Origin of the sequence: Pseudomonas sp. NPDC089530 (assembly GCF_050280705.1) — a bacterium.
Lineage (GTDB): Bacteria > Pseudomonadota > Gammaproteobacteria > Pseudomonadales > Pseudomonadaceae > Aquipseudomonas.
The window spans coordinates 56854-112709 of the sequence record NZ_JBNNVU010000008.1 but is presented as its reverse complement, the minus strand read 5'-3'; the positions used below and the strand labels follow the sequence as shown (position 1 = coordinate 112709).

Sequence of the window (55856 nt, the reverse complement as noted above, 5' to 3'; positions counted from 1 at the left end):
GTGAACAGGCCAAGGTCAAGGAGCGCCTGATCGAGCGCGAGCAGGCCCTGAGCAAGCACATGTCCGAGCGGGAAAAACAGGTCCCGCCGGTGATTGCCCCGGTTCCGGTCAAGGCACCGGAGCCAAGCAAGCGTGTGCAGAAAGAAAAGCAGGCTCCACTGTTCGTTGACAGCGCGGTCGAGGGCACCTTGCCCGCCATTTCGATTCTCGATCCGGCGGAAAAGAAACAACTCAATTATTCCCCCGAGTCCCTGGCGGCCGTCGGCCACTTGCTGGAAATCAAGCTCAAGGAATTCGGCGTCGAAGTCTCGGTGGACTCGATCCATCCGGGCCCGGTGATTACCCGTTACGAAATCCAGCCGGCCGCCGGCGTCAAGGTCAGCCGCATCGCCAACCTGGCCAAGGACCTGGCGCGTTCCCTGGCGGTGACCAGCGTGCGGGTGGTGGAAGTGATTCCCGGCAAGACCACCGTGGGTATCGAGATCCCCAACGAAGACCGGCAGATCGTGCGTTTCTCCGAGGTGCTGTCGACCCCGGAATACGACAACTTCAAATCCCCGGTCACCTTGGCCCTGGGTCACGACATCGGCGGCAAGCCAATCATCACCGACCTGGCCAAGATGCCTCACCTGCTGGTAGCCGGTACCACCGGTTCCGGTAAGTCGGTGGGGGTGAACGCAATGATCCTGTCGATCCTGTTCAAGTCGGGCCCGGAAGACGCCAAGCTGATCATGATCGACCCGAAAATGCTCGAACTGTCGATCTACGAAGGCATCCCGCACCTGCTGTGCCCGGTGGTGACCGACATGAAGGACGCCGCCAACGCCCTGCGCTGGAGCGTGGCCGAGATGGAGCGGCGCTACAAACTGATGGCCAAGATGGGCGTGCGTAACCTGTCGGGCTTCAACCAGAAGGTCAAGGAGGCCATCGAGGCTGGCGAGCCGCTGAGCGATCCGTTGTACAACCGCGAAAGCATCCATGACGAAGCGCCGCTGCTGACCAAACTGCCGACGATCGTCGTGGTGGTGGACGAATTCGCCGACATGATGATGATCGTCGGCAAGAAGGTCGAAGAGCTGATCGCGCGGATCGCCCAGAAGGCCCGTGCGGCGGGGATCCACCTGATCCTGGCGACCCAGCGGCCGTCGGTGGACGTGATCACCGGCCTGATCAAGGCCAACATCCCGACCCGGATGGCGTTCCAGGTGTCGAGCAAGATTGACTCGCGGACCATCATCGACCAGGGTGGCGCCGAACAGCTGTTGGGCCACGGTGACATGCTCTACATGCCGCCAGGCACCAGCCTGCCAATCCGCGTCCATGGCGCCTTCGTCTCCGACGATGAAGTGCACCGTGTCGTGGAAGCCTGGAAACTGCGCGGCGCGCCGGAGTACAACGACGACATCCTCAACGGTGTCGAAGAGGCCGGCAGCGGCTTCGAGGGTGGCGGTGGTGGCGGCGACGGTGACGACGCCGAGACCGATGCCCTGTACGACGAAGCAGTGCAGTTCGTCCTCGAAAGCCGCCGCGCATCTATCTCCGCGGTGCAGCGCAAGCTGAAGATCGGCTACAACCGCGCGGCCCGCATGATCGAGGCCATGGAAATGGCCGGTGTGGTGACCGCGATGAACACCAACGGCTCCCGGGAAGTGATAGCGCCGGGTCCGATGCGCGATTAAGCAGTGACGCGATACCCGCGGCGTATCTCCACGCCGCGGTCTTTTCCACGCATTCAATGAGGACTCCCATGCGTCTTATCCGCATGTTGCTGGTACCGGTACTGGCTTTAACCACGCTGTCGGCCCACGCCGACCCGAAAGACGTGGCGCGCCTGACCCAGTTGCTCGAGAAATCCCAGACCCTGACCGCGCGCTTTTCGCAATTGACCCTCGACGGCAGCGGCACCCAGCTGCAGGAAACCGCCGGCGACATGGCCCTCAAGCGTCCGGGCCTGTTCTACTGGCACACCGATGCGCCGCAGGAACAACTGATGGTCTCCGATGGCAAGAAGGTATCCCTGTGGGACCCGGACCTGCAGCAGGTCACCATCAAGACCCTGGACCAGCGCCTGACCCAGACTCCGGCCCTGTTGCTGTCGGGCGATGTGTCGAAAATCAGCGAGAGCTTCGATATCAGCGCCAAGGAAGCCGGCGGCGTGGTTGACTTCATCCTCAAGCCGAAGACCAAGGACACCCTGTTCGACAGCCTGCGCCTGTCGTTCCGTAACGGCCTGGTCAATGACATGCAACTGATCGACAGCGTCGGCCAGCGTACCAACATCCTGTTCACCGGGGTCAAGGCCAACGAGCCGATCGCCGCTACCAAGTTCAAGTTCGACATCCCCAAGGGTGCCGACGTGATTCAAGAATAAGTCGACGCCAAGAGGTTTCAATCGCCCGCCATGGATCTGTTTCGCAGTGATCCCATCGCCCAGCCCCTGGCTGCGCGCTTGCGCCCGGCCAACCTGGACGAGTACGTCGGTCAGGAGCATGTGCTCGCCCGTGGCAAGCCGCTGCGCGAAGCGCTGGAGCAGGGGGCCCTGCACTCGATGATCTTCTGGGGGCCGCCGGGGGTGGGCAAGACCACCCTGGCGCGGCTCCTGGCGAAAGTCTCGGATGCGCACTTCGAAACCGTTTCTGCGGTGCTGGCCGGGGTCAAGGAGATCCGGCAGGCGGTGGAGATCGCCAAGCAACAGGCGGCCCAGTACGGGCGTCGGACCATCCTGTTCGTCGACGAAGTGCACCGCTTCAACAAGTCCCAGCAGGATGCTTTCCTGCCTTATGTCGAAGACGGCACCCTGATTTTCATCGGTGCGACCACCGAGAACCCGTCCTTCGAGCTGAACAACGCGCTGTTGTCCCGGGCCCGGGTGTATGTGCTCAAGAGCCTCGACGAGGCGGCGTTGCACAAACTGGTGCAGCGGGCGCTGACCGAAGAGCGTGGGCTGGGCAAGCGCCAGTTGAGCCTGGGCGACGAAGGCTTCCAGATGCTGCTGGCGGCGGCGGACGGCGATGGCCGGCGGTTGCTCAACCTGCTGGAGAATGCTTCCGATCTCGCCGAGGACGGCACGGAAATCGGTGTCGAGCTGCTGCAAAGCCTGTTGGGCGATACCCGGCGGCGTTTCGACAAGGGCGGCGAAGCCTTTTACGACCAGATCTCGGCGCTGCACAAATCGGTCCGCGGCTCCAACCCGGATGGCGCTTTGTACTGGTTCGCGCGGATGCTCGACGGCGGTTGCGACCCGCTGTACCTGGCGCGGCGTGTGGTGCGCATGGCCAGCGAAGACATCGGCAACGCCGACCCGCGGGCCCTGAGCCTGTGCCTGGCCGCCTGGGATGTGCAGGAGCGCTTGGGCAGCCCCGAGGGCGAGTTGGCGGTGGCCCAGGCCATCACCTACCTGGCCTGTGCACCGAAAAGCAACGCTGTGTACATGGGCTTCAAGAGTGCTCTGCGCAGTGCTGCCGAACACGGTTCGCTGGAAGTGCCGCTGCACCTGCGCAATGCGCCGACCAAACTGATGAAGCAACTGGGCTATGGCGACGAGTACCGCTACGCCCACGATGAGCCGGACGCTTACGCGGCCGGTGAAGACTATTTTCCGGAAGAACTCGAACCGCAGCCGTTCTATCAACCCGTGCCCCGTGGCCTGGAGTTGAAGATCGGCGAGAAGCTCAAGCATCTGGCGGAGCTTGACCGAACCAGCTCCAAGCAGCGGAGAAAACCTTGATTCCCTTGATCGTTGCCGTCTCGGTGGGTGGTATTACTGGAACCCTGTTGCGTTTTGCCGCCGGCAACTGGATCAACGCCAATTGGCCGCGGCACTTCTATACCGCTACGCTGGCCGTTAATATCGTGGGCTGCCTGTTGATCGGCGTGCTGTACGGCCTGTTCCTGATTCGGCCGGAAGTACCCATCGAGGTGCGCGCCGGGTTGATGGTGGGCTTCCTTGGCGGCCTGACGACTTTTTCATCCTTTTCACTGGATACGGTGCGTCTGCTGGAAAGCGGACAGATACCGCTGGCCCTGGGCTATGCGGCCATCAGCGTATTCGGCGGGCTGCTCGCGACCTGGGCCGGCCTGTCCCTGACCAAACTTTGATAAACGAGAGACCGACATGCTCGATTCCAAACTGTTACGTAGCAACCTTCAGGACGTAGCGGACCGCCTGGCATCCCGTGGCTTTGCCCTGGATGTAGCACGCATCGAAGCGCTGGAAGAACAGCGCAAGACCGTCCAGACCCGCACCGAACAACTGCAGGCCGAACGTAACGCGCGCTCCAAGTCCATCGGTCAGGCCAAGCAACGCGGCGAAGACATCGCGCCGCTGATGGCCGACGTCGAGCGCATGGGGAACGAGCTGACCTCCGGCAAGGCCGAGCTGGAAAGCATCCAGGGCGAACTGGACGCGATCCTGTTCGGCATCCCGAACCTGCCCCACGAGTCGGTGCCGGTTGGCGAAGACGAAGACGGCAACGTCGAAGTGCGCCGCTGGGGCGCCCCGACGGCGTTCGACTTCCCGATCCAGGACCACGTGGCCCTGGGCGAAAAACACGGCTGGCTGGACTTCGAGACCGCGGCCAAGCTGTCGGGCGCGCGTTTTGCCCTGCTGCGCGGGCCGATCGCCCGTCTGCATCGTGCCCTGGCCCAGTTCATGATCAACCTGCATACCGGCGAGCACGGCTATGAAGAGGCGTACACGCCTTACTTGGTCCAGGCGCCAGCGCTGATGGGCACCGGCCAGTTGCCGAAGTTCGAAGAAGACCTGTTCAAGATCGGTCGTGAGAACGAAGCGGACCTGTACCTGATCCCGACCGCCGAAGTGTCGCTGACCAATATCGTTGCCGGCGAAATCCTCGATCCGAAGCAACTGCCGATCAAGTTCGTCGCCCACACCCCGTGCTTCCGCAGCGAAGCCGGTTCGTCGGGTCGCGACACCCGCGGCATGATCCGCCAGCACCAGTTCGACAAGGTCGAGATGGTCCAGATCGTCGAGCCGTCGACCTCCATGGAAGCCCTGGAGGGCCTGACCGCCAACGCCGAGAAGGTTCTGCAACTGCTGGAGCTGCCATACCGCGTTCTGGCGCTGTGCACCGGCGACATGGGCTTCAGTGCGGTCAAGACCTACGACCTGGAAGTCTGGGTGCCGAGCCAGGACAAGTACCGTGAGATCTCGTCGTGCTCCAACTGCGGCGACTTCCAGGCCCGCCGCATGCAGGCGCGTTTCCGCAACCCGGAAACCGGCAAGCCGGAGCTGGTCCACACCCTGAACGGTTCCGGCCTGGCGGTCGGTCGTACCCTGGTGGCGGTGCTGGAGAACTATCAGCAGGCCGACGGTTCGATCCGTGTGCCTGAAGTGCTCAAGCCTTACATGGGCGGCGTCGAGGTCATCGGCTAAATGGAATTTCTGCCGCTGTTTCATAACCTGCGCGGCAGTCGTGTGTTGGTGGTCGGTGGCGGGGAGATTGCCTTGCGCAAATCCCGCCTGCTGGCCGATGCCGGTGCGCTGCTGCGGGTCGTTGCTCCCGATGTGGAACCCCAGTTGCGCGACCTGGTAACGGCCAGCGGCGGTGAATGCCTGTTGCGTGGTTATGTCGAGGCGGACCTGGACGGTTGTGGGCTGATCATCGCCGCCACCGACGACGAGCCGCTCAATGCCCGGGTTTCCGCCGACGCCCATCGGCGCTGCGTACCGGTCAATGTGGTGGACGCGCCGGCCCTGTGCAGCGTGATCTTCCCGGCCATCGTCGATCGTTCGCCGCTGGTGATCGCGGTTTCCAGCGGTGGCGATGCACCGGTGTTGGCACGCCTGATCCGGGCCAAGCTGGAAACCTGGATTCCCTCGACCTACGGTCAATTGGCCGGGCTGGCCGCGCGTTTTCGCCATCAGGTCAAGGGCCTGTTGCCGAATGTGCAGCAGCGCCGGGCGTTCTGGGAGGACGTGTTCCAGGGACCGATCGCCGACCGGCAACTGGCCGGGCAGGGCGAGGAGGCCGAGCGGCTGTTGCAGGCCAAGATTGCCGGCGAAGCACCCGATGCGCCGGGTGAGGTGTATCTGGTGGGCGCCGGTCCGGGCGATCCGGACCTGCTGACCTTCCGTGCCCTGCGCCTGATGCAGCAAGCCGATGTGGTGCTCTACGACCGTCTGGTGGCGCCGGCGATTCTCGAACTGTGCCGCCGCGATGCCGAGCGGGTGTATGTCGGCAAGCGTCGCGCCGATCACGCCTTGCCCCAGGAGCAGATCAACCAGCAACTGGTGGGCCTGGCCAAACAGGGCAAGCGGGTGTTGCGCCTCAAAGGTGGCGATCCGTTCATCTTCGGCCGTGGCGGCGAGGAGATCGAGGAACTGGCAGCCCATGGCATTCCGTTCCAGGTGGTGCCGGGGATTACCGCGGCCAGTGGCTGCGCGGCCTATGCCGGGATTCCGCTGACCCACCGCGACTACGCGCAGTCCGTGCGTTTCGTCACCGGGCACCTGAAGGACGGCACTACCGATCTGCCCTGGGCCGATCTGGTGGCGCCGGCGCAGACCCTGGTGTTCTACATGGGCCTGGTGGGCTTGCCGGTGATCTGCGAGCAACTGGTTCGTCACGGTCGTGCGGCGGACACGCCGGCAGCCTTGATCCAGCAGGGGACGACCGCCAACCAGCGGGTGTTCACCGGCACTCTGGCGGATCTGCCGAAACTGGTGGCGGAGCATGAAGTGCATGCCCCGACACTGGTGATAGTCGGCGAAGTGGTGCAGCTTCGCGAGAAGCTTGCCTGGTTCGAAGGCGCCCAGTCGCAGGTCTGAAAAGTATCGCGGGCAAGCCTCGCTCCTACCTGTAGGAGCGGAGCTTGCCCGCGATAGCGACCTGACCGTTAGCTCAATTCTTGCGCCAAACCCCAAGCCCCTTCAAACGCTCGCGATCGTGGGCGGCATCGAAGTCCTGCTCCGGCCCTTTCGGCACGATGCCAGTCGGGTTGATGGTGCGATGGCTGGCATAGTAGTGCCCCTTGATATGGGCAAAGTCCACCGTTTCGGCGATCCCCGGCCACTGGTACAGCTCCCGCAGCCAGTTCGACAGGTTGGGGTAGTCGGCAATCCGCCGCAGATTGCACTTGAAGTGGCCGTAGTACACCGCGTCGAAGCGAATCAGCGTGGTGAACAGGCGGATGTCCGCTTCCGTCAGGTATTCGCCCGCCAGGTAGCGCTGGTCGCTCAGGCGTTGTTCCAGCCAGTCGAGTTCGGCGAACAGATCGTCGAAGGCGGCGTCGTAGGCTTGCTGCGCGGTGGCGAAGCCAGCGCGATACACACCGTTGTTCACCGCCGGATAGATACGCGCATTCAACTCGTCGATTTCACGGCGCAGCGGTTCCGGGTAGAAGTCCAGGTCATTGCCGCTCAGCTCATCGAAGGCACTATTGAACATGCGGATGATTTCCGCCGACTCATTGCTGACGATGCGTTGCTGCTGTTTGTCCCAGAGCACTGGCACGGTGACGCGACCGGTGTAGTCGTGGGCATCGGCGGTGTAGCGCTGGTGCAGGAAGTCCAGCCGATCCAGCTTGTCGCCGCTGGAGCCCAGGGCCGGGTCGAAGGTCCAGCCATTTTCCAGCATCAGCCAACTGACCACCGAGACATCGATCAGCTGTTCCAGGCCCTTGAGCTTGCGCAGGATCAGGGTGCGGTGCGCCCAGGGGCAGGCGAGGGAAACGTACAGATGATAGCGGCCGGCCTCTGCGCGGAAGCCGCCTTCGCCGCTCGGGCCCGGCTTGCCGTCAGCGGTCACCCAGTTGCGGCGTTGCGCCTGTTCCCGCTGGAACGCGCCGTCTTTGCTGCTTTCGTACCACTGGTCGTGCCAGCGTCCTTCAATCAGCAGGCCCATGAAAAAACTCCTCGGTCAGATGTGCATGGGTGTGCAGTCTAATCCGAGGAGTTCGAACGAATTACGCAAAAGTCGGGCGGTTATGATCGGTTAAATCGATCTGTCGCGGGCATCCCAGTAGGCTTGAGCCTGCTCGAAAGCCTGCTCCCGAGGTGTGCCGAGCCCACGCAGGGCCAGGGCCATGGTCGCAATCAGGGCCAGTTGCGGGTAGCTGTCCTGTACCTCACCGCGCCAGACAGCCTTGAGGTGCCCGGGGTCGAGGGACGCCGGTTTCACATGGCGCTGGGCGGACAGTGCCGGCCATTCCTCATCCCAGCTCACGCCGCCGGTGGTGCCGTACAGATGGCTGGCGCTGTCCGGGTTGATCTCGATCTCGCCGCCGTCGCCCTTGATCACGATGACGTTGTCCCCCAGCAGGCCACTGGCATCGCGGTGCACGCCCTGGTAGCCGGGGTGGAAAATGCTCTGCAGGCCGCAGCGCGCGCCCAGGGGGTTGAGAATGCGTGCCAGCGAATGGATCGGCGAGCGCAGGCCCAGGGTGTTGCGCAGGTCGATCATGCGTTGCAGCTGGGGGGCCCAGTCGCCCAGGGGAATAAAGGCCAGGTTGCCCTGATCCAGTGCGCTACCGACCGCTTGCCAGTCGCGGCATAGCGGGATCTGCAACGTTTCCAGCAATTGCTCGGTGTACAGCCGGCCGGCCGTATGGGCGCCACCGCCGTGGAGCAGGATGCGCACGCCGTTTTGCGCCAGGCACTTGGCGGCCAGCAGGAACCAGGGCAGATGGCGTTTTTTGCCGGCGTAGCTGGGCCAGTCCAGATCGACCTTGATCGGCGGTGCCTGCAGGCGCTCGCGCAGGGCCTGGGTAAAACCGGCCAGCTCCTCCGGGCTTTCTTCCTTGTGCCGCAGCAGCATCAGGAAGGCGCCGAGCTGGGTGTCTTCGACCTGCTCGTCGAGCAGCATGCCCATGGCTTCCCGGGCTTCCTCGCGGGTGAGGCTGCGGGCGCCGCGTTTACCCTTGCCGAGGATGCGCACGAATTGCGCGAAAGGGTGCTCGGCGGGCGTTTCAGTGGTCAGCGGGGCGAAGTCGGTCATAGGCAATTGGTCGGTTTGGGCAGGCCCGCCAGCTTGGCGGCCAGTTTGGCGGGAGTGCCTTTGAACAGGCGGTTCAGGTGCAGGCTGTTGCCCTTGTCCGGACCCAGCTTCAAGGCGGTGTACTTGATCAGCGGACGGGTCGCGGGCGACAGCTGGAATTCCTGGTAGAAGCCGCGCAGCAGTTCGAGGATTTCCCAGTGCTCGGGGGTCAGTTCGATCTGTTCCGCGGCCGCCAGGGCATGGGCGACTTCATTGGACCAGTCGCCCAGTTCCACCAGGTAGCCGTCCTTGTCCAGGGCAATGGCGCGGGCGCCGACAGTCAGTGCATTCATAACCAGCTGTTGACCTTGTCATAGTGGATCGACAGCGCGACGAACGCCGGGTAATCGACACTCGTGGCCCAGGCCGGCACTTCCAGGCCGCGGGCCTGGTGGTCTTCGGCGAGGACGTAGAGCGACAGCGCCGCGCCCTGTGCCTGCAGGGCCGCCAGCGGCGCGCTGCCAGGCTGCAGGGCATACACCGCGTCGCCGCACAGGAGGAGGGCGTCCTGCGGGCCGAGCAGGCGCAGGCAACTGGTCAGCCGGGAATCGGTGAAGGGCGAGTGGGACAGCACATGCAAGGTCGACATCAGAGGGTGATCACCTGGTCAAAACGGTCAATGAGCGTGCCGAGTTCGGCCGGGGCCAGGACCTGCACCTCGTCCAGGTTCAGCGCCGCCGGGTCCAGGCCGCGTTCGGTCACGCTGGCGCCGCAGGCGAACAACTGCTCGACCCCGAACAGCGACAGGGCCTGCAGGTTGGCGCTGAGATCCTTTTGCTGCACGGCGGCGGCTTTCTGCCCGGGGGCCAGTTGGAACACCCCGTCGTCGAGAAACAACAGGCCGATCGGCAAGTCGAAGGCGCCGCCTGCCAGTACGATGTCCAGGGCTTCCCGGGCGCCCGGGCCGGACCAGGGTGCCTGGCGGCTGATAATCAGCAGGGATTGCGCCATTTTTCATGGCCCTCCGAAACAGATCAGGCGGTCGGCCGCCTGTACGGCATCGTGCAACTGGCCGAGCCCGGACAGTTCCCAGGGTGCGCTCAGGTTGACAGCCGGGCGCTGATAGCGGGCGGCCTCTTCCTGGTTCAACACCCCGCGGCGCAGGGCCGCGGCAATGCACACCACACCGTCGAGCCGATGCTCGCTGACGAAGGTTCGCCATTGTGCGGGCAGGTCCAGCTCATCCTGTGGGGTGACGATGTTGTCCGATGCGCTGTGCACGCCATCCTGATAGAAAAACAACCGCACGATCTCATGGCCGCCAGCCAGCGCCGCCTGGGCGAAGGCCAGGGCGCGGCGCGAAGAGGGCGCGTGAGGGGCGGAGAAAAGGGCAATGGCGAACTTCATGAAGCACTCTGTCTGCAAACCTGGGGCCATGATAAAGCTTTCTGCCGGGCCCGGCGAAGTGGCTTTAGCGCGGCATATAGCCCAGCTGCCAGCGATGGGGGATCTTCAGCGACAGCAGCCCCAGCGCCGCCGACAGCAGGCCGCTGGCGAACAGGGCCTTGAGGCCGAAATGCTGCTCCAGAATGGCGCCGAGCACGGCGCCGGCGAACATGCCGCTCCAGGGCACCAGTTGCACACGCCAGCCATTGCGCCGTTCACCCAGCAGCCAGCTGCCCAGGCCACGGCCGAAGCGGGACAGGGCACCGGTGACATAGGTCAGGCCCACGGGCAGCCCGTTCACTTGTTCGACGGCGGCGTTGAGCATGCCCATGGCGACGATCGCGGCCAGCAAGGCTGGCAGTCGTTCTGCAAAAGGCCAGGCGGCGGCCGCGCACAGCAACATGGCGATGCACAGCAGCAACGGCAGGGCCCGGCGCCCGCCCAGGCGGCTGGTGACGATGCCCAGGGCGTTGCCGGCGACGAAGGTGACCACCAGCAGCACCAGATGCAGGGTCATGGCCAGGTCGGCGTCGCTGATGGCAACGGCCAGGCGCGTGGTGTTGCCGCTCATGAAGGAGACGAAGTCCCCGGTGGCCATGAAGCCGATGGCGTCGGTCATGCCGGCCAGGACGGACAGGCTGGCGACCAGGCAGAGGCCGACGCGGCCACGCCATTTCTGGCGGAGCAACAGACGAGGGTGACCGAGTGGGTTGGTGGAGGACGGCAGCATCAGCGTTGGCTCATCGGGGCGGTGGTTCCTTGACCCTGAACGGAGAAGGGGGAAACGCTCGGGACGGGAGGCGACCATAGCGCCTGGCCGCCCCAGCGTCAAAATGCTCGGGGCGCGCTGCCGCGACAAACGGTAACCGCCGGGCCGGCATGCACCGTTGGGCGGATTGGCCGGGCAAAATGCGCGCTGGGTAACACTTTTCGGTGAATGCCTTGGTATGGGCCGCGTTGTAGTGACCTATTCTCAATGGGCACACTTTTCAAGTGGCCTCTCAAGGAGGAACTTTCCATGCTCTCGATGAGCGAACTTCGGCAGATCCTGGAGTCGGCGTTCCTGCCGCTTTCCTGCCTCTGCACCGTCAATCCCGACGGATCCCTGGCGATCAAGGTGTTCGAACCGCACAGCGGGCGGGTCGAACTGTTGCTGACGGGTGTCTCGACCGAAGGTCTGACCAGTGTCCGGGCGGCGGCCAATTTCGTCGCCGAGTTGCGGACGGAGATCAGGGCAGGACGACGGGCCTTCGCCGGCACTTTCTAGGCGTTGCGCCGTTTGATCATGGGACGCATGCGGGCGGTCAGGCCTTTTCTGGCAATTCTCTCCAGTTCGCCAGGCTGATGCCGCTGCGTTCGGCGAAGGTCTGCATGGTGCGGTAGGTGCCGCCGCAGGGAGTGTCATGGGTGATCTGGCATCCGGAGTGCAGGAAGGCCAGGTACCAGGTGTCGCTGTCGCTCAAACGGGTGCCCTGATAAGTGAAGGCCCGTTGCGTGCCGGCAAAGCAGTAACGAATTTCGAAGTGCTTGATCCTGGCCATCACCGCTTCCTTAAAGCTGTAGGGTGATGGCGATCCACGATATTCCCAAAAGGGCAGGCTGGCTTCAGCCACTCATCCGAACGGTGCGGCCGATCATGCTTTTCCTGGCGTGTCGGCGGCCTTTGCCAGCATCTGCAGGTTTCCTGTAGCGCCCAGGCAGCGGGCGTTTTCCGCCAATCGACGGCATCGGGAAAGCTGCCCGGCCTGATCGGGATGGCGCGGGGTTAACGCTTTTTTGACAGCGACGCGGCGATGATCGCGGGGTGGGGATACTGCCCGGCGCGGTTCAAGAGGTGCGCCTCTAACGCCCGGAGCAGGTAAATGATACATTTCTCGATTTTTTAGGGATGAGGAAGATCTATGCGAGTTTGGCTTGGGGCGTCGTTGATGGGGTTGCTGGCCGGTTGTTCGTTGCCCACGGCGCTGGCGCCGGGCAAGCCGAACGTCAGTGAACTGACAGGCAAGACGCCAAAAGACTATGCCCAGTGTGTGTTTCCAGTCTGGCAGCGGGAGACGTCCAGGACGACTCAGACCGATATCTCCAATGGCTATCGGATCACCGCTCCTGGCATCCTGGCGTCGGACGAAATCGTTGAAGTGGTGAAATCGAAAAACGGCAGCCTGGTCTCGCTCTACCAGGGAACGCCCTGGGCTAAGTCCGGCACCTTGAAAAAGGCGGTGCAGGACTGCCTGTAGACCAGCCCTTCGCCGCTGAGCGCTTTATCGTCCCAACTAGAAAAGCCCTGAACGCTCAGGGCTTTTTTATGCCCGATCATTGGCTGACGGTGTCTGGCACCGGCCAGATTCAGGAAACCTCTTGAATCATCAAGATACTTTTCTGCATAAAAACAGGACAAATCTGACAGTTTTTTTGACGGCCTTATCCGTCCAGTAGACAATGGCGCGTTAGCCACCACCCATGCTGGCCATTTTGTCTTCACCAGGAGGGCTGCCAGGGTTGGGGGCGATCCCTGTGTGCGCTACCCCTTGCCGCTGTCAGGCGATGGGCGAGGGCGTTGGCCACGGGCCGATCGTGATACCGGGTGTTGTTCATCACTCCTTTGGTTACACCCGACTTGTCTCTCTGTGGGAATGTGGTTTTAGTGGGCGCGTCGGACCATCGCTTGATGCTGTCCGAGGGCGTCCCAACAAAATAGTGTCACTCAAGTAGCTGAAGCCAACACGAATAAGAAGTCAGCGCAGGAGCGACATATAAACTGAGGTCGATAGTGTCTGTCGGCCTTGTGTGTCCACCCTCTAGTTCTTCCGAGTGCAGGAGCCCATGGCGGTGCCGGGGCGACTCATGAGCGAGAGCGGGGGTGCGGATGACGTTCTATCGTAGGAACTACTGTATGTTGAAGAAAGTGAACACGGCCCTGCTGGGCTTGGCGATGACGGTGGGGTTCAGCTCCGCGTACGCCGCCGAGACCAAGAAAGTGGATGTGCTGCTCATCGGCGGCGGCATCATGAGTTCGACCCTGGGTATCTGGCTCAATGAGCTGGAGCCGGGCTGGTCGATGGAGATGGTCGAGCGCCTCGACGGCGTTGCCGAAGAAAGCTCGAACGGCTGGAACAACGCCGGTACCGGTCACTCCGCCCTGGCGGAACTGAACTACACCCCCGAAGACAAGGACGGCAAGGTCTCGATTGCCAAGGCGATCGAGATCAACGAATCGTTCCAGATTTCCCGCCAGTTCTGGTCGTGGCAAGTCAAGAACGATGTCCTGAAGAACCCGCGTTCGTTCATCAACTCCACTCCGCACATGAGCTTCGTGTGGGGCGATGACAACATCAAGTTCCTGAAGAAGCGCTACGAAGCGCTGCAGGCGAGCCCGCTGTTCGCCGGCATGCAGTACTCCGAAGACCCGGAGCAGATCAAGAAGTGGGTCCCGCTGATGATGGAAGGGCGCGATCCGAAGCAGAAGATCGCCGCCACCTGGTCGCCGATCGGCACCGACGTGAACTTCGGCGAGATCACCCGCCAGTTCGTCGGCCACCTGAAAGCCCAGCCGAACTTCTCGCTCAAGCTGTCGAGCGAAGTGGAAGACATCACGCGTAACGAAGATGGCTCCTGGCGCGTGGTGTACAAGAACCTGAAAGACGGTACCGAAACCCAGACCGACGCCAAGTTCGTGTTCATCGGCGCCGGCGGCGGTGCCCTGCACCTGCTGCAGAAGTCGGGCATCCCTGAGGCCCAGGAATATGCCGGTTTCCCTGTGGGCGGCTCGTTCCTGGTGACCGAGAACCCAACGATCGCCGAGCAGCACCTGGCGAAGGCCTACGGCAAGGCGTCGGTCGGCGCTCCGCCGATGTCGGTACCGCACCTGGACACCCGCGTGCTGGACGGCAAGCGCGTCATCCTGTTTGGCCCGTTCGCGACCTTCTCCACCAAGTTCCTCAAGGAAGGTTCGTACCTCGACCTGCTGACCACTACCACCACGCACAACATCTGGCCTATGACTAAGGTCGGCATCAAGGAGTACCCGCTGGTCGAGTACCTCGCCGGCCAACTGATGCTGTCGGATGAAGATCGCCTGAACGCCCTGAAAGAGTACTTCCCCAACTCCAAGGCTGAAGACTGGCGTCTGTGGCAGGCCGGCCAGCGCGTGCAGATCATCAAGCGTGATGCAGAGCTGGGTGGCGTGCTGAAACTGGGCACCGAGATCGTCAGCGCCAAGGACGGCAGCATCGCCGGCCTGCTGGGTGCTTCGCCAGGCGCCTCGACCGCCGCGCCGATCATGCTGACCGTGCTGGAGAAGGTCTTCAAGGACAAGGTAGCGACCCCGGCCTGGCAGGAAAAACTGCACCAGATCGTGCCGAGCTACGGTACCCAGCTCAACGGCAGCCCTGAGCGTGTGGCCAAAGAGTGGGCCTACACCGCCGAAGTCCTGCAACTGACGCCTCCGCCAGCCATCGGCACTGTTGCCGCACCGCAGCAACCTGCGGCTGAAAAGCCAAAGGCGCCCGCGAGCAACGCGTCGACTGACATGGCCCTGTAACACCCGGCCGCGCCAGATTGGCGTAGCCCATGCCTGGAGCTTTGCTCCTGGTTAAAAAAAACGCCGCTCCCTGGAGCGGCGTTTTTGTTGGTGAAGGGCAATGGCAATGCCGGGCCTGGGCCCCGATCAGAAGTTGATCGAGGCGCTCAGGCGCGCGGTCAGGGGCGGGCCCTGGAACAGGTAGCCATCGCCCATGTAGTCCCCGGCGTCGCGCCAGTAGCGCTTGTCGAACAGGTTGTCCACGGTCAGCCGGAACACGGTGTCATAACCGTCGATGCGGGTGCTGTAGCGGCTGCCGATGTTGAACACGGCGTAGCTGCCGGTCCGCACCTCGCCCTGGTGATTGGCGTACTTGCTGCCGCTGTACTGCACCCCGCCGAGCAGTGCCAGGCCGTCTAGCCAGGGCAGGGCATAGTCGCCGTAGAGGCTGGCGCGCAGGGTCGGCACGTTGAGCGCCTGGTGGCCCTCGTACGCCGGGGTGTCGCTGCCGCTGACCCGCGCGCGGATCGCCGCGACACTGGCCGAGACCTGCAGACGCTGCGTGGCCCAGCCATTGGCCGAGAGTTCCAGCCCGGTGTTCTTCTGTTCGCCTTGCTGGGTGAAGGTGAAGCTGCCGTCGTCGTTCGGCCGGGAATACTGGTAGGCCTGGCGGATCTGGAACAGCGCCGCCGCCAGGCTGATGCGTTGCCAATCGTACTTGATGCCGGCCTCGATCTGTCGCGACACGCTGGGCGCGAGGATCTCAAAGGCGTTGCTGGCGAACCACGGCGCTTCGCCGCCCAGGGACAGGCCTTTGCTGTAGCGGGTGTACAGCGCCAGGTTTTCCATCGGCTTGTAGATCAGCGCGGCCTGGGGCAGGAACACATAACGCTGGGTATGCCGACTAGTGTCGCCCTGGCTGTCGAAGGTCTTTTCATCCAGGCGTACCTCGCGGCCGCCGAGCACGGTCTGCCATTGTTCGTTGAAGCTGATCCGGTCATTGAAGAACAGCCCGTACTGGCGGCTGTCCAGGTGGCGGTAGGAATTGTTGAGCGGTCCGTCGTAGCGGGGGAAATCCTCTGGTTCGCTGTTGATATTGGCACTGCCGATCATCTGGTTGATGGCATCGCGTTTGTCGATCACGCGGCGCAAGGCACTGGTGCCGACACTGAGTTCGTGCCCCAGCCCGCCAGCATCGAAGCTGCCGCTGAGGACGGCTTGTAGCTCGTCGTTGCGCCGAGTGTCGTCCGGGCTGCGGAAGTCGTAGAGGTCGTAGTCGCCCTCGGGGCTGAAGTGATTGGGCACAGCCACGCCGGCGCAACTGGCGGCGCCGTAGCAGCCCCAGGCGAACGAGCTGTAATCGTCGATCACCACCCGGCTGCGGGAGGCGCTGAGGTTGCCTTTCCACTGATCGTTGAAGCGGTATTCGAAGTTGCCGCTGAGGTTCAGTGCGTCGCTGCTGACCGGCTTCGAGCCGCTCTGGTGCGCCAGCAGTTTTTTCGGCGAGGCGTGGTGCGGCAGGTCGGTGCCGCCGAGCAGTTGATAGCCCGGGGCCGAGCGCTGCTCCCTGGTCTGGTACTCGACGTCCAGTTGCAGCAGGGCGTCGGGGCTGATGTTCCAGTCGAAGGCCAGGGACGCAAAGTCGCGCTGGCCATTGGTGTGCTCGACGTAGGAGTGGATGTCCTCATGGGCCAGGTTGGCGCGCAACCCGAACTGTTGCTCGTTGCCGAACCAGCCGCCGACGTCGGTGGCCAGGTAGCCGCTGCCGCGATCGTCGGTGGATACCGTGACCGAACGCACATCGGTGGGGCGCTTGGTCACGTAGTTGACCAGCCCGCCGGGCTCGCTGATGCCGCTCTGCAGGCCGGAAAGCCCCTTGAGCAGTTCCACCTGCTGCTTGTTTTCCAGGCCGACATTCTGCTCGCCGGTGATGCTGTGGCCGTTGATCCGGTAGCTGTTGGCGGCGTTCAGCGAGAAGCCGCGGACCATGAAGTTCTCGTAGTAGCCGACGGGCGCATAGCTTTCACCCACCGAGGCGTCGTTCTTCAGCACCTCGCTGAGCAGGCGGGCCTGCTGATCCTTGATCAGGGCCTCGTTGATCACCGCGATCGAGGCGGGCGTATCGAGCAGGGGCGCGGCCTCGAAACCACCGACCGCGGCACTGTCGGCCCGATAGCCGGAGTGGTCTTCGCCACTCACGGTGAGGGCTGGCAGCAGGGTTTCGGCGGCCTGGGTCGCTGGCGTGGCTCCGGCCAGCAGCAGGCCCAGCAGATTGCGTGCAAACCGCGGGGCGGGCAGTCCCTGGTGGGAAGCCCGGTAAGGCGTATTCATGAAAAGCTCCTCGACGACTGCGATCCCGGGTCAGGCACGAGGGGCTGGTGCTGGGGAAAGAGCGTGCTGTGTAAGACGGGAAAGCGCTGTGTGCCCTGAAGGTGTCCGGCCGGATTTGCTCCGACGGTCATTGGCAAGACGAAACCCGCGACCCATTCTTGAAGCGCGGCATCATACAAGAGATTGGGCACACAGCATGCCGTTCTGTAGGAGCGAGGCTTGCCCGCGATGGCGGTGTGCCTGACCCACCGCGTTGCCTGGATCGCCGCCAAGCCTGGCTCCTACGGAGGCCGTGGTGCCATCGAGAATGCGGCATACCCTGGGCGGAAGCGGTGTGGGGGGTTAGCCGGTTTTTCTACTTTGGTGCACCGGCAGCTCGACGCGGAAGGTGGTGCCGACGCCGACCTCGCTGCGCACCGAGATGTCGCCGTGGTGTTTCTTCACGATGCCGTAGGACAGTGACAGCCCGAGCCCGGTGCCCTGGCCCACGGGTTTGGTGGTGAAGAACGGGTCGAAGATTTTCTGCAGGCTGTCCGGCGGGATGCCCGAGCCGGTGTCGGCGACTTCGATCCAGACATGCTCGCCATCGGTACCGTCGCGCAGGGTGATGGTGCCCCGTTCGCTGCCCATGGCCTGGGCGGCGTTGACGATCAGGTTCATCACCACCTGATTGATCTGCGACGGCAGGCACTCGACCTCCGGCAACTCGCTGTACTCCTTGATCACGTCGGCCTTGTACTTGATCTCGGCGGCGACGATGTTCAGGGTCGAATCGATGCCCTGTTGCAGGTTGGCCCACTGCCATTCCTGGGTCGAGTCGACCCGGGAAAATTCCTTGAGGTCCTTGACGATCTGGCTGACCCGGCCGATGCCGTCCTTGGACTCCTTGATCAGCAGGGGGATGTCTTCCAGCAGGTAGTCCAGCTCGATGGTGGTGCGCAGCTGTTGCAGCTGCTCGCGGCGCCCATTGGCGGCGATATCGGCTTCGGCGTTGCCATAGGCCTCGAGCATCTCCTGCAGGCGCTTGAAGTAGTTGTCCAGGGCGCCGAGGTTGGAGGAGATGAAACCGATCGGGTTGTTGATTTCATGGGCGACCCCGGCGGCCAGTTGGCCCAGGGACGCGAGCTTTTCTGACTGCACCAGCTGGCTTTCCAGCAGCTTGCGCTCGTCGATTTCCCGTTGCAGCGCGGTGCTGGCCTGGGTGAGTGCCAGGGTGCGCTGTTCCACCCGTTCTTCCAGCTGGCTCATCTGCAACTGCGCGCGCAAGGTCATTTCCCACTTGGTGGTGAGGGTGTTGGCCATTTGCTGGACTTCGATATTGTCGAAGGGCTTTTTCAGAATCAGCAGGCGATCATGACCGTCCAGGCGTTCGAGCAACTCGTCCCAGGAGTAGTCGGAGTAGGCCGTGCACACCACCACCTGCAGCAGCGGGTCGTGCCTCCACAGCTCTTCTATGGTTTGGGCACCGTCCCAACCGTCGGGCATACGCATGTCGACGAAGGCCAGGGCGTAGGGCCGGCCCTTGCTCGCCGCGTCCAGTAGCTTGTCCAGGCCTTCCTGGCCACCGTAGGCCGAATCCAGCTCGAACACCGTGGCGGCGGCTTTCGGCGCGCTGCCGAACAATGCGTTTTCCATGGCATCGAGGTCGGCGCTGTCGCCGGTCTTGGGGGTGAGGATCTTGCGGAAGTCGTCGTGGATCGCCGGGGTGTCGTCGATCAGCAGGACGCGCCGGTTTGTCGGGTTGTGCATGGCTCACCTTCGGCGAGTATCAGGGGAATCTGCAGGACGAACAACGCGCCTTTGCCCGGGCCATCGCTGTGGGCCGTCAGGTGGCCGTTCATCTCCATGGCTGCCAGCGCGCAGCTGTGCAAGCCGAAGCCGTGGCCTTCCTTGCGGGTAGTGAAACCGTGGGCAAAGATGCGGGTCATGTTTTCCGGGGCGATGCCTTCGCCTTCGTCGCGCACGCTGATCTGCAGGGTTTCATCGTCGATGACGGCTGCCGCCAGGGTCATGTTGCGTTGCTGGTTGGACGGGTCGGACATGGCGTACTTGGCGTTGCTGATCAGGTTGATCAGGATCAGCAGCAGGCGGTGCTTGTCCCCCATGATCCGGGGCACATCGGCGTACTCCTTGCGCACGCTCACGTGGTGGCGGGTGAGAGCGCCCGAGTTCATGCGCAGCGCGTCCTCGAGCAGCTCGCTGATCGACAGCGGCTCCAGCAGGCTGCTGGCGCCGGCATAGGATTGCTGGGTGGCGACTATGTCCTTGATATGGTCGACGCTTTTGCTCAGTTGGGTCAGCTCCTCGGCCATGCCCTGCTGTTCCAGGTCGATGGCCTCCACCAGCTGGTTCAGGTAGCCAGGCAGCAATTTGCCTTTTTCGTCCTCGGTGAAAAAAAGCCCCAGGTCCTGCTGGCGCCCGTTGATCAGCTGCATCGCCTTGCCCAGTCCCTGGGCCTTGCTGTTGCGCAATTTGCGGCTGACCAGGTCGGCGGAAATGTTCACGCTGTTGAGTACGTTGCCGACGTTGTGCAGGACGTTGGTGGCGATCTCCGCCATGCCGGCCTGGCGGGCGGTAGCGAGCAGCTCGCTCTGGGTATCCTTGAGCTGGCGTGTGCGTTCTTCGACCCGCTGCTCGAGTTCGTCGTTGGCGGCCACCAGGGCGCGGTTCATCTGGCTGATCTCGGCAAAGCTGCGGATCAGCCGCACGCCCAGCCAGATCAGCAGCAGCACCAGCAGCGCGGAGAACAACAGCAGGTAGAAATGGTAGCGCTGGCCGATGGCTTCGGCCTGCTGCTGGTCGCGGTTGAGCAGGACGGTGATGTCGTCCAGGCGCTCGTCGACCGGTACCATTTCTATTTCTTCGAGCAGGTGATTGACCGTGGGTTGCTCGCGCAGGATCAGCTCGACGTGACTGCTGAGGGTATCGATCAGGTCATGGAACGCCACGGGCAGGCGCTCCTTGTTGACGCCCAGTTTGTTCAGACCCACCAGAATGTCCGCTGCCTTGTCGTCGGAGGTGACCTGGGCGAACTCCAGGCTGCTGAGCAACAGGTCGTAGGTCTCGGTGGCGATGTTCTGCAGTTGCAGTTTGTCGGTGTCGGGCAGTTGCGCCAGTTGCTGCTGGATGTCGTCCTCGGCGGTCGGCAGGAAGGCCAGGGAGTTGCGCAACACCGAGTTGTGCGACTTGAACTGTTCCACCAGCCGGGTTTTTTCCTTCATCGCATTCAGATAACCGTCATGGGCGTTGCGCCACATCGGTGTGTCATCACGCTGCTTCTGCGCTTCCATCGTGTCGAACTCCAGCCACAGCCGTGTCATCTCGCTCAGCGGCGAAACCAGGGGGTCGTAGTTGTGGGTGATGGCCACCCTGGCCTTGAGCACTTCGTTCTCCCACTGTGAGTCCTGCTGCTTGATCTGGCGGATCAGGTCACGGGATTCGGTGTAGCTCAGGGTCTGGTCGGACCTGGACTTGAGGTAGAGGAACAGCAGTACGGAAGCCAGCAGCACGGCGAGGGTGGCCAGCAGCAGGATGCTTACGCGACGGGATACGTTCATAGGGGCTTGTCTTCCCATTCACCGGTCAGGGTCTTGAGGAATTTGACGATCAGGCGTTTGTCTTCCTCGGACGGCGTACGCCCCAACTGGTACTTGAACATCACCGCGACGGCGCCTTCGAGGGTCGCTTGCGAGCCATCGTGGAAATACGGCGCGGTGACCGCGACGTTGCGCAGGCTCGGCACCTTGAACACATAGCGGTCGTCTTCTTCGCCCGTGACGTTGAAGCGCCCCAGATCGGCCTCGGTGGGGTTGCCCCGAGCCTTGAAGTAGTCGCCGAGCACGCCGAACTTCTGGAACATGTTGCCGCCGATGTTCACCCCCTGGTGACAGGCGATGCAGCCGTATTCCTGGAAGCGCTGGTAACCGTATTTTTCCTCGATGTCGAGGATCTCGGTGTTGCCCGCCAGGTACTGGTCGAAGCGCGAGTTGGCGCTGAGCAGGGTGCGTTCGTAGTCGGCCAGGGCGTGCTGGATATTGGCCTGGGTCACGGCGTCGGGGTAGGCGGCGGCGAACGCCGAGCGGTAGTCCGGGTCGTTGGCGATGCGCTGGACCACGACTTGCCAGTCGCTGCCCATTTCCGTGGGGCTCTGCACCACGGCGTGCACCTGGTCTTCCAGGGTTTCGGCCCGGCCGTCCCAGAACTGATGAAAGTTCAGGCTGGCGTTGAACACGCTCGGGGTGTTGACCGCCAGGGGCTTGCCATCGAGGCCCGGGGAGTGGGGCAGGGTATCGGCACCGCCCTGGTCGAGGTGATGGCAACTGGCGCACGACAGGCTGTTGTTCACCGACAAACGCGGGTCGTTGAATAACCGGCGCCCCAGTTCCACCCGTTTGCTGTCCAGCGCCGGCGCCGCGGGCAGGGGTGTGAGCGGGCCTTCCAGGGGCGCGGCCCCGGCACCTGGAGCAAACAGCAGGCCAGCCGAAAGAAGCAAGGCGAGTGACGGCGACATGGCGGGTTTCCTTACCAGGCACAACCTCATGAATGGGGCGGATGGGATTGCCGGGACTCGCTCAGGAGACGGGCGAATGCCTCGGGCTCCACGGCTTTGCTGAAGTAGAAGCCCTGGCCTTCCTCGCATTGGTGGCGCTTGAGGAAGTCCAGTTGTTCGGCGGTCTCGATACCTTCGGCGATGATGCTCAGGTTCAGGCTGCGTCCCAGCTCGATGATGCTACTGACCAGTTTTGCGTCGTTGTTGTCGGTACTCAGGTCACGCACGAATGACTGGTCGATCTTCAGCACGTCGACGGGAAACTTCTGCAGGTAGCTCAGGCTCGAGTAGCCGGTGCCAAAGTCGTCGATGGCCAGCCGCACGCCCAACTGCTTGATCGTACGGAGCGTGGCGATGGTGGCGTCGACGTTCTGCATCAGTACGCTTTCGGTGATTTCCAGCTCCAATAGCCTCGGGTCGAGTCCGGTTTCGCTCAGCGTGCGGGTCAGGCGTTCGACGTAGTCGCGCTGGCGAAAATCGATGGCCGACACATTCACCGACATGTAGATGGGAGGCAGTCCCTGGGCCTGCCAGGCCTGGGATTGCAGGCAGGCTTGACGGAGTACCCATTGGCTGAGCGCGACGATCAGCCCGCTGTCTTCGGCCACCGGGATGAAGTCCGAGGGCAATACCTGGCCATGGCCCGGCCGGTTCCAGCGCACCAGCGCTTCGGCGCCGACCACCGTGCCCCGGGCCAGCTCCAGCTTGGGTTGGTAGTGCAGGACGAATTCTTCGCGTTGCAGTGCCAGACGCAGGCCGGTTTCCAGGGTCTGCTGCTGGCGGGCGCGCAGGTTCATGTCCTCGATGAAAAAGCTGAAATCGTTGGGGCCGCAATCCTTGATGTTGCGCATGGCCGTCTCGGCCTTCTTGATCAGCGTTACGGCATCGAAGCCGTCGTCGGGGTAGATGCTGATGCCCAGGCTGGCGGTGACCGTCAGGTCGTGGCCGGCTACGGAATGGGTGGTGTTGATGGCGGCCAGTAGTTTTTCCGCCACTCCCCTGGTCTGCTGTGGGTGCAGGATGTCGCCGAGAAGCACCACGAACTCGTCCGAACCGTAGCGAAATACCGAGTCGCTCTCGCGTACCGTGGTCGCCAGGCTGTGGGCGACGAGCTTGAGCATTTCGTCTCCCGCCGGGTGCCCGAGTGCATTGTTGATGCGTTTGAAACGGTCCAGGCCGATGAACATCACCGCCAGCTGTCGGTCGTGCCGACGGGCCTGGGACAGATGTTGATTCAAGCGATCGCCCAGCAACGTACTGTTGGGCAGCCCCGTGAGCACATCGTAATGCAGCAGGTGCGACACGCTCAGCAGTTCCTGAACCCGTTCCTCAATGGCCTGTTCCAGGTTGCGCATCTTGCTTGCCGCATCCTGCGCCAGCTGCCATTTCCAGGTCAGGGCACTGGCCATCTGGCGGATCTCCAGGCTGTCGAACGGCTTTTTCAGGATCAGCAACTGATCGCCGAACTCGATGCGCTCGGCCATGGCCTCCCATGAGTAATCGGAGAACGCGGTGCATAAGGCGACCTGCAAATGGGGGTCGGTCTTCCAGAGATGTTCGATGGTCTGCAGGCCGTCCCAGCCCGGTGGCATGCGCATGTCGATAAAGGCCAGGGCATACGGCCGGCCTTCGGCCTGGGCGCGCTTGACCAGTTCCACCGCTTCTTCGCCCTGGTAGGCGGAGTCCAGCTGGAAGTGCTGATTGGGGGCTCGGTGGGTGCCGAACAGCATGGGCTCGGTACTGTCCAGGGGCTCTTCGTCCTCGGGGCTGAGAATTTTACGAAAATCCTGATGGATCGCCGGCGTGTCGTCGATGATCAGGATTCGTCGATTGGGCGTCACGGAAAGGGGATTCACCGTAGATCCTCCGGCGTTGGGCCCGTCGATCGGGCGTTGTCGCCCTGGGCGGCAGACCAGGCCTTGAGCAGTTCGCCAGCCTGGGCGCCGTCGACCGCCGTGCCGGGCGAATGCCCCAATGGCGTGCCGCTGGAGATCAGGGTGACGCGCTGTTCCTGGGTTTCCACCCCGTCGGCGGTGACTCCGATGCCCACCTCGCGGGCGAAGTTGAGGATGGCCCGCAGGGTCATGGCGTTCTCGGGGTCGTTGCTGGCGCTGTCGAGGAAGCGCTGGGCGAGCTTGAGGTGGTTGACCCTGTAGGTCTTGAGGTAGTCGAACGACGAGTACTCGGTGCCGAAGTCGTCGATGGCGATCTTCACGCCGAGCTCGCACAGCCTGGGCAGGATGTCGTTGTGGGTCCACTTGGTCTGGGCCAGGGTGCCCTCGGTGACGTCGAACCTCAGGTCCCACGGGCACAGGTTCCAGCGCGCGGTGGTGCGCAGCACGTCGTAGATCAGGTCCGGGCCGGCCTTGAGCTGGACCAGGGACAGGTGGATCGCGATCAGCGGCGGCGCCATGTTCTGGTCGCGCCAGATGCTCATCTGTTGGCAGGCCTGATCCAGCAGCCAATGGCCGAGGGCGATGACGATGCCGGTCTTCTCGGCGGTGGGCATGAAGTCCTCGGCCTCGAGCCAACCGCGCTGGGGGTGGAGCCAGCGGACCTGGGACGCCATGCCGAGGATCTTGCCGGTGCCCAGATCCACCTCCGGCAGGTAGTGCAGGTGCAGTTCATTGCGTTCCAGGGCCAGTTTCAGGTCGTTGGCCAGGGTCACCCGTTCCGTGACTTCCCGGTTGATTTCCTCGCTGTGGAAATGGAACTGGTTGCGGCCCTTGTCCTTGGAGCGGTACAGCGCCATGTCCGACTGCGCCATCAGGCTATCGGCGCTCAGGGTCTGCGTGCTGTAGAGGCTGATGCCGATGCTCACCGAGATACGTACTGTATTGCCTTCCAGGGAATAGGGCAGCACCAGGGTGTCGCGGATTTTCGTCGCCAGGGCGGCGCAGTGCGTGGCTTCGTCGACGTCCAGTTGCAGGATCGCGAATTCGTCGCCGCCCAGGCGCGCCACCACATCGTTTTCCCGGGTGCAGGAGCGGATGCGCTGGGCCACTACCTGTAACAGCAAGTCGCCGATAGGGTGGCCGAGGGTGTCGTTGATGCGCTTGAAGTGGTCCAGGTCCAGGTAAAACATCGCGAAGGGCGTGGCGCCCCGCCGGGCCGCGGCGAAGGCCTGGTGCAGGCGCTCGACCAGGGTCGCCCGGTTGGCCAGCCCGGTCAGGCTGTCGGTGCGTGCGATCAGGGCGATCTTTTCCTCGGCCAGCTTGCGTTCGGTGATGTCGAGGATGATCCCTTCGATTTCCACCAGTTGGCCCTGGGCGTTGCGCACCGGGATATAGCGGTTTTCCACCCAGCGGAAGGCGCCGTCGCCGGTGAGCATGCGGAACTCGATGGAGGCTCCGGCGACACCTCGGTCCAGGACCCGGAGCATGGCGCTCTCGACCTTGGCCTGGTCGTCGGGGTGAATCAGTATCCGGGCCCAGTCGGCCGAGGCCACCAGGCGCGCCGCCACGTGGCCGAACTTGGTGATGTTGTGGGAAACGTACATCAACGTGAACGGAGGCTCGCCCCGCAGGCGATAAAGGATGGTGGGGCTGTTCTGTACGATGATGTTGGCATCGGCCAGTTCCCGGGTGCGCTCCTCGACCGCTTGCTCCAGTTGCTCCATTTTCAGCGTCGCGTCTTCGGTCATCTGCCATTTGGCGGTCAGGGCGTTGGCCATCTGCCGGATCTCGATGGCCTCGAAGGGTTTTTTCAGGATCAACAGGCGGTCGCCCATTTGCAGGCGCTCGACAATGTCTTCCCAGGAGTAGTCGGAATAGGCCGTGCACAGGGCGATCTGCAGTTTGGGGTCGACCTGCCACAGCCGTTCGATGGTTTCCAGGCCGTCCCAGCCAGGCGGCATGCGCATGTCGATGAACGCCATGGCATAAGGCACATCCCGGTCCAGCGCTGCCTGTACCTTGTCCAGGGCTTCCGCGCCCTGGAACGCCGAGTCCAGGACGAAGTGCTCCAGCGAGGTACTCACAGGGGCGCCGAACAGCACGGCTTCGGCGTCGCTGAGACTGTCCTGCGGGGTATCCGCGGGTGCGAGGATCTTGCGGAAATCCTCGTGGATCGACGCGGTATCGTCGACGATCAGAATGCGCCGGTTAGTCCGGCTTGCCGCCGCGATCATCGCCGGGCTCCAGCGTGGCGCGGGGACCTTGCATATGAGTTCATCAGGCTTCCCTTCCTGGCACTTTGGACATGCGATCCATTGTGGGTTTGAGCATAGTCATGCTCCCGTCCTTGCGCGAATCCGGTCTGTAGCAAATTCATGCCGAAACGCTGCCGGTCATCTAGCCTGTCCCGGAGGACGGGTTCGATCGCTGCCAAAGGGAGAGGGGAACATGGACGAACATACAGTGGATGGGGCCCCGAGCCGGGCAACGGTACTGCTGGTCGACGACGAGGAATCGATTCTCAGTAGCCTGCGCCGGCTGTTACGCAGCCAGCCTTATGACATCCTGCTGGCCGACAGCGGCGCCAAGGCCCTGGACATCCTCGAGCAGCGGCCGGTCGACGTGATCATCAGCGACGCGCGCATGCCCGGCATGGACGGAGCCACCTTGCTGGCCCGAATCCACCAGCGTTATCCATCGACGCTGCGCATTCTGCTCACCGGCTACGCCGACATGACCTTGATCGCCAAGGCCATCAACGAAGGGCAGATCCATCGTTATATCAGCAAGCCCTGGAACGACGAGGACATGCTGGTGACCCTGCGCCAGGCCCTGGCCTACCAACATTCCGAGAGCGAGCGCCAGCGCCTGGAGGCGCTGACCCGGGAGCAGAACGAGCAGTTGAAGACACTCAACGCGACCCTGGAAAAGCACGTGGAGGCGCGTACTGCCGAGCTGCAGCAGACCGCCGACATGCTCGACCTGGCGTATGAAGAGCTCAAGCGCAGCTATGTGATCGGTACCGAGGTGTTTTCGCTGCTGGCGAACCTGCGCTTGCCCAAGACCAAGCAGACCAACCGCCAGATCATCGAGCTGATTCGCGTCTACTGCAAAACCCATGGCCTGGGGGAAGCCGAAAGCCGCGACATGACCATGGCCGCCGCGCTGTACAACATCGGCAAGCTCGGCTGGACCGACAGCATGATGACCGCGCCGGCGGATCTGCTGCACCACACTGAGCTAGACCTGTACTGGGCCTACCCGAAACAGAGCGAGTCGCTGCTGATGGCCCTGGAGCCGATGAAGGACGCGGCACGCATCATCCGCTATCACCAGGAGCGCTGGGACGGCAGCGGCTTTCCCGATCGCCTCAAGGGCGAGGCCATTCCCCTGGGTTCGCGCTGGCTCAAGCTGGCGGTGGACTTCATCGAGTTGCAGCGCGGGCTGATACTCGAACGGCAGATGAACAGCGACGAAGCCCTGCTGTTCATTCGCAGGTACGCCGGCAAACTCTACGACCCCGAGCTGGTGGAGGATTTCGTCAGGGTCTGTGCGACCTACCTCAACGACGTCACCCTGAACGATCCGACGGTCAAGGTCTTGAGCACCCGGGAGCTGGCCGCCGGCATGACCTTGGCGCGCAACCTGAACGCCGACAACGGCATGCTGCTGCTCAATGCCGGCAAGGTCCTGAGCGAGCCGCTGGTGGAGAAGCTGATCGCCTTCGAGGCGATGGAAGGGGGGCAGTACAACGTCTTCGTCAAGCTGCCCGAAGTGCCGCAGGCGGTGGTCGCGGCCACCGGTTGAGCATCGAGTGGCGGATCAGCCGCCGTTGGCGGCGACGATGCCCGCCACCTGATGTGGCTGGCAGTTGAGGTAGGGCGACGATTTCAGCCAGCGCTGGTCGGGGTACCAGGAAAACATGAACTGGCCATCCTTGAGCCGGTCGATCACCTGGCGCGCCACTTGCGGGCGCACTGCCGGGCAACCCAGGCTGCGGCCGATGCGGCCCTGGCGCCGGCTCCACAGCGGGTTCACATAGTCGGCGGCGTGAATCACGATATCCCGGTCGCGGGCCTGGTCGTTGAAGCCCGGTTCCAGGCCGTCCATGCGCAGCGAGTAGCCGTGGCTGCCTTCATAACTTTCCTGGGTGCGGAACAGGCCGAGGCTGGACTGGTAGCTGCCCATGCGATTGGAAAACTGAGTGGCGAAGTTCTCCCCGGATTTCTGCCCGTGGGCCACCAGGTCGCGCAGCACCAGCGTCCTTTTATTCAGGTCGAAGATCCACAGGCGGCGGGCCGTGGAGGGTTGCGAATAGTCGATCACCGCCAGGTGCCGGGCTTGCCGGGCACCATTGTTGACCGCGCACTGCATGGCGCTCAGGGCACTTTTTAGTGCTTGGGGATTGAGTTCCGGAGCGGCGTGGGCGAGGCTGTTGTAAAGCTGTGGAGACAGGGTATTGGCGGCGAGCGCAGGGCTGCAGATTGCGCCCAGGGTAGTCATGGCCAGACAGAGTCGGCGCAGAAAGGTCAGCATTCTAGAGTGTCCCCATTGTCACTTTGGCTCCTGACGTCCCGTCGCTCTCCTGGCAGTTCTGGTTAAAGGTGACCTGGCGATTTTTCCCAGGCACTGCCGAAGTTGGCCATCGGCGTGATGGCCATGATTGGAGTAAAGCAGTTGTTCAAAAAACACGCATGTTACTTGAGCCTTTTCCTGCTCGCTGTGCCGTTGGTCGCGACCGCCCAGGAGGTACCGGTCGATCAGGAAAGCCCCGTGCAACTGCTGTTCACTCGATTGCCCGCTGCCTGCCCGGGCCTGACCGCGCACCTGGATGCTCCGGCCCTGAGCCTGTTGCAGGCGTTTTACCTGCAGCAGGATAACCAGCCGCTCTGGTCGTCCAGCGAACGTTCGCAGGCGTTGCAGGCCCAACTGCAGCAACTGGCCGACGATGGCCTGGACCCGGCCGACTACCGCTCACCGGCTGGTGTAACCGCGGGCGATGCGCTGTGCGCCGACCTGAGTCTCAGCCAGCATTATCTGCAAGCCTTGCAGGACCTGCATTACGGCCGCCTGCCGCAAGAGCGTTTCGAGCCGATGTGGCATGCCCAGCCCTTGCCGCCGGATCGCCAGGCCCAGGTGCTTGCCATCGCCGGGCCGGGCCTGCGGGACATCGCCGCGGCCTTTGCGCTGGCCCGGCCGAGCCTTGAGCAATACCAGAACCTGCGCCAGCTGTACGCCCGGCAGCGTCAGCAGGCGCTGCCCCATTGGCAGGCGCTGCCCAGCGGGCCGCTGTTGCGTCCGCAAATGCAGGACGCACGCGTGCCGGAGCTGGCGCAGCGGCTGTTCGAAGAGGGCTACCTGAATGCGATCCCCCACGACCTCGGCACCCTGTACCGCAACGACCTGGTGAGCGCGGTGAAGAGCTTCCAGCTGAGCCATTCGCTGCAGGCCGACGGGGTGCTCGGGGCGGGGACCCTGAATGAGCTGAACATCAGCCCGCAGATGCGCCGTGAACAACTGCGCATCAACCTCGAGCGTTTTCGCTGGTTGGCCCGGGACATGGAGCCCGACAGCCTGCTGGTCAACCTCGCGGCTGCGCAGTTGACCGTCTATCAGCGCGGGGTGCCGGTCTGGCAGACCCGCACTCAGGTGGGGCGCGCCGAGCGTCAGACGCCGCTGCTGAAATCCCGGGTCACGCGCCTGACCCTGAACCCGACCTGGACGGTACCGCCGACCATTTTTCGCGAAGACAAGCTGCCGGAAATCCGCCGCGACCAGTCCTTCCTGAACCGGCAGAACCTGCAGGTGCTCGATAGCGAGGGGCATCCCCTGGCGGTGGAGGATATCGACTGGGACAACCCCGGCAATATCCTTCTGCGCCAGGACGCCGGACCGAGAAACCCCCTGGGGCAGATGGCAATCCGTTTCCCCAACCCGTTCTCGGTGTACCTGCACGACACCCCCAGCCAGGCACTGTTCAACAAGGGACCACGGGCCTTCAGCTCGGGCTGCGTGCGAGTCGAGCATGCGTTGCAGCTGCGGGATCTGCTGGTGAGCCCGGCGGAGCGGGCGCGTACCGATGAGCTCCTGAGCACCGGGCTCACTCATGAGTTCAGGCTGGCTACGCCGGTGCCGATCCTGCTCACGTACTGGACGGCGCAGGCCGACAGCCATGGGCAGTTGTCCTATGCCCCGGATATCTACGGGCGGGACGCAGCCTTGCTGGTGGCGCTGGGTGGCAAGCCTTGAGGAATGCCGGGCACCCGCTGCCACACCTTTGGTCTGGAGTCGCTGAACATCCACCCACGGGTCACGATCTTAATAGGTAAGAGGGTCATGAAGGACAATCGAAATGCTCCAGCGTCGTCGTCACCACTTCTCGCAGTTGTCCCTTCGTATCGAAGGCCTGCGAGCCAATGTCCTGCAGTTCAAGCAGGATGAGTTCCAGATCCAGGAAGCCCTGTGCGGCTCTTCGGCGACAGCGAAAGTACGTGACCTGGAGGACGCCTTCGACGAGATCCGCGAATCGATCGACCACACCGAGGCCTTGTTGGAAGCCTTGGTCCAGGCGGCAGCCGGCGCCAGGGAGGTGGGCGCGGCAAGAGCCCAGGCCGCTGCCGGATAAAGGTGTTGCAGACTCATGAAAACCCGGCCACCGCGCCGGGTTTTTTATGGCGACATGAATGGCTATCATCGGCCATCGAATTTTCTGCGCAGGTTGTCATGGCCTTTTTCGAGCTGTTCGACCAATTCACGAGAAGCCTGCTGGCGGCCTGGCTCTTTGTCGGTATCTGCCGGCTTGCCCGGTTCGTCTTCTCGCAAACCCATGCCAGGCTGTGTGCCTGGGTCACCCTCGTCGGCCTGGCCTTTCTGATGGTCTATCCCAGCGGTTGGGACTGGGCCTCCGGGTTCATGGAAAACGCCTGGGTAGAGATGTGCCGGGTCTACCAGCGCTCCGCGTCCCAGCTGGCGCTGTTCCTGGCCGATGCCGCTGGCACGGCGTTGGGCGGCCTGGTCGCCTACCTGATGTCGCGCTATGTCATGGCGACCCCGGCGCAGCTGAAATCCAGCGGTTGAATGTGGGTAACCGTGCAGACTGGCCTCGCTGTTTGCGGGGCTTTTTATTGCCTTTTCCAACGCTTGGGGGAGGCTGGCGCGAACGCACAGGTTGTGCCTTACTCGGGGTTCATTGACTGAGGTATGCGGCCATGACCGAGCGTCATTTGAACCACACCGAAACGCTGTCGAACGGGTGCCGGATCAGGGTGAAGGCGGAGATTCTCAGAGATGGCTCCCTGAAGATGTCCATCGGGGTCTACAGGCCGGACGGCAGCGTTGTCGCCGAGGACGATGACCTGGCCCCGGACGGCCTGGACATGGAGGATGCGTTCGAGTGGGGGATCGAGCGAGCCAAGAATATCGGTAATGGCCAGAAGGTTCAGTGACAGGGCGCGCCAGGGGCCAGACAAGCTGGCAACCACAGGGAATCAGGGTAAATTGGCCGGCCAAATAAACTGAAGGGACGCAACATGTTCAAGATGAACGCCCTGGTGCCGGAGCTGATCGTTTCGGACCTGAAGCAGAGTCTGTATTTCTACTGTGATGTCCTGGGTTTCAGGGTCGAGTACGACCGACCCGAGGACAAGTTTGCCTTTCTCTCCTTTGGCGACAGCCAGATCATGCTGGAACAGGACTGGCATGAGGATTCGCCCTGGCGTGTGAGCCCCCTGGAGCCTCCCTATGGCCGAGGCATGAATCTTTCCATCGAGTGTCCGGACGCGCTGGCCCTGGTGGCCGCGCTCGAGAAGGCCGGTCATGGGATCAGGAGAGCGGCCGAAGAGCATTGGTACCGCAGCAATGACCGGCAATTCGGTCAGAGAAATTTCCTGGTCCAGGATCCAGATGGCTATCTGCTGCGTTTTGCAGAAGATCTGGGCGTGAAATAGCGACACAGGAGCTGGAGCGCATCGTCTTGGCACCACGCGGTTTGCCGACTATCCGCTACGGCAGGGGGTGTCAGTAATTAAGGCGTAAAATAGTGGGGCTACCTCGTCAAAAGGAGCCGCATATGATCGCCGACCCTGTGAGCAAACCGGTGTCGGAGCAACGCGTCTGGGATCAATTCTTCTGCGCCGCGTTGATTGCGGAAAGCAATCTGACGGCACCCGTCGTGGGAGGGGCCACGCACGAAGACCGGCAGAACCTGTTGATCGAAAGAGCCAGAACGCTCGCCGACAAGATGATGGAATACAGAAAATAACCAGAGCCCGGCCATAGCGCTGGGCTCTTTGCATCTGGAGCCTGTCCCAGATGGCTTTATGGTTCAATGAGAGGCGTTCTTAAAGGAGATTGGCTATGGATAAGGCGTTCAGAAGTCCGCTATTTCTGACGGGGCTGCCCCTGGTTGTGTGCGGGCTCGCCATCAGCGTGCCTGCGTTATGGATTACAGGTTTGGTCTTGATGGTGTGTGGATGGGTAAAGGGCAATGGACGAGCATGACTGCCTCACCGTGGCCCCCTGTAGATGAGTCGGGTTGGCGTTCACGAGTACCTGGGACGCCATCACGGAACGGGATGTGAATGGCATTCGATGACGGCGAAGGGAGTGCAGGCGGGGGAGAGTGACTCACTTTACGCAACAGCGTCTATGCAGGTCTGCGCAAAGAAGTAATAAGGATGTTACGTGGTTCGCAAAGCGATCTTGCTGATTCTGATCGTCAGCTTAAGTGGGTGTATGGCAACCGCTATGCGCATGGATTACGACAAGCACCGATGCCCCTACATCGGATTACGGTTCGACTGGTGGCTGGTGGGCACCTCCAAAGGGAAACTGATCCCCTTTCTGTTAATCGACGCGCCGTTTTCATTGGTGGTCGATACGGTATTTTTCCCCTTCGAATATCAGTACAGCTGCAACATCTAGACCTCTGGTATTCGTCCGCACCGGGGTGTGATTTGAAGGCCGCCTGCTTTGCAGAGTTGCGCCGCTCGACCGGTTCAGCACGTTCGTAAAGGGGTGAGAGTGTTGGCCGGGACAAGCGTCGGCCTCAAGTAGGCGGTCTCCTCCTCGTAATGGTGCTAAATTTCGCACTGAAGAATGGATATGGGGGCCAGCTTCGCGGCTTTCAGGTCTGATGGAGCCTTGTGTGCTGATAGGCGATGTTTTTGCACCAATCATCAGGCGCAGCGGAAGTGTTATTGAATGACAAAGAAACAACTGATGGATACCAAGGCAGCGACTGCTGCCGATATCGAACGATCCATCCTGGCCTTGAACAAGATGGCTGAACGCCTTTGGGGCGATGGCCGGGAGGCGGAGGCGAAAGCCCTCCTCAATGCTCTGGACGCGCTAAACCGGGCGCTGGATCGGATCAGGATTGGTGAGAACCGCAGGGTTCTGCATTGAAGCGCGTGAGTCAGCCGGACTGATGGACTTGATAGAGTCTTTCTTCGATCTTCTTTCTGCATTAGGCAACTACGAGTCGCCTGGCAAGCCTCGCAGAGTCTTCACACGAGGGTTTGTCGCATTCTGCATAATGGTGGCCGTGATTGAACTGATGATGCTGAGTCACTTCTATAGTGGGCACGGGTGATGCCTGGGCATAGGCGGGTGAGGTGAAGGTGGAAAGGATTGTCCTCGTGCCGCTGCCTTCTGCTCCAAAAGGATGGCGTAATCTGATGATAGAGTTTGCGACCCAAGCACTCAGCGGAAGAGACCTCCCGTGCCTAAAATCTACGCTGCAAAAGAGTTCGACATCTGTGTATCGATGTCCGACTTCGTTACCTGGATAGGCGAGAGCAAGACGCCTAATAGCGATCTTCAGGCGGTCCTTGCCATCCTTGATATCCCCGCCGACATTCTTGGACTCCATAATCTGTACTTCGCTCATGCGTACAACGGTACCGGCGATGTTCATATTTATCATGCTAGAAATGATGGTGGCAGTGTGCTCGCTATTAACCTGTATCGAGATCTCACTGACCAGCAAGACCTGACGCTTCTGAGCCTGCGCGTGGAAAGCTCCCGCTATGACCTTGTCCTCGCCCACCTCAGGTCATTTTTCGATAACGCACCAGTCCAGATTGCATTCGAGCATCTGAGTCACTCTCTTCGACTTCGCGAGATGCTCGATGAAAGCAGATACCCACGGCTAGTCGAAGAGGGTAACGACTTCATGCAACAGCAGTTTGTTCATCGTTGATGGTAACGTTTTGCCGTGAGCAGAATTCCGGCCCTGCGTGAGGTTTTTTGTTTCCCCAGCTGGAACCTGAATCCAGTGTGTCTACCCAGCCTTCGTACCTCGATCCCTGTGACCAGGATTTCTACAGGCCAAAACACCTTTGAACAGGTCCGCCCGCACATTGAATCGGCAACCTTCCGCACCAGCCCTGCCTGTCTTGATCGCTTTGCCGAACGTGATGGCTGCCTGACCTGTGCTGGAAAAGGTTTTGCGCCGAATCCTTCGCCGACTAAAAATCATTTATAGTCCGTAGCTTTATTGGGTAGCCAAAGCAGAGGGGTCGAATGATTCACCCAACAGCTGTAATCAACGACAAAGCAAAGCTTGGAAGTGGCGTGAGTATTGGCGCGTTCACGATCGTTCACGAAAACGTTGTTATTGGTGACAACACCGTTATTGGATCGCATTGTGAGCTTGGGATTCCCTCTTCGTTGTCTGATGGGTCGCCACTAATCATTGGAAAATCATCAATTATCAGATCGCACAGCGTGTTCTACGCCGGATCTGCTTTTGGAGACAACCTAGCGACAGGTCATCGGGTGACAGTAAGAGAAAGAACCGAAGCTGGTGAATCTTTCCAAATTGGAACCCTTGGCGATATTCAAGGGCATTGCAAAATAGGTAATTTCGTAAAATTCCACAGCAACGTCCATATTGGGCAGCATTCTACAATTGGGGACTACGTCTGGATCTTTCCTTATGTAGTGCTGACGAATGACCCGCACCCTCCAAGCAATGTAATGCAAGGCGTAACTCTTGAGAACTTCGTAGTCATCGCCACAATGTCTATTGTGCTGCCTGGCGTAACGGTAAAAGAAGGTGCATTGGTTGGAGCACATAGCTCTGTTAACCGAGATGTTGCACCAGACACGGTAGTTGCCGGGGCTCCTGCCAAATTCATATGTGATACGAAAGAAGTAAAACTTAAAGATGGCTCCGGAGAAAGCGCTTATCCATGGCGTCGGCATTTCCACAGAGGCTATCCCGAGGCAGCCGTTGCTGCCTGGGTTGCCGAGTTTGCATCTGCCAAGGTCGTTTAATATCGTTTCTAGTGGATGGGCGGCTCGCTACTGCTTTAGTGAGTTAAATGATTGTTCACCTGTCAGTCCGCGGGCATGGCTTTGATCAGCAATCGCTGCCAAGTCGCCCGCTCTTTGGTCAGCGCTTGAGCACGTCGGTAAGCGCCATGACGGCGTGGGTAGCTGCCGCGCTTGCTGCGGCAGTGCAGGAATTGCCGGTGGCCTGACAAGCTGCGAGTCGACCGGCAAGGGCATCGGCTCACTCCGACCAAGGCAGCCAGGGCGGATCGCAACCGGCACCACAAGCTGAAACTCCGCAGATCCCCAGTATCCCTAAAGTCGCTGAAATTGATGGAGTCAGGAGAAACAGCACAAGAGTAAAGGCTGCGAGGGAGTCGTAGATGAAGACCCGGGGCTGCGCGGGGTAGCAATGCCGCTCCAGGTTCCTCTGATCAGCGACGGGTTCGGTTCCACTCGTCAGCTACGTCGCCCATCGTCACAGGATGGCCGCTCTTGATCCAGGTCATGAAGGCACGGTCGAATTTGAATGTCGTGCCGCACTCGCTGAGCAGAAACTGCCGCACCTTCTGCGTATTCCGGTAGTCCCGGTCCAATGGGGTAGTTCGGGTGATAGGCCCGGCGTGCCAGTCAACGCTCATTTCCTTTTCCTTGGATTGCGACATGCGCTGAGAGAGTAGCAGTACTCGCGCCACCTATCGCTGATGCGCCCAATCGTGGCGCAACAAACTGGACGACCAGCACAAGAAAATCGCAAGGTTTGTGTTCGGTCGGCAGGACGCCGGAGGAGGGGTTGAAACGGCTCTAGTTATGGAACACGTCCATAATAGTTATGGAACACCTTTCGTGCTGAGGCTTGACGCACAAACCCCAGAAACGACAAAGCCCTGAATAATCAGGGCTTTGTCGTACATAAGATGGCGGAGGCGATGGGATTCGAACTCATGGACCTGTTACAGTCGACGGTTTTCAAGACCGTTGCCTTAAACCACTCGGCCACACCTCCGTTTTTGTTGCGGGCGCCATAATACCCGAATGAAACACACTGTCAAACTCTGTGTATAGCGTGTTGCAGAGCGTCTGTTATGATCTTTGCCACTGAACGTTTCAAACCAACAGGAGTGTCGCCATGCGCGAACAGGATTACGCAGTTAATAACAGCGTGCAGGCCGAGCAGCTAGAAGTTAGCCGCGTCCTGCGCAACACCTACGGCCTACTCGCCCTGACCCTCGCCTTCAGCGGCGTGACCGCCTACGTGGCCCAGCAGATGCGGGTCGGCTATCCGAACATCTTCGTGGTGCTGATCGGTTTCTACGGTCTGTTCTTCCTCACCAACAAACTCCGCGATTCGGCCTGGGGCCTGGTGTCGGCGTTCGCCCTGACCGGTTTCATGGGCTTTCTGCTCGGCCCGATCCTCAACCGCTACCTGGGCATGCAGGGCGGCGCGGAAGTGGTCAGCTCGGCCTTCGCCATGACCGCCCTGGTGTTTGGCGGCCTGTCGGCCTATGTGCTGATCAGCCGCAAGGACATGAGTTTCCTCAGCGGTTTCATCACCGCCGGTTTCTTCGTCCTGCTGGGTGCGGTGCTGGCCAGCATGTTCTTCCAGATCAGTGGCCTGCAACTGGCAATCAGCGCGGGCTTCGTGCTGTTCTCCTCGGTGAGCATCCTGTACCAGACCAGCGCCATCATTCATGGCGGCGAGCGTAACTACATCATGGCGACCATCAGCCTGTATGTATCGATCTACAACCTGTTCGTCAGCCTGTTGCAGCTGTTCGGCATCATGGGCCGCGACGACTGATCGCCAGCCTGAAACAAAAAGCCCGCTTCGGCGGGCTTTTTGTTGTCTGCGATCTGAGCATCCGGGACGCTATTGGGTAATGATCAGGCTGCCGTCGGTCTGTTGCTGATAAATCGTATAGGGCAGCAGCAGGGTGTCGAACACGCTTGAAAGGGCAATGTCGATCAGCATGCCGTAGGTCGAGGCCGGGCCGGTGGACGTTCTTCCATTTTCCGGAACGGGGGCGTGCAGGCTGCAGAAGTCATAGGTCACGCCGCTGTAGATGCGTGGGACTCCGCCGCAGTAGGATTTTCGCTCCTTGAGTTTCTCGCTGGCCACCGAGTCTTCCCTGAATACCGTATCGATGGTTCCGCAGCCGGCGAGCAGCAATGCCGGCAGCAACAAAATAGCGATTTTCATGGCGAGCGTCCTTCCGTCGATGATGGCGGAGTCTAGAACCTTTTTCCCGGTCTGGCGCAGGTCAATCAGCGTTTAAGCCATCGGCGGCAACCGCCGTTTCACCGGGCTTTTCTTGACGATCGCGGTGTTGGTTTCCGCGCAGCTGTTGAGATGGTCGAGCAGGCTGTCCAATTGCTCCATGTCGCGCACATGCAGGCGGGCGATAAAGCAGTCCTCGCCCGTGACCTTGTCGCATTCGGTGAACTCGGGAATGGCCAGGATCTGGCGCTCGACTTCCTGCAGTTTCCCGGGCAACGGCCGGATGCGCACGATGGCCTGCAACTGATAGCCGAAGAATTTGGGGTCGACCTCGACGGTATAGGCCTTGAGCACCCCGCGTTCCTCCAGGCGCCGCAGGCGTTCGGCGACGCTGGGCGACGACAGGCCGCTGATTTGCGCCAGGGCCTTGAGCGAGCGGCGCGAGTCTTCCATCAGGGCGCTGATCAGCGCCTGGTCAATTTCGTCGATCATCTCAGCCTCATTAGGTCAAACCTGAAAAATGCCTTGATAAAAAAGGTACAAGCTGATTTTAGCCTGCTGTTGAGCCTTGAGCAGGGCAAGAGCCGATTGTCATACTTTTGCCACTTGTTGAGGAGAACGATCATGGACAAATTGTTACGCCGCGGCTCGCTGGAAATGACCGCCGCCATGCTGATTTCCGGGACCATTGGCTGGTTCGTGCTGGTGTCCGGGCAGCCGGTGCTGGATGTGGTGCTCTGGCGCTGCGTGTTCGGCGCCGCGACCCTGCTGCTGATCTGCGCCGGCTTCGGCTTTCTGCGCCCCGGCATCCTGACCCGCGGCACCTTCCTTCTCGCTGTGCTCAGCGGTGTCGCCATCGTCGGCAACTGGGTGCTGCTGTTCGCCTCCTATTCCCGAGCGTCGATCGCCATCGGCACCGCGGTCTACAACGTGCAGCCGTTCATGCTGGTGGGGCTGGCGGCGCTGTTTCTCGGCGAGAAGATCACCGCGCAGAAACTGTTCTGGCTGAGCATTTCCTTTGCCGGGATGCTGGCGATCGTCAGTGCCCATGGCGAGCAGGGCGCGAGCGGCAATGACTACCTGCAGGGGATCGCCCTGGCGCTGGGCGCGGCCCTGCTGTATGCCTTCGCCGCGCTGTTGATCAAGCGCCTGACCGGCACGCCGCCGCACCTGATCGCGCTGATCCAGGTTTGCACCGGGGTCTTGCTGCTGGCACCCTGGGCCAACCTGTCGGCGCTGCCGGCAGCCCCCGGTGCCTGGGCCAGCCTGCTGACCTTGGGTATCGTGCACACCGGGGTGATGTACGTGCTGCTGTACGGGGCGATTCAGAAACTGCCGACCGCCCTGACCGGCGCGCTGTCGTTCATCTATCCGATCGCGGCGATCTTCGTCGACTGGTTCGCCTTCGGCCATCGCCTGGAGCTGCTGCAATGGGTCGGCGTGATCGCCATCCTGCTGGCGGCGGCCGGCATGCAGCAGGGCTGGAGCCTGGGGCTGCGCCGTCGAGTGGCGGCGCAATGAACGTTGGGTACACGTGAGCGGCTGGCCCACCGAATCAATACGCATGATAAGTAACTGCCGGATTTGCCGGCAGTTGGCCGCCTTGACAGGCGGGTGCACGTCACTAAGGTTTTAATTCACGGTGAAAGATTCAACCGCAACCCTTCGTCGTTGATTCAAAGGTTTCCAGTCCTCAAGCCCGGTTCCGGGTTGCACGTCTTTTTTGCTGTGTAGCCGTGACATCTGCCGCCCTCGATACGGGCCGGTAGATCGTTACCGAATGCCGCCATGGCGGCGGATCCTAGGCAGCCGACGACTCTCGCCCTCAGGGCGTGGGGCGTATGGGGAGCGATCATGACGACTCGACGTAAAGTACCCGGTGTTCGTAACTACGACGGTCCAGCTGGTGGCTGGGGGGCGCTCAAGGCCACCGCGACGGCGGTTCGAGAGCAGATGGATACGCTCAAGGCTCCCGTCACCCTGATGCGTACCAACCAGCCGGACGGCTTCGATTGTCCGGGCTGCGCCTGGCCCGACAAAGAGCACAAATCCACCTTCCAGTTCTGTGAAAACGGCGCCAAGGCGGTGACCTGGGAGGCGACCAACAAGCGGGTCACCCCGGACTTCTTCGCCAATCATCCCGTCGCGTCTTTATTGCACCGCAGCGATTACGAACTGGAGGACCTGGGGCGTATCACCCATCCCTTGGCCTATGACCGTGCCAGCGATACCTACCAGGCGGTCGAGTGGGAGACGGCCTTTGCCCGGATAGGCGAGATACTCCGTGGGCTGCAACCGGAGCAGGTCGAGTTCTACACCTCCGGCAGGGCCTCCAATGAGGCGGCGTATCTGTATCAGCTGTTCGTCCGGGAATACGGCAGCAACAACTTTCCCGATTGTTCCAACATGTGCCACGAACCCACCAGCGTCGGGTTGCCGCGATCCATCGGTATCGGCAAAGGCACGGTGTCGCTGGACGACTTCGATGCCTGCGAGCTGATCATTTCCATCGGTCACAACCCCGGCACCAACCACCCGCGCATGATGGGCACGCTACATGAAGCCTCGCGGCGCAAGGTCCCGATCATGGTGTTCAACCCCCTGCGCGAACGCGCGCTCGAGCGTTTTGCCGATCCGCAGAATATGGTTGAAATGGCGACTTACGGCTCCACCCGGATCGCCTCGTCCTACTTCCAGGTAAAAGCCGGAGGCGACGCGGCGGCGATCAAGGGAATCATGAAGGCGCTGCTGGAACTGGAGCAGACGGTGGGCGAAGTCCTCGACCATGACTTCATCGCCCGGCACACCCAGGGTTTCGATGAGTTGGTGGCCGACCTGCACGCCACGGCATGGCCCGATATAGAACAGGCCAGCGGCCTGCACCAGGCCGAGCTGGAAAAGGTCGCCGCCGCCTATGCGAAATCCAACGCCACCATCGTCACCTACGGCATGGGCATCACCCAGCACAACGAAGGCACGGCCAATGTCCGGCTGATCTGCGACCTGCTGATGTTGCGCGGCAACTTTGGCAAGCCTGGCGCGGGCATTTGCCCGTTGCGCGGCCATTCCAATGTCCAGGGCAACAGGACGGTGGGCATTACCGAGAAACCGTCGCAGGATTTCCTCGACAGGCTGGAGAACGTATTCGGCTTCAAGCCACCAGCGACCCACGGCCACGATTCGGTACAAGCGATGCAGGCCATGATCGCGGGCACGGCCAGGGCGCTGATTTGCCTGGGGGGCAACTTCGCCGTCGCCTTGCCCGACCCGGGCCAGTGTTTTCCGGCCATGGGCAGGCTCGACCTGAGCGTGCATATCGGCACCAAGCTCAATCGCTCCCATCTGCTGGTCGCCAAGGAGTCCTATCTGTTCCCCTGCCTGGGTCGCACCGAGCTGGATGTGCAGGAGGGGATGCGCCAGTCGATCACCGTCGAGGACTCCATGTCGATGGTCCACGCGTCGGCCGGCAAGCTGGCCCCGGCCTCCGAGTTCCTGCGCTCGGAACCGGCGATAGTGGCCGGCATTGCCCAGGCCACGCTGCCGGACACCAAGGTGCCCTGGCAGGCGCTGGTGGCCGACTACGACAAGATCCGCGACCTGATCGAGCAAACGGTGCCCGGCTTCGAGGCGTTCAACCAGCGCATCCGTGTGCCGGGCGGGTTCCGCATGCCGTTGCCGCCCACCGAGCGCATCTGGCTGACCCCCTCGGGCAAGGCCGAGTTCTTTGTCTTTCCCGGGTTGCATGAAGACAAGGTGGTCGATGGCGCGGACGTCCTGCGCTTGATCACCCTTCGCAGTCATGACCAGTACAACACCACCATCTATGCCATGGACGATCGTTATCGCGGGGTGTTTGGCCGCCGCGACGTGCTGTTCATGAGCCAGGCGGACCTGGATGCCCGTGGCCTGGCCCATGGCGACCTGGTGGATATCGAGACGGTCACCCAGGGCCGGAAACTGCGCTACGAGAAAATCACCGCCATCGAATACAAGATTTCCCCGGGGTCGGTCGCGGCCTATTACCCCGAAGCCAACCAGTTGGTACCGCTGGATTACATCGATGTGGATAGCGGGACGCCGTCCTACAAATCGGTTCCGGTGCGGATTGTGCGCTCGACACTGAACTGACCCTGGTGATCCAGGGAAGGGGCGCGCATGGGGCGCCCCTTTTTCAGTGGTTTTTCATGGGCGCGAGGCTTGCAGCTGTGCGCCCCCACAACGGCATCGCAGCGATTGTTTGCTACTCTCCGGTCTTTCCCGTTCCACCGAGAGTTCAGCCCATGGCCAACGATATTCCTGAACCGCAATCCGTCTGCAACCCGATCACCAGCAGCGCGATCTTTATCGTCGCCACCCTGGCCCCCGGCAGTGACGCCACTGCCAAGGTGCGAGGCTGGTGCGAAGACGTGGCGGGCCTCACGCGTTCGGTCGGCAAGCGGGTTCCCGCAGGGAATCTGTCGTGCGTCTGCGGTTTTGGTTCGGCGGCCTGGGACCGGCTCTTCGGCGGTCCGCGCCCGGCTTCCCTGCACGCCTTTCGCGAGTTCGGCCCGCAAGAGCGCCGGGCCGTGGCGACCCCCGGCGACATCCTGCTGCACATTCGCGCGGACCAGATGGACCTGTGTTTCGAGCTGGCGACGCAACTGATCGCGGCGCTGGGCGATGCGGTCTCGGTGGTCGATGAGGTGCAGGGTTTCCGCTATTTCGATATGCGCAGCATCATCGGTTTTGTCGATGGCACGGAAAACCCGGTCGGGCGCAAGGCGCTCGAATTCACCCTGATCGGCGATGAGGATCCGGCCTTCAGCGGCGGCAGTTATGTGCTGGTGCAGAAGTACCTGCATAACATGAACGCCTGGAACGAGTTGTCGGTCGAAGCGCAGGAACGTGTTATCGGGCGCACCAAACTGTCCGATATCGAACTCGACGATTCGGTCAAGCCGACTTCTTCCCACAGTGCCTTGACCACCATTACCAAGGACGGCGAAGAGGTGAAGATCCTGCGCGACAACATGCCGTTCGGCCGGCCGGGGGCGGGGGAGTTCGGTACCTATTTCATCGGCTACGCCCGCTCGCCGGAACCCATCGAGCAGATGCTGGAAAACATGTTTGTCGGCCGGCCGGCGGGCAACTACGACCGTCTGCTGGATTTCAGCACGGCGGTTACCGGCGGCCTGTTTTTCGTGCCTTCGGCCGATCTGCTGGAAGCGCTGGCCGAACGCCAGCCCTGACCCGGATGCAACGAGCCCGCGAGGTAAGTGCCTCGCGGGCTCGTTGCATCCGGCTGATTGAAGCCACCCACCGGGAAAGGCGCCGGCGCCCCAAAAGCGCCGGACCTTCACCGGTGCCGCCAGCGATCAGTGAGCGCTCATCCCGGCCATCTGCATCATCCACCGCAACAGACTGGCCACTGCACCCAAGGCCAGCACACTGCCAAGCCAGATGCCCACCAGCCACGCCAGCCGCCGATACCAGGGGGCGCTCGGCCCGGCAGGGGGTCGAAGGGTCTCGCCGTCAATGGTAGCCATCGCCGATCCTCACTTTGCCGCGGAACACGTAGTAGCTCCAGCAGGTGTACATCAGGATGATCGGCAGGATGAACAGGGTGCCGATCAGGATGAACAGCTGGCTGGAAAGGGGCGATGCGGCCTGCCACAGGCTGATGGAGGGCGGCACGATATTCGGCCAGATGCTGAAGGCCAGGCCGATGTAGCCGAGGAACACCAGCGCCAGGGTGAACACGAACGGCCAGTGCGAGTGATGCTGGCGCAAGGTGCGCAGCAGCCCGAACAGCGCCAGCAGCGCGAGGACCACCAGGGCGCCGAAGACCACGATATGCGCATGGGTGAACCAGCGGCTGGCGATCTCCGGATGCAGCACAGGCGTCCACACGCAGAGCACCGCGACCACCGCCATCAGCACGAACGCCAGCGGCCGGGTGTAGTGGCGCATCCGCGATTCCAGCATGCCTTCGGTCTTGACCAGCAGCCAGGTGCTGCCCAGCAACGCGTAGGCGACGACCAGTCCCAGGCCGCAGAACAGCGGGAACGGCGCCAGCCAGTCGAGGTTGTCGCCGGCGAACTGGCGATCGACCACCGGGATCCCGGCGATATAGCTGCCGATCACGATGCCCTGGCAGAAGGTCGCCAGCAGCGAGCCGCCGATGAACGCCATATCCCAGACGTGGCGTTTTTCCGGGCTGGCCTTGAAGCGGAACTCAAAGGCCACGCCCCGGAAGATCAACCCGGCCAGCATGAAAATCAACGGTAGGTACAAGGCCTCGAGAATCACCGAATAAGCCAGCGGGAAAGCCCCGTACAGCGCCGCGCCACCGAGGATCAGCCAGGTTTCGTTACCGTCCCAGACCGGCGCCACGGTGTTCATCATCACATCGCGCTCCTGCGCGTCCGGGATGAGCGGGAAGAGGATCCCCAGTCCCAGGTCGAAGCCATCCATGATGACGTACATCATCACCCCGAAGGCGATGATCACGCCCCAGATCAACGACAGATCTATACCTTGAATACCCATGGGCAAGCTCCTTGTTCAGTTGGCGGGGTGGCCGGACGCGAAGGTCTCGGGGACTGCGGACAGCGGCCGGCGCGGCGTGCGGTCCTGGCCGGGGCCGCCTTGTGGCGGATGATCGTGATGGGGCTGCGGGCCTTTGCGGACCAGCTTCATCATGTAGGCGATGCCCACGGTGAACACCGAGAAGTAGATCAGGACGAACAACGCCAGCGAGATGCTCAATTGGCTGACCGAGTGGTTCGATGCCGCGTCGGCGGTGCGCTGCAGCCCGTACACCACCCACGGCTGGCGGCCGACCTCGGTGGTGATCCAGCCGGCCAGCATGGCGATCAGGCCGGTCGGGCCCATGCACAGCACCAGGCGCAGGAACGGCCGGTTGCGGTACAGCGCGCCGTTGCGGCGCAGGGCCAGGCCGAGCAGGCCGGTGAGGATCATCAACATGCCCAGCCCGGCCATGATCCGGAAGCTGAAGAAGATGATGGTCGCGTTCGGCCGGTCCTCTTTCGGGAAGCTCTTGAGCGCCGGGATCTGCTTGTCCAGGCTGTGGGTCAGGATCAGGCTGCCCAGGTAAGGCACTTCGATTGCGTAACCGGTCTTCTCGGCGGCCATGTCGGGGATGCCGAACAGCACCAGCGGCGTGGGCTCGTTGCCGATGTTCTGCCAGTGACCTTCGATGGCGGCGATTTTCGCCGGCTGATGCTCCAGGGTGTTCAGGCCGTGGGCATCCCCGACCACCGCCTGGATCGGTGCGACGATCAAGGCCATCCACATCGCCATCGACAGCATCTTGCGCACTTGCGGCGTATCGTTCTTGCGCAGCAGGTGCCAGGCCGCGGAGGCGCCGACGAAAAACGCGGTGGCGACGAACGCGGCGGTGGCCATGTGCGCCAGGCGGAACGGGAACGACGGGTTGAACACGATGGCCAACCAGTCCATCGGCACGATCCGCCCGTCGACGATGGAGAAGCCCTGCGGCGTTTGCATCCAACTGTTGGAGGCGAGGATCCAGAAGGTCGAGATCAGGGTGCCGATGGCGACCATGACCGTGGAGAAGAAATGCAGCCCACGGCCGACCCGGTTCCAGCCGAACAGCATCACCCCGAGGAAACCGGCCTCGAGGAAAAACGCGGTCAGTACTTCATAGGTCAGCAAGGGCCCGGTAATGCTCCCGGCAAAGTCCGAGAAGCGGCTCCAGTTGGTGCCGAACTCGTAGGCCATGACCAGCCCGGAGACCACCCCCATGCCGAAGTTGACGGCAAAGATCTTTGACCAGAAGTGGTACAGGTCCTTGTAGACCGAATGATTGCTTTTCAGCCAGAGGCCTTCGAGCACCGCCAGGAAACTGGCCAGCCCGATGGTGATGGCGGGAAATATGATGTGGAACGAGACCGTGAATGCGAATTGAATTCGCGCCAGGTCGAGCGCTTCCAGGTTTGACATGACGATACCCTCAAAGTGGCTCGATACGCGCGCACAGCCAGGCCGACCGCTCGCGGCCAACGGCAATGCAGGCTTCGAAAGGGCCGGAGCGACACGCGTGCCGCCCCGGCAGGTTCAATCGACGGAGGACTGGATCAGGTTGCTGGCTGGCGCCGGTTCAAGGCGGATCGCGATGAACTTCGAGGTTGGGGTGAAGGTACGGTCGCCGTAGCTTTCCAGCGGCACCAGAGGGTTGGTTTCCGGGTAGTAGGCAGCAGCCTGGCCGGCTGGAATGTCGTAGGCGATCAGGGTGAAGCCGCTCACCCGGCGCTCACGGCCGTCGCCCCACAGCGAGACCATGTCGACCTTTTGCCCCGGCTCGTAGCCCAGCTTGCGAATGTCCTGCTCATTGACGAACACCACGTCGCGCATGCCGTAGACCCCGCGATAACGATCGTCCAGGCCATACAGGGTGGTGTTGTACTGATCGTGGGAGCGCATGGTCTGCAGGATCAGCTCCGGCTTCACCTCCAGGTCGCGCACGCCTTGGCTCACCAGGTGCTCCGGCAATACGCCAGGGGTGAACTGGGCTTTGCCAGTGGCGGTTTTCCAGATGCGCCGGGCGGCGTCGTTGCCCAGGTGGAAACCGCCCGGGTGCAACAGTTTTTTATTGAAGTCGGTGAAGCCGGGAATGGTGTCGGCGATCAGGTTGCGGATCCGGCTGTAATCCTCGATCACCCAGAGCCAGTCGATGGGGTGGCTGCCCAGGGTGGCGTTGGCGATCCCGGCGATGATCGCCGGTTCCGAACGCATCAGCGGCGACTTGGGTTTCAGCTGGCCGTGGGAAATGTGCACCATGCTGAAGGTGTCTTCCACGGTGACGCCTTGCGGGCCCTGGGCCTGCATATCGATATCGGTACGCCCCAGGCACGGCAGGATCAGCGCCTCGCGGCCGGTGACCAGGTGGCTGCGGTTGAGCTTGGTGGAGATGTGCACCGTGAGTTCGCAGTTGCGCAGGGCGGCATGGGTGCGCGGGCTGTCGGGGGTGGCCTGGGCGAAGTTGCCCCCCAGGCCGATGAACACCTTGGCGCGACCCTCTTCCATGGCGGCGATCGCCATCACCGTGTTGTGGCCGTGCTTGCGCGGCGCCTTGAAGGCAAAACGCGTTTCCAGGGCATCGAGCAGCTCGGCGGGGGCCAGTTCGTTGATGCCCATGGTGCGGTCGCCCTGCACGTTACTGTGGCCGCGCACCGGCGACAGCCCGGCGCCCGGGCGCCCGATATTGCCGCGTAGCAATTGCACGTTGATCACTTCCTGCACGGTCAGCACCGAGTGGGTGTGCTGGGTCACGCCCATGGCCCAGCACATGATCACCCGTTTGGCCTTGCGGTACATGCGGGCGGCCAGTTCGATGTCCTCCAGGGACAGCCCGGACTGCTCGAGGATGTGCTCCCAGCTGGTGGCGTCGACCTCGGCCAGGTAGGTGTCCAGGCCTGAAGTGTGTTCGGCGATGAAGGCCCGGTCGAACACCGCCTCGCCGTTGTTCGCCAGGGCTTCGCGCTCCCACTGCCAGAGGAACTTGGCGATGCCGCGCATGGCCGCCATGTCGCCGCCCAGGGCCGGGCGGAAGTAGGCGGAGGAGGTGGGCTCCGAGCCGTTGGTGAGCATTTCCAGCGGATGCTGCGGGTGCTGGAAGCGTTCCAGGCCACGCTCTTTGAGCGGGTTGAAACAGATCACCTGGGCGCCACGTTTCACCGCTTCGCGCAGCGGTTCGAGCATTCGCGGATGGTTGGTGCCGGGGTTCTGGCCGATGACAAAAATGGCGTCGGCTTCCTCCAGGTCATCGAAGGTCACCGTACCTTTGCCCACGCCGACGCTGTCGTCCATGCCCAGGCCGCTGGCCTCGTGGCACATGTTCGAGCAGTCGGGGAAGTTGTTGGTGCCGTAGGCGCGCACGAACAGCTGGTAGAGGTAAGCGGCCTCGTTGCTGGCACGGCCCGAGGTGTAGAACTCGGCCTGGTCGGGCGACTCCAGCCCGTTCAGGTGCCTGGCGATCAGGGCGAAGGCATCGTCCCAGCTGGTTTCGACATAACGATCCAGGCTGGCGTCGTAACGCATGGGGTGGGTCAGGCGGCCCTGGTATTCGAGCCAGTAGTCGCTTTGCGCCGCCAGCGCCGACACCGTGTATTTATTGAAGAAAGCCGGATTGACCAGGCGCCCGGTGGCTTCCCAGTTGACCGCCTTGGCGCCGTTCTCGCAGAACTTGACCATGCCGTTTTCCGGCGATTCGCCCCAGGCGCAACCGGGGCAGTCGAAACCGCCGTTCTGGTTGGTCTTGAGCATGGTGCGAATATTCTTGAAAGCGTTTTCGCTGCCCAGCCAGTTCCTGGTCACGGCAATCAGCGCGCCCCAACCGGCGGCCGCCCCCTTGTACGGTTTGTAGCGTTCAACTTCGCTCATGGTTCTTCTCCAGGACATCGCACGTAGGCTGTGCCTAATGCCAAGTCATTGTTAATGACTATTTTGTTGTGCGGTTAAATACGCATTTATTTGAAGCTGCTTATAAGTCATGCGTATTCATTCACTTCACGGGTGCCGCTCAAGTACTACGGGAGCAAGCCTATGTTGGCCGTGAAGTGCCTGTCTAATCGCTATTAATAACCAGCTGATCGAGACCCTCTATCAGGTAAAAATTTAAAGTAAATCAATTGATTATTTGTTTAAGGTGGTGTGCGTTCAGGTGTTTTTCTGCTTGATAGATCCTATTGATCATCCGGTTGTTAATAGCGATTAGACGGCGCTTTTAATTGAACTTAGTCTTACCGCAACAAGGCCCCTCTATAACGGCGGCCTTTTAATAACAGCCCTCGGGTCGATACGCCTGAAGTGTTGGTGGAGGCGGTAATGTCAGATCGAATCCTGCGGGATGGTTTTTCCAGGCGAGTCGACTATCTGCGAATGTCGGTGACCGATCGCTGCGACTTTCGCTGTGTGTATTGCATGGCCGAAGACATGCAGTTCCTGCCGCGGCAACGCATCCTGACCCTGGAGGAGCTCTATCAGCTGGCGCAAAGTTTCGTCGCCCTGGGCACCCGGAAGATCCGCCTGACCGGTGGCGAACCCTTGATCCGCCCGGGAGTCGTCGAGCTGTGCCGACGCATCGCCGCGCTGCCGGGGCTGCGCGAGCTGTGCATGACCACCAACGGCTCGCAGCTGGGCAAGCTGGCGGCGCCCTTGTTCGAGGCCGGGCTCCAGCGCCTGAACATCAGCATCGACAGCCTCGATGCCACGCGCTTTCGCCAGCTGACCCGCACCGGCGACCTGGCCCGGGTCATCGCCGGCATCGATGCGGCGAATGCCGCCGGTTTCCAGCACACCAAGCTCAACTGCGTGGTGATGAAAGGGCGCAACGATCACGAGATCAACGACCTGGTGGGCTTTGCCATCGACCGCGGGCTGGACATCTCCTTTATCGAAGAGATGCCCCTGGGGACGATCAGCGAACACAGCCGTGCCGGTGCGTTCTTTTCCAGCGCCCAGGTCCGCGAGCGCATCGCCGAGCGCTACACCCTGATCGACTCTGCCGAATCGACCCAGGGGCCGTCGCGTTACTGGCGCCTGGCCGAGGCGCCGGATATCCGCCTGGGGTTCATCTCGCCCCACAGCCATAACTTCTGCGCCACCTGTAACCGGGTGCGGCTGACCGTCGAAGGCCGGCTGCTGCTGTGTCTGGGCAACGAGCATGCGGTCGACCTGAAGCAGGTGCTGCGCAGCCATCCGGGCGAGTCGGAGCGCCTGGAGCGGGCAATAGTCGAGGCGATGAAAATCAAGCCGTACCGCCACAACTTCGAACTCAACGACGAGGTGCAAGTGGTGCGGTTCATGAACATGACCGGCGGCTGACCCGCGCGGTTTCTCCCTGTGCAAAAAGGCTGTCTTGCGATGATCGTCAGATCCAAACCCAACCTGATCAATGTGCTGATTTCCCTCAAGGGCTCGATCGCCAGGCGCATCGCCCTGCGCAGCTTGCTGGTGACCCTCCTGGCCTCGGCGATCGTGCTGATCGAGACCCTGTACCCGGCCTATTTTTCCAGAGTCAACGCCACGCCTTTCACCCTGTTGGGCCTGTCGCTGTCGATCTTCATGAGCTTTCGCAACAACGCCTGCTACGACCGCTGGTATGAAGCGCGCAAGGCCTTGGGCACGCTGGTGACGGAAATCCGCTCGATGATCCGCGAAACCCAGGTGATCGCGGACCCGCAGCAGCGCAGCCGGATTCTGCGCAACCTCTGCGGCTTCGCCCATGCCCTCAACGCCAGGCTGCGCCAGGAAGACGAGCTGAGCGCGGCGGGCACCTGGCTGAGCCAGCTGCCGCCGGCCCAGGCGCCCAATGTGCCGGACAGCATCCTGCGCCACGTCGGCCAACAGTGTTCGACCCTGGCCGAATCCGGGGCGATCAGCGAATGGCGCTACACGCTGATGGCCAATCACCTGAGCAGCCTGACCCATGCCCAAACCATCTGCGAGCGGATCAAGGGCACGCCGTTGCCCTTTCCCTACACGCTGTTGCTGCACCGCACCAGCTACATCTTTTGCATCCTGCTGCCCTTTGCGATGGCCGAGCCCCTGGGTTGGCTGACGCCGATCTTCACGGCCATCGTCAGTTATACGTTCTTCGGCCTGGATGCCATTGGCGACGAGCTGGAAGACCCCTTTGGCCGGGACGAGAACGACCTGCCGACCGATGCCCTGGTACGCACCATCGAGCGTGAGGTGCTGGATGCCCTGGGAGCTACCCAACTGCCACCGGTGCTGCAACCGGTGGACTTCGTGCTGAGCTGATCGGCGCCCACGCGTTCGCCCCGGTTCCCCGGGCAACATCGCATACTCAACCCAGCCTGCAGGCTGCGAGGATAAACATGAACCACGATTGCACGACCTTGACTCACCTGGATGCCGAAGGCCGGGCCAACATGGTCGACGTCAGCGACAAGCCTGCGACCGAGCGCGTAGCCCAGGCCCAGGCCTGGGTGCGCATGGGGCCCGCCACCTTGCAACTGATCCAGCGCAACGGCCACCCCAAGGGCGACGTGTTCGCGGTCGCGCGCATCGCGGGAATCATGGCGGCGAAGAAAACCCATGAACTCATCCCGCTGTGCCACCCGTTGCTGCTCAGCTCGATTCACCTCGAACTGGAGGCTGTCGGGCCCGATAGCGTCAGGATCGTCGCCACCTGCCGGCTGAACGGCCGGACCGGCGTCGAGCTGGAAGCCCTCACCGCGGCCAGTGTGGCTGCGCTGACTCTCTACGACATGTGCAAGGCGGTCGATCGCGGCATGGTCATCGACAGCATCCAACTGCTGAAGAAACAGGGCGGACGATCAGGCACCTTTGACGCGGGAGTCGCCCCATGATTCTGATCAACTACTTTGCCCGTTATCGCGAGCAGCTCGGTATCGGCGGCGAGAAGATCGCGCTGGACGGGTCCTTGCGCAGCGTCGGCGATGTCAGGAAGTTGCTGATGGCCAGGGGCGAGACCTGGCAGGCGGTGCTTGGCGAACACAGCCTGATGTGCGCGCTGAACCAGGACCTGTGCAACCTCGACGCGCCCATCGGGGACTTCGACGAGATCGCGTTTTTTCCGCAAGTCACCGGGGGCTGAGCCATGACCGTGCATGTCCAGGCCGAGGCCTTCGACCTCGATCGGCTGCACCGCGAGGTGCGCGGCGAGGACCCCGGCGTGGGCGCGGTAGTGACCTTCGTCGGGTATGTGCGCGACCTGAACCTGGGAGAACAGGTGGGCAACCTGTTCCTCGAACATTACCCGGGCATGACCGAGCGTTCCTTGCAGCGCCTTGTCGACCAGGCCAATGAGCGCTGGCCGCTGCAACGGGTGACCGTGGTGCATCGGGTGGGGCTGTTGCAGGTGGCTGAGCCGATCGTGTTCGTCGGCGTCGCCAGCGCGCACCGTCAGGCGGCCTTCGACGCCTGCGCCTTCCTGATGGACTACCTGAAAACCCGCGCGCCGTTCTGGAAGCGCGAACGGACGTCGTCCGGCGAGCGTTGGGTGGATGGCCGGGAGAGCGACCGACTGGCCGCCAGCCGCTGGTAGGGCAGGAATGCGTCTTGCGGCGCAGCCCCTTTTAGTCGGCCGTTGGCTCTTGCCCGGCAAACAGTTTCCTGGCTTCGGCAAAGCACTTTTCGGCGATGGCCGAACGTGGCTCGGTCTTGCGCATCACCAGGCCCAGGGGCGCCAGCACGCTGGCATCCGGCAGGTTGATGAACGCCAGGTTTTCGATCGGGTTTTCCAGGGTGCTGGACAGCGGCATGATCGAGCAGCAGAAACCTTCGTGAATCGCCTGGAACAGCTGATAGGTCGAATCGCTTTCGAGTATCGGCTGCGGGTCGAGGCCGCGGCTGCGGAAACTCAGGTCGATGGATTTGCGGTAGTGCATGCCGTTGCTGATCATCCCCAGGGGCAGCTCGGCGGCTTCTTCCCAGCTCATTTCGCTGCCTTCGAAATGGAAGTGGCGGGTGTCGTACAGCAGGCCGACGCGGGTTTCGCCGATCTCGAAAAACTCGAAGTAGTTCGGGTTCACGTGGTCCAGATAACACACCCCCAGGTCCAGCTGGTTGTTGCCCAGGCCCTCGATGATCTGGTCCGAGCTCATGGACGACAGGGCGAACTTGAGTTCCGGGAAACTCCGGGAAAGCCCCTGGACGTAGCCGATCGGGTTGAAACTGCTCAGCGGCACCAGGCCCAGGCGCAGGCTGCCGACCAGTTGACCACGGCACGCGGCGGCCTCGGCGAACAGGCCGTCATGGGCGGCGAGCAGGGTCCGCGCCCAGGCCAGCACCCGCTCGCCGGCCTCGGTGAAACCTTCGAAGCGCTGGCCGCGCTTGACCAGCACCAGGTCCAGTTCGTCCTCCAGGTTGCGCAAGCGCATGGACAGGGTCGGCTGGGTAATGTGGCAGCGCGCGGCGGCCTGGCCGAAGTGCCGGGTCTGGTCCAGGGCGATAAGGAACTTGAGTTGTTTGATGTCCACGATGGCACCTGCTGAGAAAGGGGGTTGATGTCTGGGGTAAGGCCGGTGGCCAGGATGCACGAAGCGTCTGCACATCCCGAACCGGCCTTTGGAGGAAAGGGCTGTGCGCCCGTTCGGTGGCACGCGGAGCTGTTAGAAAAGCGCTGTTAAGAAAGTAGTTCAGGGGTGTTGAAGTTGCTCAGGCGCGGGTCGTCCTCCGCGCAGATCAAGGCCTGCGGCCGGTACTTCGACAAGGCGCGCTGCAGGCTGCGTTCGCCGGCGTCCCAGTCTTGCTGCAGGCTCGCCAGCAAGGCCTTGGGGATCAGGCTGAACATCGGCTGCCAGTGGCCGGCCTGCCGCACCATCAATACCGCGTCCGGGGCGGGGCGCGCCGCCAGCATGGCGCCGATCAGGGCGCCATCGATTTTCGGCGCGTCGCAGGCGAATACCAGCAGCCACGGATGCCGCGCCACCGCCAGGCCGGCGAGGACGCCCGTCAGGGGCCCCGGGAAATCCTTCTGCGAGTCCTCGACCAACTGGTCGGCATAGGCCCGATACTGCTCGGCGTTGCGGTTGCAGGAGATGATCAGGTCGTCGCTGAAGGGCCGGACCGCCGCCTGCACATGGGCGATCAGCGGCTTGCCCCGCCAGGGCAGCAGGCCCTTGTCCCGTCCGCCCATGCGCGCACCGCGGCCTCCGGCCAGCAGCAATACCGAGCAAGGGATGGACGAAGGGGAAGCAGGGCAGGTCGGGAGCATTGTTCAAGGCACGCAGGTTGGGTATCGGGACGATCTCATTGTCGCCCTGGCGAGTCCAATCGGAAGTATCGAATGGGCAATCAAAAGGCTCTATCAGCCGCGGATTCCACCAGGGCCAACCGGCACTTTCCGGAGAAAGAATCCTTGATAGATTTGCTCGATAAAGTGGTCGGCCAGAGTGATTAGACACTGACGGTTTCAGCGCTTTAGCCTCCGGCCATGATTTTTATGAGTGCCTGCCGGAGAAAGACATGAGTGTGAAATCAGATGCATTGTTTGTCCCCCTGAATATGGCGGTGCTGACCGTCAGCGACACCCGCGAATACGCCACCGATACCTCCGGGCAATTGCTCGTCAGCCGCCTGCTGGAAGCCGGCCACACCTTGAGCGAGCGCAACCTGCTCAAGGATGACCTGTACAAGATCCGCGCCCAGGTCGCGCTGTGGATCGCCGACGAGAATATCCAGGTGGTGCTGATTACCGGCGGTACCGGTTTCACCGGGCGCGACAGCACGCCCGAGGCGGTGAGCTGCCTGCTGGACAAGCAGATCGACGGTTTTGGCGAGCTGTTCCGGGCGATCTCCATCCTCGATATCGGTACCTCCACCGTGCAGAGCCGGGCCTTGGCCGGGCTGTCCAACGGCACCCTGGTGTGCTGCCTGCCCGGCTCCACGGGCGCTTGCCGGACGGCGTGGGAAGGCATCCTCGCCGAGCAACTGGATGCCCGCCACCGGCCGTGCAATTTCGTGCCGCACCTCAAGCAGGTGCAAGCCTGCGGGACCCGCGGATGAGCCCCTCGCCGCTGATGCCGGTGGAGGAGGCCAGCGCCCGCTTGCTGGCCATGGCCGAGGCGCAACGCCTGCAGGACAGCGAGCCGGTGGCGCTGGGCGAGGCGCGGCAACGGGTGTTGGCCAGCGACCTGGTGGCGACCCTGGATCTGCCGCCCTGGCCGAACAGCGCCATGGACGGTTATGCCTTGAACCTCGATGGCTGGGACGGGCAGCCGCTGGCGGTGTCGCAACGCATTTTTGCCGGACAGGCCCCCGATCCGTTGCTGCCGGGCACCTGCGCCCGGATTTTCACCGGCGCGCCGCTGCCCCCGGGCGCCAACAGCATCGAGATGCAGGAGAACGTCGAGGTGCGGGACGACGGTCGCGTCCGTTTCAAGCAGCCGCTGAAGGCCGGCCAGAATATCCGCGCGCAAGGCCAGGAGAACCGCGCCGGGCAAGTGCTGCTGCGGGCCGGCAAGCGCCTGGGACCTTTTGAACTGGCCATCGCCGCGGCCCAGGGCTGCACCCACTTGCCGCTGGTGCGGCGGCCACGGGTGGCGTTGCTGTCCACGGGCGACGAACTGGCCGAGCCGGGCACGCCCTTGCCGCCTGGCTGCATCTACAACAGCAATCGCACCCTGCTCGGCCACTGGTTGAGTGCCCTGGGGTGCGAGGTGATCGACGCCGGGATTCTCCCCGACCAGCCGCAGCAGACCCGGCTGCGCCTGGAACAGCTGCAATGCGCCGCGGACCTGATCTTGACCACCGGCGGCGTCTCCGCCGGTGACGCCGATTGCCTCGGCCAGGTGCTGCGCGAGTGCGCCACCCCAGTGTTCTGGAAGCTCGCGATAAAACCCGGCAAGCCGTTGACCGTGGGGCGCTTCGGCACGGTGCCGGTGATCGGCCTGCCCGGCAACCCGACCTCGGCCCTGGTGACTTTCGGCCTGCTGGCTCGGCCTTATCTGTTGCGCATCCAGGGCGTCGAAGAGGTCACGCCGTTGAGCTTCCCGGTCAGCGTCGGTTTCGACTGGCCGAAAGCCGGAGGCCGCCGCGAATACCTGCGGGCCAGGCTGGAGGAGGGGCGCGCCGTGCTTTATCCAAACCAGAGTTCCGGCGTGTTGCTGGGCGCTTCCTGGGCCGATGGGCTGGTGGAGATCCTCGAGGGCAGCACCTTGCGGGCCGGTGAGCCGGCGCGTTTCATTCCGTTCAGCGAGTTGTTCTAGCCGGCGCGGCTCTGGCAGCAGGCGCGGCGCATTCAGATCTTCCAGTGCTCGGCGCTTTTCGCCAGGCGCTGGCGCATCTCGTTGAGGTTGGCCACCAGTTGCCGGGTCAGCAGGCGGTAGCCGTCCAGCGCCGTGTAGACCGAGGTGTCGAGGGCGATGGACGAGGCGCCTTCCAGCGGCCGCCCCAGGCGCCTGGTGGCGCCGGACTGCAGGGCGCGGGCCATGCCCACCAGTTGGATCCGCACCAGCCGGTGTTCGTGCTTCAGGGCCTGTTGCAGTTGCTCGCGGGCCTGGGGCTGGCTGAGGTCCGGCCGGGTGTTGCCGAGGATTTCCAGGGTGCTGAAGCACATGCGCAGATGGCGCTGGATGGCGTCCAGTTCGGTCATGGAAATCCGCACTTCCTTGGACACCGAGGGCATCAGGGAGCGCAGTTGCAGCAGGGTGCCGTTGAGGCGCCCCAGCAGCTTCAGGTGCTCGTCGTCGGTCACCGACTGGCCACCGATGATGCGTCCGTAAAGCGTGGCGCAGTCGCGCAGGGCGCTGGCCAGGTTGTAGCGCCAGGAATACACCGCGTACAGCGGAATGGCGAAGGAGAACGCCAGGGCCAGGGCGATGCCGATGAGAATGTCCACCGTGCGCCACAGGCCATCGCTGACGTGGTTGTCGCCATGGCCGGCGACGATGAACACGGTGATCGCCGCCAGCAGGGCGGTATAACCGCCCTTGCCAATGGCGTGGTAGGAGAAGTAGCCGCAGACCGCCGACATCCCCAGGTAGGTCAGCCAGGACTGGCCCAGGTAGGCCTGCTGCAGCACCAGCACCAGGCCGACGCCCGCGCCGATCAGGGTGCCGATGGCCCGTTCCGCGGCCTTCTTGCCGATATTGCCGTGGTGCTGCAAGCCGCCGATCACCACCAGCATGGTCACCGACGCCCATTCGCCGTGGGGCAGATCGAGGCCGGTGGT

56 protein-coding genes and 1 tRNA gene (2 of these 57 only partly in view) are annotated in these 55856 nt (G+C 62.5%); 31 read left to right on the top strand and 26 right to left on the bottom strand.

All coding sequences use genetic code 11. The features are described 5' to 3' along the window. The 6 genes from ACQKQA_RS05425 to cysG form a co-directional block, all read left to right on the top strand. On the top strand, positions 1-1679 hold the 3' portion of the coding sequence (locus tag ACQKQA_RS05425; protein ID WP_427554301.1) for a DNA translocase FtsK. 730 nt of this gene lie to the left of the window's left edge; only the last 1679 of its 2409 coding nucleotides appear in the window; its start codon lies off the left edge, out of view; the stop codon is at positions 1677-1679. A gap of 68 nt (positions 1680-1747) precedes the next feature. Continuing rightward, positions 1748-2371 (top strand): outer membrane lipoprotein chaperone LolA, encoded by a 624-nt coding sequence (gene lolA, locus ACQKQA_RS05420; RefSeq protein WP_427554299.1) that lies wholly within the window; start codon positions 1748-1750, stop codon positions 2369-2371. 30 nt (positions 2372-2401) lie between these two features. Beyond that, positions 2402-3727: a replication-associated recombination protein A gene (locus ACQKQA_RS05415; RefSeq protein ID WP_427554297.1), complete on the top strand. Its 1326-nt coding sequence runs from the start codon at positions 2402-2404 to the stop codon at positions 3725-3727. Continuing rightward, a complete protein-coding gene (gene crcB / locus ACQKQA_RS05410; protein ID WP_427554295.1) occupies positions 3724-4098 on the top strand; it encodes a fluoride efflux transporter CrcB in 375 nt (124 codons plus the stop codon). The genes ACQKQA_RS05415 and crcB overlap by 4 nt, the downstream gene beginning before the upstream one ends. A gap of 16 nt (positions 4099-4114) precedes the next feature. Next, positions 4115-5395, top strand: coding sequence for a serine--tRNA ligase (gene serS, locus ACQKQA_RS05405; RefSeq protein ID WP_427554293.1), 1281 nt, complete (start codon positions 4115-4117; stop codon positions 5393-5395). Continuing rightward, on the top strand, positions 5396-6790 hold the full coding sequence (gene cysG, locus ACQKQA_RS05400) for a siroheme synthase CysG (protein WP_427554291.1): 1395 nt from the start codon (positions 5396-5398) through the stop codon (positions 6788-6790). A 73-nt stretch (positions 6791-6863) separates the two neighbouring features. Here cysG and ACQKQA_RS05395 read toward each other — a convergent pair whose 3' ends face one another. The 7 genes from ACQKQA_RS05395 to ACQKQA_RS05365 all read right to left on the bottom strand — a co-directional run bounded on the left by ACQKQA_RS05395 (position 6864) and on the right by ACQKQA_RS05365 (position 11112). After that, positions 6864-7865 (bottom strand): glutathione S-transferase family protein, encoded by a 1002-nt coding sequence (locus tag ACQKQA_RS05395; protein WP_427554289.1) that lies wholly within the window; start codon positions 7863-7865, stop codon positions 6864-6866. 90 nt (positions 7866-7955) lie between these two features. After that, positions 7956-8957 (bottom strand): glycosyl transferase family protein, encoded by a 1002-nt coding sequence (locus ACQKQA_RS05390; protein WP_427554287.1) that lies wholly within the window; start codon positions 8955-8957, stop codon positions 7956-7958. Then, on the bottom strand, positions 8954-9289 hold the full coding sequence (locus ACQKQA_RS05385) for a TusE/DsrC/DsvC family sulfur relay protein (protein WP_427554285.1): 336 nt from the start codon (positions 9287-9289) through the stop codon (positions 8954-8956). The genes ACQKQA_RS05390 and ACQKQA_RS05385 overlap by 4 nt, the downstream gene beginning before the upstream one ends. Next, positions 9286-9585 carry a sulfurtransferase complex subunit TusB gene (gene tusB / locus ACQKQA_RS05380; protein WP_427554283.1) on the bottom strand — a complete coding sequence of 100 codons (300 nt, stop codon included), beginning with the start codon at positions 9583-9585 and terminating at the stop codon, positions 9286-9288. Before tusB ends, ACQKQA_RS05385 begins: the two co-directional genes overlap by 4 nt. Continuing rightward, entirely contained in the window at positions 9585-9947 is a 363-nt protein-coding gene (tusC, locus tag ACQKQA_RS05375) for a sulfurtransferase complex subunit TusC (protein ID WP_427554280.1), read from the bottom strand. Before tusC ends, tusB begins: the two co-directional genes overlap by 1 nt. Before the next feature lie 3 nt (positions 9948-9950). Continuing rightward, positions 9951-10343 carry a sulfurtransferase complex subunit TusD gene (gene tusD / locus ACQKQA_RS05370; protein ID WP_427554278.1) on the bottom strand — a complete coding sequence of 131 codons (393 nt, stop codon included), beginning with the start codon at positions 10341-10343 and terminating at the stop codon, positions 9951-9953. Between the two features lie 64 nt (positions 10344-10407). Then, a complete protein-coding gene (locus ACQKQA_RS05365; protein WP_427554276.1) occupies positions 10408-11112 on the bottom strand; it encodes a YoaK family protein in 705 nt (234 codons plus the stop codon). 288 nt (positions 11113-11400) lie between these two features. On the opposite strand from ACQKQA_RS05365, the gene ACQKQA_RS05360 reads away from it, so the two are divergent. Next, positions 11401-11649 carry a DUF1652 domain-containing protein gene (locus ACQKQA_RS05360; RefSeq protein ID WP_427554274.1) on the top strand — a complete coding sequence of 83 codons (249 nt, stop codon included), beginning with the start codon at positions 11401-11403 and terminating at the stop codon, positions 11647-11649. A gap of 37 nt (positions 11650-11686) precedes the next feature. Here ACQKQA_RS05360 and ACQKQA_RS05355 read toward each other — a convergent pair whose 3' ends face one another. After that, positions 11687-11923, bottom strand: coding sequence for a DUF6555 family protein (locus ACQKQA_RS05355; protein WP_427554272.1), 237 nt, complete (start codon positions 11921-11923; stop codon positions 11687-11689). Positions 11924-12283: 360 nt separating this feature from the next. On the opposite strand from ACQKQA_RS05355, the gene ACQKQA_RS05350 reads away from it, so the two are divergent. Further along, the gene (locus ACQKQA_RS05350; RefSeq protein ID WP_427554270.1) at positions 12284-12619 is read left to right on the top strand and encodes a hypothetical protein; all 336 of its coding nucleotides are present in this window, start codon (positions 12284-12286) and stop codon (positions 12617-12619) included. A 656-nt stretch (positions 12620-13275) separates the two neighbouring features. Further along, positions 13276-14922 (top strand): malate dehydrogenase (quinone), encoded by a 1647-nt coding sequence (gene mqo / locus ACQKQA_RS05345; protein WP_427554268.1) that lies wholly within the window; start codon positions 13276-13278, stop codon positions 14920-14922. A gap of 126 nt (positions 14923-15048) precedes the next feature. On the opposite strand, the gene ACQKQA_RS05340 is transcribed toward mqo, so the two are convergent. The 6 genes from ACQKQA_RS05340 to ACQKQA_RS05315 form a co-directional block, all read right to left on the bottom strand. Next, complete coding sequence (locus tag ACQKQA_RS05340) at positions 15049-17232, bottom strand: TonB-dependent siderophore receptor (RefSeq protein WP_427554266.1); 2184 nt, start codon at positions 17230-17232, stop codon at positions 15049-15051. A 342-nt stretch (positions 17233-17574) separates the two neighbouring features. Then, entirely contained in the window at positions 17575-18981 is a 1407-nt protein-coding gene (locus tag ACQKQA_RS05335; RefSeq protein ID WP_427554264.1) for an ATP-binding protein, read from the bottom strand. Beyond that, complete coding sequence (locus tag ACQKQA_RS05330) at positions 18948-20789, bottom strand: DAHL domain-containing protein (RefSeq protein ID WP_427554262.1); 1842 nt, start codon at positions 20787-20789, stop codon at positions 18948-18950. Before ACQKQA_RS05330 ends, ACQKQA_RS05335 begins: the two co-directional genes overlap by 34 nt. After that, entirely contained in the window at positions 20786-21742 is a 957-nt protein-coding gene (locus ACQKQA_RS05325) for a cytochrome-c peroxidase (protein WP_427554260.1), read from the bottom strand. The genes ACQKQA_RS05330 and ACQKQA_RS05325 overlap by 4 nt, the downstream gene beginning before the upstream one ends. Positions 21743-21768: 26 nt before the next feature. After that, positions 21769-23637, bottom strand: coding sequence for a putative bifunctional diguanylate cyclase/phosphodiesterase (locus tag ACQKQA_RS05320; protein WP_427554258.1), 1869 nt, complete (start codon positions 23635-23637; stop codon positions 21769-21771). Continuing rightward, positions 23634-25910 carry a GGDEF/EAL domain-containing response regulator gene (locus ACQKQA_RS05315; protein ID WP_427554256.1) on the bottom strand — a complete coding sequence of 759 codons (2277 nt, stop codon included), beginning with the start codon at positions 25908-25910 and terminating at the stop codon, positions 23634-23636. The genes ACQKQA_RS05320 and ACQKQA_RS05315 overlap by 4 nt, the downstream gene beginning before the upstream one ends. 214 nt (positions 25911-26124) lie before the next feature. Here ACQKQA_RS05315 and ACQKQA_RS05310 point away from each other — a divergent pair, with 214 nt between their 5' ends. Then, a complete protein-coding gene (locus ACQKQA_RS05310) occupies positions 26125-27483 on the top strand; it encodes an HD domain-containing phosphohydrolase (protein ID WP_427554254.1) in 1359 nt (452 codons plus the stop codon). A gap of 15 nt (positions 27484-27498) precedes the next feature. On the opposite strand, the gene ACQKQA_RS05305 is transcribed toward ACQKQA_RS05310, so the two are convergent. Further along, positions 27499-28212: a murein L,D-transpeptidase catalytic domain family protein gene (locus ACQKQA_RS05305; protein WP_427554252.1), complete on the bottom strand. Its 714-nt coding sequence runs from the start codon at positions 28210-28212 to the stop codon at positions 27499-27501. A 141-nt stretch (positions 28213-28353) separates the two neighbouring features. Between ACQKQA_RS05305 and ACQKQA_RS05300 the strand changes: the two genes are divergently transcribed. The 10 genes from ACQKQA_RS05300 (at position 28354) to ACQKQA_RS05255 (ending at position 34956) form a co-directional block, all read left to right on the top strand. Beyond that, a complete protein-coding gene (locus tag ACQKQA_RS05300) occupies positions 28354-29925 on the top strand; it encodes a L,D-transpeptidase family protein (RefSeq protein WP_427554250.1) in 1572 nt (523 codons plus the stop codon). 103 nt (positions 29926-30028) lie between these two features. After that, complete coding sequence (locus ACQKQA_RS05295; RefSeq protein ID WP_427554248.1) at positions 30029-30301, top strand: hypothetical protein; 273 nt, start codon at positions 30029-30031, stop codon at positions 30299-30301. Between the two features lie 98 nt (positions 30302-30399). Further along, the gene (locus ACQKQA_RS05290; RefSeq protein WP_427554246.1) at positions 30400-30753 is read left to right on the top strand and encodes a hypothetical protein; all 354 of its coding nucleotides are present in this window, start codon (positions 30400-30402) and stop codon (positions 30751-30753) included. 131 nt (positions 30754-30884) lie between these two features. Continuing rightward, positions 30885-31121, top strand: coding sequence for a hypothetical protein (locus tag ACQKQA_RS05285; RefSeq protein WP_427554244.1), 237 nt, complete (start codon positions 30885-30887; stop codon positions 31119-31121). A gap of 84 nt (positions 31122-31205) precedes the next feature. Then, positions 31206-31622: a bleomycin resistance protein gene (locus tag ACQKQA_RS05280; RefSeq protein WP_427554242.1), complete on the top strand. Its 417-nt coding sequence runs from the start codon at positions 31206-31208 to the stop codon at positions 31620-31622. A gap of 122 nt (positions 31623-31744) precedes the next feature. Continuing rightward, positions 31745-31936 (top strand): hypothetical protein, encoded by a 192-nt coding sequence (locus ACQKQA_RS05275; RefSeq protein ID WP_427554240.1) that lies wholly within the window; start codon positions 31745-31747, stop codon positions 31934-31936. 422 nt (positions 31937-32358) lie between these two features. Then, on the top strand, positions 32359-32598 hold the full coding sequence (locus ACQKQA_RS05270) for a YceK/YidQ family lipoprotein (protein WP_427554238.1): 240 nt from the start codon (positions 32359-32361) through the stop codon (positions 32596-32598). A gap of 279 nt (positions 32599-32877) precedes the next feature. Next, entirely contained in the window at positions 32878-33081 is a 204-nt protein-coding gene (locus ACQKQA_RS05265; RefSeq protein WP_427554236.1) for a hypothetical protein, read from the top strand. Between the two features lie 316 nt (positions 33082-33397). Next, positions 33398-33877, top strand: a complete 480-nt coding sequence (locus ACQKQA_RS05260; protein WP_427554234.1) for a hypothetical protein — start codon at positions 33398-33400, stop codon at positions 33875-33877. Between the two features lie 323 nt (positions 33878-34200). After that, complete coding sequence (locus ACQKQA_RS05255) at positions 34201-34956, top strand: acyltransferase (RefSeq protein ID WP_427554233.1); 756 nt, start codon at positions 34201-34203, stop codon at positions 34954-34956. Between the two features lie 431 nt (positions 34957-35387). Here ACQKQA_RS05255 and ACQKQA_RS05250 read toward each other — a convergent pair whose 3' ends face one another. Further along, a complete protein-coding gene (locus ACQKQA_RS05250; RefSeq protein WP_427554231.1) occupies positions 35388-35594 on the bottom strand; it encodes a DUF6434 domain-containing protein in 207 nt (68 codons plus the stop codon). A 277-nt stretch (positions 35595-35871) separates the two neighbouring features. Further along, positions 35872-35959, bottom strand: a tRNA-Ser gene (locus ACQKQA_RS05245). Between the two features lie 123 nt (positions 35960-36082). Here ACQKQA_RS05245 and ACQKQA_RS05240 point away from each other — a divergent pair. After that, a complete protein-coding gene (locus tag ACQKQA_RS05240; protein ID WP_427554229.1) occupies positions 36083-36754 on the top strand; it encodes a Bax inhibitor-1/YccA family protein in 672 nt (223 codons plus the stop codon). Positions 36755-36823: 69 nt separating this feature from the next. On the opposite strand, the gene ACQKQA_RS05235 is transcribed toward ACQKQA_RS05240, so the two are convergent. Together ACQKQA_RS05235 and ACQKQA_RS05230 are read right to left on the bottom strand one after the other, a co-directional pair. Then, positions 36824-37153: a YceK/YidQ family lipoprotein gene (locus tag ACQKQA_RS05235; protein WP_427554227.1), complete on the bottom strand. Its 330-nt coding sequence runs from the start codon at positions 37151-37153 to the stop codon at positions 36824-36826. 72 nt (positions 37154-37225) lie between these two features. Beyond that, positions 37226-37663, bottom strand: coding sequence for an Lrp/AsnC family transcriptional regulator (locus ACQKQA_RS05230; RefSeq protein ID WP_009044531.1), 438 nt, complete (start codon positions 37661-37663; stop codon positions 37226-37228). A gap of 132 nt (positions 37664-37795) precedes the next feature. Between ACQKQA_RS05230 and ACQKQA_RS05225 the strand changes: the two genes are divergently transcribed. The 3 genes from ACQKQA_RS05225 to ACQKQA_RS05215 all read left to right on the top strand — a co-directional run bounded on the left by ACQKQA_RS05225 (position 37796) and on the right by ACQKQA_RS05215 (position 42399). After that, positions 37796-38692, top strand: coding sequence for a DMT family transporter (locus ACQKQA_RS05225; RefSeq protein WP_427554224.1), 897 nt, complete (start codon positions 37796-37798; stop codon positions 38690-38692). A 333-nt stretch (positions 38693-39025) separates the two neighbouring features. Further along, entirely contained in the window at positions 39026-41299 is a 2274-nt protein-coding gene (locus tag ACQKQA_RS05220; RefSeq protein ID WP_427554222.1) for an FdhF/YdeP family oxidoreductase, read from the top strand. Positions 41300-41451: 152 nt separating this feature from the next. Further along, entirely contained in the window at positions 41452-42399 is a 948-nt protein-coding gene (locus ACQKQA_RS05215) for a Dyp-type peroxidase (protein WP_427554220.1), read from the top strand. A gap of 126 nt (positions 42400-42525) precedes the next feature. Here the strand turns inward: ACQKQA_RS05215 and ACQKQA_RS05210 are convergent, their stop codons facing one another. The 4 genes from ACQKQA_RS05210 to ACQKQA_RS05195 form a co-directional block, all read right to left on the bottom strand. Then, positions 42526-42696, bottom strand: a complete 171-nt coding sequence (locus ACQKQA_RS05210; protein WP_427554218.1) for a DUF2474 domain-containing protein — start codon at positions 42694-42696, stop codon at positions 42526-42528. Then, complete coding sequence (gene cydB / locus ACQKQA_RS05205; RefSeq protein WP_427554216.1) at positions 42683-43699, bottom strand: cytochrome d ubiquinol oxidase subunit II; 1017 nt, start codon at positions 43697-43699, stop codon at positions 42683-42685. Before cydB ends, ACQKQA_RS05210 begins: the two co-directional genes overlap by 14 nt. Before the next feature lie 15 nt (positions 43700-43714). After that, entirely contained in the window at positions 43715-45136 is a 1422-nt protein-coding gene (locus tag ACQKQA_RS05200; RefSeq protein WP_427554214.1) for a cytochrome ubiquinol oxidase subunit I, read from the bottom strand. Between the two features lie 114 nt (positions 45137-45250). Beyond that, the gene (locus ACQKQA_RS05195) at positions 45251-47575 is read right to left on the bottom strand and encodes an FdhF/YdeP family oxidoreductase (protein ID WP_427554212.1); all 2325 of its coding nucleotides are present in this window, start codon (positions 47573-47575) and stop codon (positions 45251-45253) included. Positions 47576-48019: 444 nt separating this feature from the next. Here ACQKQA_RS05195 and moaA point away from each other — a divergent pair, with 444 nt between their 5' ends. From moaA to moaE, 5 genes are all read left to right on the top strand, one after another. Further along, positions 48020-49018: a GTP 3',8-cyclase MoaA gene (gene moaA, locus ACQKQA_RS05190; RefSeq protein ID WP_427554210.1), complete on the top strand. Its 999-nt coding sequence runs from the start codon at positions 48020-48022 to the stop codon at positions 49016-49018. A 39-nt stretch (positions 49019-49057) separates the two neighbouring features. Continuing rightward, positions 49058-49957 carry a bestrophin family protein gene (locus tag ACQKQA_RS05185; protein WP_427554208.1) on the top strand — a complete coding sequence of 300 codons (900 nt, stop codon included), beginning with the start codon at positions 49058-49060 and terminating at the stop codon, positions 49955-49957. A 77-nt stretch (positions 49958-50034) separates the two neighbouring features. Beyond that, positions 50035-50529: a cyclic pyranopterin monophosphate synthase MoaC gene (gene moaC / locus ACQKQA_RS05180; RefSeq protein ID WP_427554206.1), complete on the top strand. Its 495-nt coding sequence runs from the start codon at positions 50035-50037 to the stop codon at positions 50527-50529. Continuing rightward, positions 50526-50777: a MoaD/ThiS family protein gene (locus tag ACQKQA_RS05175; protein WP_427554204.1), complete on the top strand. Its 252-nt coding sequence runs from the start codon at positions 50526-50528 to the stop codon at positions 50775-50777. Before moaC ends, ACQKQA_RS05175 begins: the two co-directional genes overlap by 4 nt. Before the next feature lie 3 nt (positions 50778-50780). Continuing rightward, entirely contained in the window at positions 50781-51227 is a 447-nt protein-coding gene (moaE, locus tag ACQKQA_RS05170) for a molybdopterin synthase catalytic subunit MoaE (RefSeq protein WP_427554202.1), read from the top strand. A gap of 31 nt (positions 51228-51258) precedes the next feature. Here moaE and ACQKQA_RS05165 read toward each other — a convergent pair whose 3' ends face one another. After that, complete coding sequence (locus ACQKQA_RS05165; RefSeq protein ID WP_427554200.1) at positions 51259-52161, bottom strand: LysR family transcriptional regulator; 903 nt, start codon at positions 52159-52161, stop codon at positions 51259-51261. Between the two features lie 146 nt (positions 52162-52307). After that, positions 52308-52898, bottom strand: coding sequence for a molybdenum cofactor guanylyltransferase MobA (gene mobA / locus ACQKQA_RS05160; RefSeq protein ID WP_427554198.1), 591 nt, complete (start codon positions 52896-52898; stop codon positions 52308-52310). 251 nt (positions 52899-53149) lie between these two features. Between mobA and moaB the strand changes: the two genes are divergently transcribed. Both moaB and ACQKQA_RS05150 read left to right on the top strand, forming a co-directional pair. Further along, positions 53150-53689 (top strand): molybdenum cofactor biosynthesis protein B, encoded by a 540-nt coding sequence (gene moaB, locus ACQKQA_RS05155; RefSeq protein WP_427554196.1) that lies wholly within the window; start codon positions 53150-53152, stop codon positions 53687-53689. Then, a complete protein-coding gene (locus ACQKQA_RS05150; protein WP_427554194.1) occupies positions 53686-54891 on the top strand; it encodes a molybdopterin molybdotransferase MoeA in 1206 nt (401 codons plus the stop codon). The genes moaB and ACQKQA_RS05150 overlap by 4 nt, the downstream gene beginning before the upstream one ends. Positions 54892-54923: 32 nt before the next feature. On the opposite strand, the gene ACQKQA_RS05145 is transcribed toward ACQKQA_RS05150, so the two are convergent. Next, positions 54924-55856 carry the 3' portion of an FUSC family protein gene (locus ACQKQA_RS05145; protein WP_427554192.1) on the bottom strand. 108 nt of this gene lie beyond the right edge of the window, so 933 of the gene's 1041 nt are visible here — the last part of the coding sequence; the start codon falls outside the window, past its right edge — the gene reads right to left on this strand; it ends in the stop codon at positions 54924-54926.

Coding starts and splice junctions, on each gene's coding strand:
- lolA (WP_427554299.1), top strand. CDS start 1,748: ATGCGTCTTATCCGCATGTTGCTGGTACCGGTACTGGCTTTAACCACG.
- ACQKQA_RS05415 (WP_427554297.1), top strand. CDS start 2,402: ATGGATCTGTTTCGCAGTGATCCCATCGCCCAGCCCCTGGCTGCGCGC.
- serS (WP_427554293.1), top strand. CDS start 4,115: ATGCTCGATTCCAAACTGTTACGTAGCAACCTTCAGGACGTAGCGGAC.
- cysG (WP_427554291.1), top strand. CDS start 5,396: ATGGAATTTCTGCCGCTGTTTCATAACCTGCGCGGCAGTCGTGTGTTG.
- ACQKQA_RS05395 (WP_427554289.1), bottom strand. CDS start 7,865: ATGGGCCTGCTGATTGAAGGACGCTGGCACGACCAGTGGTACGAAAGC.
- ACQKQA_RS05390 (WP_427554287.1), bottom strand. CDS start 8,957: ATGACCGACTTCGCCCCGCTGACCACTGAAACGCCCGCCGAGCACCCT.
- ACQKQA_RS05385 (WP_427554285.1), bottom strand. CDS start 9,289: ATGAATGCACTGACTGTCGGCGCCCGCGCCATTGCCCTGGACAAGGAC.
- tusB (WP_427554283.1), bottom strand. CDS start 9,585: ATGTCGACCTTGCATGTGCTGTCCCACTCGCCCTTCACCGATTCCCGG.
- tusC (WP_427554280.1), bottom strand. CDS start 9,947: ATGGCGCAATCCCTGCTGATTATCAGCCGCCAGGCACCCTGGTCCGGC.
- tusD (WP_427554278.1), bottom strand. CDS start 10,343: ATGAAGTTCGCCATTGCCCTTTTCTCCGCCCCTCACGCGCCCTCTTCG.
- ACQKQA_RS05365 (WP_427554276.1), bottom strand. CDS start 11,112: ATGCTGCCGTCCTCCACCAACCCACTCGGTCACCCTCGTCTGTTGCTC.
- ACQKQA_RS05360 (WP_427554274.1), top strand. CDS start 11,401: ATGCTCTCGATGAGCGAACTTCGGCAGATCCTGGAGTCGGCGTTCCTG.
- ACQKQA_RS05355 (WP_427554272.1), bottom strand. CDS start 11,923: ATGGCCAGGATCAAGCACTTCGAAATTCGTTACTGCTTTGCCGGCACG.
- ACQKQA_RS05350 (WP_427554270.1), top strand. CDS start 12,284: ATGCGAGTTTGGCTTGGGGCGTCGTTGATGGGGTTGCTGGCCGGTTGT.
- mqo (WP_427554268.1), top strand. CDS start 13,276: ATGTTGAAGAAAGTGAACACGGCCCTGCTGGGCTTGGCGATGACGGTG.
- ACQKQA_RS05340 (WP_427554266.1), bottom strand. CDS start 17,232: ATGAATACGCCTTACCGGGCTTCCCACCAGGGACTGCCCGCCCCGCGG.
- ACQKQA_RS05335 (WP_427554264.1), bottom strand. CDS start 18,981: ATGCACAACCCGACAAACCGGCGCGTCCTGCTGATCGACGACACCCCG.
- ACQKQA_RS05330 (WP_427554262.1), bottom strand. CDS start 20,789: ATGAACGTATCCCGTCGCGTAAGCATCCTGCTGCTGGCCACCCTCGCC.
- ACQKQA_RS05325 (WP_427554260.1), bottom strand. CDS start 21,742: ATGTCGCCGTCACTCGCCTTGCTTCTTTCGGCTGGCCTGCTGTTTGCT.
- ACQKQA_RS05315 (WP_427554256.1), bottom strand. CDS start 25,910: ATGATCGCGGCGGCAAGCCGGACTAACCGGCGCATTCTGATCGTCGAC.
- ACQKQA_RS05310 (WP_427554254.1), top strand. CDS start 26,125: ATGGACGAACATACAGTGGATGGGGCCCCGAGCCGGGCAACGGTACTG.
- ACQKQA_RS05305 (WP_427554252.1), bottom strand. CDS start 28,212: ATGCTGACCTTTCTGCGCCGACTCTGTCTGGCCATGACTACCCTGGGC.
- ACQKQA_RS05295 (WP_427554248.1), top strand. CDS start 30,029: ATGCTCCAGCGTCGTCGTCACCACTTCTCGCAGTTGTCCCTTCGTATC.
- ACQKQA_RS05290 (WP_427554246.1), top strand. CDS start 30,400: ATGGCCTTTTTCGAGCTGTTCGACCAATTCACGAGAAGCCTGCTGGCG.
- ACQKQA_RS05285 (WP_427554244.1), top strand. CDS start 30,885: ATGACCGAGCGTCATTTGAACCACACCGAAACGCTGTCGAACGGGTGC.
- ACQKQA_RS05280 (WP_427554242.1), top strand. CDS start 31,206: ATGTTCAAGATGAACGCCCTGGTGCCGGAGCTGATCGTTTCGGACCTG.
- ACQKQA_RS05275 (WP_427554240.1), top strand. CDS start 31,745: ATGATCGCCGACCCTGTGAGCAAACCGGTGTCGGAGCAACGCGTCTGG.
- ACQKQA_RS05265 (WP_427554236.1), top strand. CDS start 32,878: ATGACAAAGAAACAACTGATGGATACCAAGGCAGCGACTGCTGCCGAT.
- ACQKQA_RS05255 (WP_427554233.1), top strand. CDS start 34,201: ATGATTCACCCAACAGCTGTAATCAACGACAAAGCAAAGCTTGGAAGT.
- ACQKQA_RS05250 (WP_427554231.1), bottom strand. CDS start 35,594: ATGAGCGTTGACTGGCACGCCGGGCCTATCACCCGAACTACCCCATTG.
- ACQKQA_RS05240 (WP_427554229.1), top strand. CDS start 36,083: ATGCGCGAACAGGATTACGCAGTTAATAACAGCGTGCAGGCCGAGCAG.
- ACQKQA_RS05235 (WP_427554227.1), bottom strand. CDS start 37,153: ATGAAAATCGCTATTTTGTTGCTGCCGGCATTGCTGCTCGCCGGCTGC.
- ACQKQA_RS05230 (WP_009044531.1), bottom strand. CDS start 37,663: ATGATCGACGAAATTGACCAGGCGCTGATCAGCGCCCTGATGGAAGAC.
- ACQKQA_RS05225 (WP_427554224.1), top strand. CDS start 37,796: ATGGACAAATTGTTACGCCGCGGCTCGCTGGAAATGACCGCCGCCATG.
- ACQKQA_RS05220 (WP_427554222.1), top strand. CDS start 39,026: ATGACGACTCGACGTAAAGTACCCGGTGTTCGTAACTACGACGGTCCA.
- ACQKQA_RS05215 (WP_427554220.1), top strand. CDS start 41,452: ATGGCCAACGATATTCCTGAACCGCAATCCGTCTGCAACCCGATCACC.
- ACQKQA_RS05210 (WP_427554218.1), bottom strand. CDS start 42,696: ATGGCTACCATTGACGGCGAGACCCTTCGACCCCCTGCCGGGCCGAGC.
- cydB (WP_427554216.1), bottom strand. CDS start 43,699: ATGGGTATTCAAGGTATAGATCTGTCGTTGATCTGGGGCGTGATCATC.
- ACQKQA_RS05200 (WP_427554214.1), bottom strand. CDS start 45,136: ATGTCAAACCTGGAAGCGCTCGACCTGGCGCGAATTCAATTCGCATTC.
- ACQKQA_RS05195 (WP_427554212.1), bottom strand. CDS start 47,575: ATGAGCGAAGTTGAACGCTACAAACCGTACAAGGGGGCGGCCGCCGGT.
- moaA (WP_427554210.1), top strand. CDS start 48,020: ATGTCAGATCGAATCCTGCGGGATGGTTTTTCCAGGCGAGTCGACTAT.
- ACQKQA_RS05185 (WP_427554208.1), top strand. CDS start 49,058: ATGATCGTCAGATCCAAACCCAACCTGATCAATGTGCTGATTTCCCTC.
- moaC (WP_427554206.1), top strand. CDS start 50,035: ATGAACCACGATTGCACGACCTTGACTCACCTGGATGCCGAAGGCCGG.
- ACQKQA_RS05175 (WP_427554204.1), top strand. CDS start 50,526: ATGATTCTGATCAACTACTTTGCCCGTTATCGCGAGCAGCTCGGTATC.
- moaE (WP_427554202.1), top strand. CDS start 50,781: ATGACCGTGCATGTCCAGGCCGAGGCCTTCGACCTCGATCGGCTGCAC.
- mobA (WP_427554198.1), bottom strand. CDS start 52,898: ATGCTCCCGACCTGCCCTGCTTCCCCTTCGTCCATCCCTTGCTCGGTA.
- moaB (WP_427554196.1), top strand. CDS start 53,150: ATGAGTGTGAAATCAGATGCATTGTTTGTCCCCCTGAATATGGCGGTG.
- ACQKQA_RS05150 (WP_427554194.1), top strand. CDS start 53,686: ATGAGCCCCTCGCCGCTGATGCCGGTGGAGGAGGCCAGCGCCCGCTTG.